This window comes from Enterobacter cloacae complex sp. HYC042_NIDB (genome assembly GCF_056673315.1).
In genome coordinates this window covers 4121350-4178053 of sequence record NZ_CP109650.1, presented here as the reverse complement: position 1 = coordinate 4178053, position 56704 = coordinate 4121350, and the positions used below count along the sequence as shown (strand labels likewise).

General features: G+C 56.8%; 54 protein-coding genes and 1 tRNA gene (1 of these 55 cut by a window edge). 26 read left to right on the top strand and 29 right to left on the bottom strand.

Annotation, left to right across the window (positions count from 1 at the left end; genetic code table 11):
• Positions 1–104: 104 nt before the first annotated feature.
• Positions 105–1292 (bottom strand): cystathionine beta-lyase, encoded by a 1188-nt coding sequence (gene metC / locus OKF39_RS19955; protein ID WP_479983294.1) that lies wholly within the window; start codon positions 1290–1292, stop codon positions 105–107.
• 251 nt (positions 1293–1543) lie between these two features.
• Between metC and exbB the strand changes: the two genes are divergently transcribed.
• Both exbB and exbD read left to right on the top strand, forming a co-directional pair.
• A complete protein-coding gene (exbB, locus tag OKF39_RS19950) occupies positions 1544–2275 on the top strand; it encodes a tol-pal system-associated acyl-CoA thioesterase (protein WP_028014417.1) in 732 nt (243 codons plus the stop codon).
• A 4-nt stretch (positions 2276–2279) separates the two neighbouring features.
• On the top strand, positions 2280–2705 hold the full coding sequence (gene exbD, locus OKF39_RS19945; protein ID WP_032643392.1) for a TonB system transport protein ExbD: 426 nt from the start codon (positions 2280–2282) through the stop codon (positions 2703–2705).
• Between the two features lie 42 nt (positions 2706–2747).
• On the opposite strand, the gene OKF39_RS19940 is transcribed toward exbD, so the two are convergent.
• Both OKF39_RS19940 and OKF39_RS19935 read right to left on the bottom strand, forming a co-directional pair.
• Positions 2748–3197, bottom strand: coding sequence for a cytoplasmic protein (locus OKF39_RS19940; RefSeq protein ID WP_479983293.1), 450 nt, complete (start codon positions 3195–3197; stop codon positions 2748–2750).
• Between the two features lies 1 nt (position 3198).
• The gene (locus OKF39_RS19935) at positions 3199–3603 is read right to left on the bottom strand and encodes a hypothetical protein (RefSeq protein WP_479983292.1); all 405 of its coding nucleotides are present in this window, start codon (positions 3601–3603) and stop codon (positions 3199–3201) included.
• A gap of 103 nt (positions 3604–3706) precedes the next feature.
• On the opposite strand from OKF39_RS19935, the gene OKF39_RS19930 reads away from it, so the two are divergent.
• Positions 3707–4210 carry an ESA_00282 family adhesion-associated protein gene (locus OKF39_RS19930; RefSeq protein WP_041908140.1) on the top strand — a complete coding sequence of 168 codons (504 nt, stop codon included), beginning with the start codon at positions 3707–3709 and terminating at the stop codon, positions 4208–4210.
• Between the two features lie 81 nt (positions 4211–4291).
• Complete coding sequence (locus OKF39_RS19925) at positions 4292–4780, top strand: TIGR00645 family protein (RefSeq protein WP_003862473.1); 489 nt, start codon at positions 4292–4294, stop codon at positions 4778–4780.
• A gap of 76 nt (positions 4781–4856) precedes the next feature.
• Here the strand turns inward: OKF39_RS19925 and OKF39_RS19920 are convergent, their stop codons facing one another.
• A complete protein-coding gene (locus OKF39_RS19920; RefSeq protein ID WP_479983291.1) occupies positions 4857–5897 on the bottom strand; it encodes an aldo/keto reductase in 1041 nt (346 codons plus the stop codon).
• Between the two features lie 219 nt (positions 5898–6116).
• Between OKF39_RS19920 and OKF39_RS19915 the strand changes: the two genes are divergently transcribed.
• Entirely contained in the window at positions 6117–7664 is a 1548-nt protein-coding gene (locus tag OKF39_RS19915; RefSeq protein ID WP_045260793.1) for a methyl-accepting chemotaxis protein, read from the top strand.
• 49 nt (positions 7665–7713) lie between these two features.
• Here OKF39_RS19915 and OKF39_RS19910 read toward each other — a convergent pair whose 3' ends face one another.
• Positions 7714–8046 (bottom strand): YMGG-like glycine zipper-containing protein, encoded by a 333-nt coding sequence (locus tag OKF39_RS19910; protein ID WP_028014408.1) that lies wholly within the window; start codon positions 8044–8046, stop codon positions 7714–7716.
• Between the two features lie 158 nt (positions 8047–8204).
• Entirely contained in the window at positions 8205–9071 is an 867-nt protein-coding gene (gene yghU / locus OKF39_RS19905; RefSeq protein WP_048959531.1) for a glutathione-dependent disulfide-bond oxidoreductase, read from the bottom strand.
• Positions 9072–9316: 245 nt separating this feature from the next.
• On the opposite strand from yghU, the gene OKF39_RS19900 reads away from it, so the two are divergent.
• The 6 genes from OKF39_RS19900 to gss all read left to right on the top strand — a co-directional run bounded on the left by OKF39_RS19900 (position 9317) and on the right by gss (position 16668).
• Entirely contained in the window at positions 9317–10906 is a 1590-nt protein-coding gene (locus OKF39_RS19900) for an ABC transporter substrate-binding protein (RefSeq protein WP_479983290.1), read from the top strand.
• A 44-nt stretch (positions 10907–10950) separates the two neighbouring features.
• On the top strand, positions 10951–11904 hold the full coding sequence (locus OKF39_RS19895) for an ABC transporter permease (RefSeq protein ID WP_088204266.1): 954 nt from the start codon (positions 10951–10953) through the stop codon (positions 11902–11904).
• A gap of 4 nt (positions 11905–11908) precedes the next feature.
• A complete protein-coding gene (locus tag OKF39_RS19890) occupies positions 11909–12754 on the top strand; it encodes an ABC transporter permease (protein WP_028014404.1) in 846 nt (281 codons plus the stop codon).
• Positions 12747–13721: an ABC transporter ATP-binding protein gene (locus tag OKF39_RS19885; RefSeq protein WP_479983289.1), complete on the top strand. Its 975-nt coding sequence runs from the start codon at positions 12747–12749 to the stop codon at positions 13719–13721. The genes OKF39_RS19890 and OKF39_RS19885 overlap by 8 nt, the downstream gene beginning before the upstream one ends.
• On the top strand, positions 13718–14689 hold the full coding sequence (locus OKF39_RS19880) for an ABC transporter ATP-binding protein (RefSeq protein ID WP_479983288.1): 972 nt from the start codon (positions 13718–13720) through the stop codon (positions 14687–14689). The genes OKF39_RS19885 and OKF39_RS19880 overlap by 4 nt, the downstream gene beginning before the upstream one ends.
• Before the next feature lie 116 nt (positions 14690–14805).
• On the top strand, positions 14806–16668 hold the full coding sequence (gene gss / locus OKF39_RS19875) for a bifunctional glutathionylspermidine amidase/synthase (protein ID WP_479983287.1): 1863 nt from the start codon (positions 14806–14808) through the stop codon (positions 16666–16668).
• 54 nt (positions 16669–16722) lie between these two features.
• Here gss and pgaD read toward each other — a convergent pair whose 3' ends face one another.
• The 5 genes from pgaD to OKF39_RS19850 all read right to left on the bottom strand — a co-directional run bounded on the left by pgaD (position 16723) and on the right by OKF39_RS19850 (position 23256).
• Complete coding sequence (gene pgaD / locus OKF39_RS19870; RefSeq protein WP_045260787.1) at positions 16723–17157, bottom strand: poly-beta-1,6-N-acetyl-D-glucosamine biosynthesis protein PgaD; 435 nt, start codon at positions 17155–17157, stop codon at positions 16723–16725.
• Positions 17154–18485 carry a poly-beta-1,6-N-acetyl-D-glucosamine synthase gene (pgaC, locus tag OKF39_RS19865; protein WP_479983286.1) on the bottom strand — a complete coding sequence of 444 codons (1332 nt, stop codon included), beginning with the start codon at positions 18483–18485 and terminating at the stop codon, positions 17154–17156. The genes pgaD and pgaC overlap by 4 nt, the downstream gene beginning before the upstream one ends.
• Entirely contained in the window at positions 18478–20415 is a 1938-nt protein-coding gene (gene pgaB / locus OKF39_RS19860) for a poly-beta-1,6-N-acetyl-D-glucosamine N-deacetylase PgaB (RefSeq protein WP_479983285.1), read from the bottom strand. The genes pgaC and pgaB overlap by 8 nt, the downstream gene beginning before the upstream one ends.
• An 8-nt stretch (positions 20416–20423) precedes the next feature.
• Entirely contained in the window at positions 20424–22862 is a 2439-nt protein-coding gene (gene pgaA / locus OKF39_RS19855) for a poly-beta-1,6 N-acetyl-D-glucosamine export porin PgaA (protein ID WP_479983284.1), read from the bottom strand.
• A gap of 130 nt (positions 22863–22992) precedes the next feature.
• On the bottom strand, positions 22993–23256 hold the full coding sequence (locus OKF39_RS19850) for a hypothetical protein (RefSeq protein WP_479983283.1): 264 nt from the start codon (positions 23254–23256) through the stop codon (positions 22993–22995).
• Between the two features lie 279 nt (positions 23257–23535).
• Here OKF39_RS19850 and OKF39_RS19845 point away from each other — a divergent pair, with 279 nt between their 5' ends.
• Positions 23536–24063 carry a helix-turn-helix domain-containing protein gene (locus OKF39_RS19845; RefSeq protein ID WP_045260784.1) on the top strand — a complete coding sequence of 176 codons (528 nt, stop codon included), beginning with the start codon at positions 23536–23538 and terminating at the stop codon, positions 24061–24063.
• A gap of 61 nt (positions 24064–24124) precedes the next feature.
• Here the strand turns inward: OKF39_RS19845 and OKF39_RS19840 are convergent, their stop codons facing one another.
• Positions 24125–27142, bottom strand: a complete 3018-nt coding sequence (locus OKF39_RS19840) for an autotransporter outer membrane beta-barrel domain-containing protein (protein WP_479983282.1) — start codon at positions 27140–27142, stop codon at positions 24125–24127.
• Between the two features lie 114 nt (positions 27143–27256).
• Positions 27257–27571: a lipoprotein gene (locus OKF39_RS19835; protein WP_028014394.1), complete on the bottom strand. Its 315-nt coding sequence runs from the start codon at positions 27569–27571 to the stop codon at positions 27257–27259.
• Positions 27572–27746: 175 nt separating this feature from the next.
• Between OKF39_RS19835 and OKF39_RS19830 the strand changes: the two genes are divergently transcribed.
• Both OKF39_RS19830 and OKF39_RS19825 read left to right on the top strand, forming a co-directional pair.
• Positions 27747–28379 carry a response regulator transcription factor gene (locus OKF39_RS19830; RefSeq protein ID WP_248203913.1) on the top strand — a complete coding sequence of 211 codons (633 nt, stop codon included), beginning with the start codon at positions 27747–27749 and terminating at the stop codon, positions 28377–28379.
• On the top strand, positions 28376–30163 hold the full coding sequence (locus OKF39_RS19825; RefSeq protein ID WP_479983281.1) for a hybrid sensor histidine kinase/response regulator: 1788 nt from the start codon (positions 28376–28378) through the stop codon (positions 30161–30163). Before OKF39_RS19830 ends, OKF39_RS19825 begins: the two co-directional genes overlap by 4 nt.
• 231 nt (positions 30164–30394) lie before the next feature.
• Here OKF39_RS19825 and OKF39_RS19820 read toward each other — a convergent pair whose 3' ends face one another.
• The 4 genes from OKF39_RS19820 to OKF39_RS19805 form a co-directional block, all read right to left on the bottom strand.
• Entirely contained in the window at positions 30395–30862 is a 468-nt protein-coding gene (locus tag OKF39_RS19820) for a DUF6392 family protein (protein ID WP_063943102.1), read from the bottom strand.
• Entirely contained in the window at positions 30862–32592 is a 1731-nt protein-coding gene (locus OKF39_RS19815; protein WP_479983280.1) for an S-type pyocin domain-containing protein, read from the bottom strand. Before OKF39_RS19815 ends, OKF39_RS19820 begins: the two co-directional genes overlap by 1 nt.
• Before the next feature lie 196 nt (positions 32593–32788).
• A tRNA-Phe gene (locus OKF39_RS19810) sits at positions 32789–32864 on the bottom strand.
• A 95-nt stretch (positions 32865–32959) separates the two neighbouring features.
• A complete protein-coding gene (locus OKF39_RS19805; protein ID WP_028014391.1) occupies positions 32960–33673 on the bottom strand; it encodes a DUF554 domain-containing protein in 714 nt (237 codons plus the stop codon).
• A 181-nt stretch (positions 33674–33854) separates the two neighbouring features.
• On the opposite strand from OKF39_RS19805, the gene OKF39_RS19800 reads away from it, so the two are divergent.
• Positions 33855–35993, top strand: a complete 2139-nt coding sequence (locus tag OKF39_RS19800; protein WP_193031868.1) for an ornithine decarboxylase — start codon at positions 33855–33857, stop codon at positions 35991–35993.
• Between the two features lie 44 nt (positions 35994–36037).
• Here the strand turns inward: OKF39_RS19800 and OKF39_RS19795 are convergent, their stop codons facing one another.
• Positions 36038–36730, bottom strand: a complete 693-nt coding sequence (locus OKF39_RS19795) for a response regulator (protein ID WP_047367414.1) — start codon at positions 36728–36730, stop codon at positions 36038–36040.
• Positions 36720–38345, bottom strand: a complete 1626-nt coding sequence (locus tag OKF39_RS19790; RefSeq protein WP_041908310.1) for an ATP-binding protein — start codon at positions 38343–38345, stop codon at positions 36720–36722. The genes OKF39_RS19795 and OKF39_RS19790 overlap by 11 nt, the downstream gene beginning before the upstream one ends.
• 345 nt (positions 38346–38690) lie before the next feature.
• Between OKF39_RS19790 and OKF39_RS19785 the strand changes: the two genes are divergently transcribed.
• The 8 genes from OKF39_RS19785 to citG are packed head-to-tail and all read left to right on the top strand — an operon-like array spanning position 38691 to position 45999.
• Positions 38691–40052: a 2-hydroxycarboxylate transporter family protein gene (locus OKF39_RS19785; protein ID WP_038416715.1), complete on the top strand. Its 1362-nt coding sequence runs from the start codon at positions 38691–38693 to the stop codon at positions 40050–40052.
• Positions 40053–40069: 17 nt separating this feature from the next.
• Positions 40070–40933 (top strand): fumarylacetoacetate hydrolase family protein, encoded by an 864-nt coding sequence (locus OKF39_RS19780; RefSeq protein ID WP_045630636.1) that lies wholly within the window; start codon positions 40070–40072, stop codon positions 40931–40933.
• A gap of 10 nt (positions 40934–40943) precedes the next feature.
• Complete coding sequence (citC, locus tag OKF39_RS19775) at positions 40944–41966, top strand: [citrate (pro-3S)-lyase] ligase (RefSeq protein ID WP_479983279.1); 1023 nt, start codon at positions 40944–40946, stop codon at positions 41964–41966.
• A 16-nt stretch (positions 41967–41982) separates the two neighbouring features.
• The gene (citD, locus tag OKF39_RS19770; protein ID WP_063155149.1) at positions 41983–42276 is read left to right on the top strand and encodes a citrate lyase acyl carrier protein; all 294 of its coding nucleotides are present in this window, start codon (positions 41983–41985) and stop codon (positions 42274–42276) included.
• Entirely contained in the window at positions 42273–43148 is an 876-nt protein-coding gene (gene citE, locus OKF39_RS19765; RefSeq protein ID WP_028014383.1) for a citrate (pro-3S)-lyase subunit beta, read from the top strand. Before citD ends, citE begins: the two co-directional genes overlap by 4 nt.
• 10 nt (positions 43149–43158) lie before the next feature.
• Positions 43159–44682 carry a citrate lyase subunit alpha gene (gene citF, locus OKF39_RS19760; protein ID WP_479983278.1) on the top strand — a complete coding sequence of 508 codons (1524 nt, stop codon included), beginning with the start codon at positions 43159–43161 and terminating at the stop codon, positions 44680–44682.
• Entirely contained in the window at positions 44679–45218 is a 540-nt protein-coding gene (gene citX, locus OKF39_RS19755; RefSeq protein WP_041908315.1) for a citrate lyase holo-[acyl-carrier protein] synthase, read from the top strand. Before citF ends, citX begins: the two co-directional genes overlap by 4 nt.
• Positions 45196–45999, top strand: a complete 804-nt coding sequence (gene citG, locus OKF39_RS19750; protein ID WP_047367418.1) for a triphosphoribosyl-dephospho-CoA synthase CitG — start codon at positions 45196–45198, stop codon at positions 45997–45999. Before citX ends, citG begins: the two co-directional genes overlap by 23 nt.
• 79 nt (positions 46000–46078) lie before the next feature.
• On the opposite strand, the gene OKF39_RS19745 is transcribed toward citG, so the two are convergent.
• The 5 genes from OKF39_RS19745 to mutY all read right to left on the bottom strand — a co-directional run bounded on the left by OKF39_RS19745 (position 46079) and on the right by mutY (position 51376).
• Positions 46079–47335 carry a nucleoside permease gene (locus tag OKF39_RS19745; protein ID WP_041908317.1) on the bottom strand — a complete coding sequence of 419 codons (1257 nt, stop codon included), beginning with the start codon at positions 47333–47335 and terminating at the stop codon, positions 46079–46081.
• A gap of 245 nt (positions 47336–47580) precedes the next feature.
• Positions 47581–48672, bottom strand: coding sequence for an IS4 family transposase (locus OKF39_RS19740; RefSeq protein WP_249426083.1), 1092 nt, complete (start codon positions 48670–48672; stop codon positions 47581–47583).
• Positions 48673–48891: 219 nt separating this feature from the next.
• The gene (gene mltC / locus OKF39_RS19735) at positions 48892–49968 is read right to left on the bottom strand and encodes a membrane-bound lytic murein transglycosylase MltC (protein WP_045260773.1); all 1077 of its coding nucleotides are present in this window, start codon (positions 49966–49968) and stop codon (positions 48892–48894) included.
• Positions 49969–50024: 56 nt separating this feature from the next.
• Positions 50025–50297, bottom strand: a complete 273-nt coding sequence (locus OKF39_RS19730) for an oxidative damage protection protein (RefSeq protein WP_003862425.1) — start codon at positions 50295–50297, stop codon at positions 50025–50027.
• Between the two features lie 26 nt (positions 50298–50323).
• A complete protein-coding gene (gene mutY / locus OKF39_RS19725; protein WP_169804859.1) occupies positions 50324–51376 on the bottom strand; it encodes an A/G-specific adenine glycosylase in 1053 nt (350 codons plus the stop codon).
• A gap of 144 nt (positions 51377–51520) precedes the next feature.
• Between mutY and trmB the strand changes: the two genes are divergently transcribed.
• The 3 genes from trmB to OKF39_RS19710 are packed head-to-tail and all read left to right on the top strand — an operon-like array spanning position 51521 to position 53340.
• Positions 51521–52240: a tRNA (guanosine(46)-N7)-methyltransferase TrmB gene (gene trmB / locus OKF39_RS19720; RefSeq protein ID WP_028014376.1), complete on the top strand. Its 720-nt coding sequence runs from the start codon at positions 51521–51523 to the stop codon at positions 52238–52240.
• Positions 52240–52566 (top strand): YggL family protein, encoded by a 327-nt coding sequence (locus OKF39_RS19715; RefSeq protein WP_028014375.1) that lies wholly within the window; start codon positions 52240–52242, stop codon positions 52564–52566. Before trmB ends, OKF39_RS19715 begins: the two co-directional genes overlap by 1 nt.
• A 57-nt stretch (positions 52567–52623) precedes the next feature.
• A complete protein-coding gene (locus OKF39_RS19710; RefSeq protein ID WP_041908321.1) occupies positions 52624–53340 on the top strand; it encodes a YggN family protein in 717 nt (238 codons plus the stop codon).
• Positions 53341–53544: 204 nt separating this feature from the next.
• Here OKF39_RS19710 and hemW read toward each other — a convergent pair whose 3' ends face one another.
• The 5 genes in view from hemW to OKF39_RS19685 are tightly spaced (at most 21 nt apart) and all read right to left on the bottom strand, a layout consistent with a single transcriptional unit that may run on beyond the window.
• Positions 53545–54687 (bottom strand): radical SAM family heme chaperone HemW, encoded by a 1143-nt coding sequence (gene hemW, locus OKF39_RS19705; RefSeq protein ID WP_479983277.1) that lies wholly within the window; start codon positions 54685–54687, stop codon positions 53545–53547.
• Positions 54680–55273, bottom strand: a complete 594-nt coding sequence (locus OKF39_RS19700) for an XTP/dITP diphosphatase (RefSeq protein WP_010435473.1) — start codon at positions 55271–55273, stop codon at positions 54680–54682. The genes hemW and OKF39_RS19700 overlap by 8 nt, the downstream gene beginning before the upstream one ends.
• A gap of 3 nt (positions 55274–55276) precedes the next feature.
• Positions 55277–55573, bottom strand: coding sequence for a DUF167 family protein YggU (yggU, locus tag OKF39_RS19695; protein WP_479983276.1), 297 nt, complete (start codon positions 55571–55573; stop codon positions 55277–55279).
• Positions 55570–56136: a YggT family protein gene (locus tag OKF39_RS19690; protein ID WP_045260768.1), complete on the bottom strand. Its 567-nt coding sequence runs from the start codon at positions 56134–56136 to the stop codon at positions 55570–55572. The genes yggU and OKF39_RS19690 overlap by 4 nt, the downstream gene beginning before the upstream one ends.
• 21 nt (positions 56137–56157) lie before the next feature.
• On the bottom strand, positions 56158–56704 hold the 3' portion of the coding sequence (locus OKF39_RS19685; protein WP_479983275.1) for a YggS family pyridoxal phosphate-dependent enzyme. 155 nt of this gene lie beyond the right edge of the window; 547 of the gene's 702 nt are visible here — the last part of the coding sequence; its start codon lies beyond the right edge, outside the window; the stop codon is at positions 56158–56160.

Genomic DNA, 56704 nt, shown 5'->3' with positions numbered 1-56704 from the left:
TCCCAATTTCACCTGTCGGGATTGATCGCAGGCGCAACTCATGCAGACTTTTCTGCATGCAGTGTTCACAAAAGCGTCCGGGGAGTACATTTTCAGCCCGCACTCTACACGATACGTTCAAAGCCTGCAGATAAATCCGCAATTAAATCGTCCACATTTTCTAAACCGATATGCAATCTAATGAGGGTGCCGCTGAAGTCCACTTCTCCGCCGGGGCGCAGGGCCCCGATCTGCTCCGGCTGATTCGGCAGGATCAGAGATTCAAAACCGCCCCAGGAGTAGGCCATGCTGAAGAGGGTAAAATTATCCAGATAGCTTGCCAGTTCGTCATTACTCAGCCGTTTTTTAAGCACAAACGAGAACAGCCCGCTGCTGCCCGTAAAGTCACGTTGCCAGAACTCATGGCCTTTACTACCCGGAAGCGCCGGATGGTTCACGCGCTCAACCTGCGGATGCTGCGCCAGCCATTCAGCGATTTTCAGGCTACTTTCATGATGCTGACGCAGACGCACGCCGAGCGTACGAATGCCCCGGCTGGTCATGTATGCCGTGTCTGCATCCACCATCTGGCCCATCAGGTAGGCATTTTCCCGCAGCTGGTCCCAGCAGCGCGCGTTGGAAACCGCGGTGCCAATCATCCCGTCAGAGTGTCCAATCAGGTATTTCGTTGCCGCCTGAATCGAGATATCAATATCGAATTCCAGCGCCTTAAACAGCACACCTGCCGCCCAGGTGTTGTCGATCATGATAATCGCCTCTGGCGCTTTGCAGCGCACGGCCTTCACGATAGCCGGAACGTCGTGCACTTCCATGGTGATGGAGCCGGGAGATTCCAGGAACACAATGCGCGTGTTTGGCTGGATAAGTTCAGCAATGCCTTCACCAATCAGCGGGTCAAACCAGCTGGTGGTCACGCCGAGCTTGCTGAGAATTTTGGTGCAGAAATCCTGGCTGGGTTCATAGGCGGTGTTGGTCATCAGGATATGGTCGCCCTGTTCCACAAACGCCAGAATGGTGTTGGCGACCGCCGCCGCACCGCACGGGAACAACGCGCAGCCTGCGCCCCCCTCCAGCTCGCACATCGCTTCCTGCAGCGAAAAATGGGTTAGCGTGCCGCGGCGACCGTAGAACAGCCCACCTTTTGCGCGGTTACGCGTGGCGATTTTTTTCTCCTCAACGGTATCAAACACCAGCGAGGAGGCGCGTTGAATCACGCTGTTGACCGATCCCTGAGTGTATTTCTTGCTGCGTCCCGCCTGCACCAGCGTGGTATCAAGATGCTTCTTGGTCATGTTCGCTAACCCTGTTTTTATACGTCTGGACGTCCAGACTACCACGATTGTAAAAAACTGCACCCGCATGCTTATCGAATAAGCAGAAAATATTAGCAAAAAAGCGCATAAGAAATTTTTACTGCGTAAGCGCAAGGAAACTGAGCGAAAATTACGGCACCATGTAAATACTAATGAGAACGACTATCAATTCGACGGCTTTTTGATATTATTACGTTCAGATTTTGTGATTTGCGTCCTGGAGATACAGAGTGGGTAATAATTTGATGCAGACGGATCTCTCCGTTTGGGGCATGTATCATCATGCTGACATCGTGGTTAAGATTGTGATGATCGGCCTGATTCTGGCGTCCGTTGTCACCTGGGCTATCTTCTTCAGCAAAAGCGCCGAGCTGCTTTCGCAGAAGCGTCGCCTCAAGCGGGAACAGCAGCAGCTGGCAGAAGCCCGCTCTCTGGATCAGGCTTCTGAGATGACCTCATCCTTCCACCCGAAAAGCCTGACCACCCTGTTAGTGAATGAAGCTCAGAACGAGCTGGAACTCTCCGCCGGCAGTGAAGATAACGAAGGCATTAAAGAGCGTACCGGTTTCCGTCTGGAGCGTCGCGTTGCGGCCGTTGGCCGACACATGGGACGCGGCAATGGGTATCTGGCGACCATCGGCGCGATTTCACCGTTCATCGGTCTTTTCGGTACGGTCTGGGGCATCATGAACAGCTTTATCGGCATTGCCCAGACCCAAACCACCAACCTGGCGGTAGTTGCCCCGGGTATCGCGGAAGCGCTGCTGGCGACGGCAATCGGTCTGGTCGCGGCAATTCCGGCGGTGGTTATCTACAACATTTTCGCGCGTATGATCGGCAACTACAAAGCCACGCTCGGTGACGTTGCCGCTCAGGTTCTGCTGCTGCAAAGCCGCGATCTCGACCTGAATGCCAGCGCCGTGAAGCCGGTGCATGCGGCGTCTAAACTGCGCGTAGGTTGATTGTATGGCAATGCGTCTAAACGAAAATCTGGACGATAACGGCGAAATGCACGAAATCAACGTGACGCCGTTTATCGACGTCATGCTGGTGCTGCTGATTATCTTCATGGTGGCAGCACCCCTGGCGACGGTCGACGTGAAGGTGAATCTGCCTGCCTCCTCCAGCCAGCCGCAGCCGCGTCCGGAAAAGCCAATTTATTTGTCGGTGAAAGCGGATAAATCCATGTTCCTGGGGAACGACCCTGTGACGGATGCCTCCGTTATTCCGGCGCTGGACCAGCTGACCGGCGGCAAGAAGGACACCACCGTCTTCTTCCGGGCGGACAAAACCGTCGACTACGAAACCATGATGAAGGTAATGGACACGCTGCATCAGGCGGGTTATCTGAAGATTGGGCTGGTCGGGGAAGAGAAAGCGGCCTCGAAGTGATAAAGAAGCTGGCGAAAGCCGGCTTTTTTTATGCCTGTTGGTTTATGCGTTTTTGTTGTCCGTCGGTGTGGTAGAGGGGGTAGTCAGCGCGTCCTCATCGAGCGCAACGCAGGTGACGTTTGACGTACGGTACTCACCGGCTGACAGTTTGCGCGTCAGGCGCAGGGTGGCGACTTCTCTGGCAAGCAGATACTGATAGTTGGCCTCAAGACGTCCCAGCAGTTTCTCTTTCAGTTCTGGAAGCTGTTCGATGATGGCGTTCATCACGGCGCCGTAAATTTCTTCTTTAACCTGTAACGGATAAATCTCGCGGCGATTCTGCCATTTCAGACGCACCAGCGTTGCCGGGATCGATACCAGGTCTTGTGTAATACGCGTCATCTCGGCATTTTTTGCATTTCTTAGCGCCTCGATATTTTGCTTTAAGATAAATTCATCACTTTTTTTATCATCTAAAGTCAAATAAACGTTATTGTCTTTAACTTCTTTCACGTTAATCTTCCCCCAGGGTATAAAAAACAGGGTTGTTTTTTTCTCGCGTAATTAGATTAAGCCAAATTTCATTGCCGGCCTCATTTATTTCTTTCGTTTTTTCAGCCATTATTTGACTTAGTTTCTGGGCATCTATTTCGCCTTCTGCCTGTAGGTCATTCAGCAGGTGGACGAAGGCTTCAATTTTTATAGCGCGAAATAAGCGGTCTTTTATATGGCGATCGTGCTCTTCCAGCAGCATATTACGGGATTTGCCAGTGTGAGAAACGCCAATTAATATATCAGGCTCGAAATCAGAGAGCTTTCTTTTCCCCTGAGTGAAACTGGCCTTTTTTTCTTCTTCCGTCGGTTGCTGTTCCACAGGCGTAATGTGGTACTTAGCCGGGACGAGATAGTCGGGCAGCATTTTTAATTTCCTTTAATTTCAACAGGGTGGGGTTGGTAAAGGCGTGAGATTCGTTGACAATATCATGAGGCAATTTTAAAATCAAAAAAAATGGAGCCAAGCCATGAACAGCATCTTTTTTACGGTCATCACATTACTATTACTGACCGCTGGTGTGCTTTTATTGATGCAGGAGTTCAATAAAACGAAAGTGTCGAAAGACACCAGTGAACCGCCACAACCTGAACTGATGACAAAAGAGGAAGGAGAAGATCATTTCTCTGTTTTGATGAACTCCGTTACGCCTGTCTGGTACTGGCGGGTGAATCATGAATATATCGACTTCTTACACGCGACAATTAAGCGCATGAAAATGTCGGAAATTAATGACACGCCCGGTCTGTTTGAGGCGCAGCGTCGCTGTAGCGATCTGAATTCAGCGGTTTATAAATATTACGACAACATCAAAAAGCGCTGTCTTAACGGTGAGAAGGTCTCGTATTCCGACCTGGACGTATTAAACCTTCGCCAGTGTTTTCGCGAGTTTAGCCTGGAAGCCTACCCGGAGCTGGTGGTGCTGGTCTGGCCGGAGTATGCGCGTCCTGAGGTTAACCCGGACGACGTCTGAGTGGCGTACTGGTTAGTTCTTGCAAACAGTCAGCGCCGTTGAGATATACTGAGCGCTGGTTTCGTTTGCAGACAGGATTTTATGGAACGCTTCTTTGAAAACGCAATGTATGCCTCTCGCTGGCTGCTCGCCCCCGTCTATTTCGGTCTTTCCCTGGCGCTGGTCGCCCTGACGATCAAGTTCTTCCAGGAGATTTTCCACGTATTGCCTAACATTTTCTCCGTGGCGGAAGCCGATTTAATTCTGGTTCTGCTGTCGCTGGTGGATATGACGCTGGTGGGCGGCTTACTGGTGATGGTGATGTTCTCCGGTTATGAGAACTTCGTCTCTCAGCTTGATATCGCCGAGCATAAAGAAAAGCTCAGCTGGCTGGGGAAAATGGACGCCTCGTCGCTGAAGAATAAAGTTGCGGCATCTATAGTGGCAATCTCCTCTATCCACCTGTTACGCGTGTTTATGGACGCGAAAAACGTCCCGGATAATAAGCTGATGTGGTATGTGATTATCCACCTGACGTTTGTGCTGTCGGCGTTTGTGATGGGGTATCTGGATAAGATCAGTAAGAAATAAGGTACACATTTCTCCCCTCACCCTAACCCTTCCCCCGGGAGAGGCTTAGGGTGAGGGGAGAAAGCAACGAACCACACTATTTATCCGACGACGCCTGCCACAAATTCAGTTCCCCGTCCGCCACGTGCTGGTCAATCCGCGTCAGTTCATCTTCCGTAAAGCGCAGATTACCCAGCGCCTGAACGTTCTCCTCCAGCTGTTCCGGGCGGCTCGCGCCAATCAGTACTGACGTCACGCGAGCATCTTTCAGCAGCCAGCTCAGCGCCATCTGCGCCATTGTCTGCCCGCGCGCCTGCGCCATCTCATTAAGCAGACGAAGACTGTTCAGGTTAGCTTCCGTCAGCATTTTCTGCGTCAGGCCGCGCACTTTGTTCCCCTCGCGCTGCATACGAGAACCTTCCGGAATACCGTTCAGGTATTTTCCGGTCAGCAGACCCTGCGCCAGCGGGGTAAAGGCAATACACCCCGTGCCGTTTGCTTCCAGCGTATCCAGCAAGCCGGTTTTATCGACCCAGCGGTTAAGCAGGTTATAGGGCGGCTGGTGGATCAGCAGCGGGATCTTCCACTCGTGCAGCAGCGCGGCCATTTTTTGTGTGCGCTCGGTAGAGTAGGAGGAAATCCCCACGTACAGCGCTTTCCCACTCTGAACAGCATGAGCCAGCGCGGAGGCCGTCTCTTCCATTGGCGTATTTTCATCCACGCGGTGGGAATAGAAAATATCCACGTATTCGACGCCCATACGTTTCAGGCTCTGGTCGAGACTGGCGAGCAGATACTTGCGTGAGCCGCCTGAACCGTACGGGCCTGGCCACATGTCGTAACCGGCTTTAGTGGAGATAATCAGCTCGTCGCGATACCGGGCAAAGTCCTCACGCAGCAGGCGGCCAAAGTTCTCTTCCGCGCTTCCCGCAGGCGGGCCGTAGTTGTTGGCAAGATCGAAATGGGTAATCCCGAGGTCGAAGGCTTTACGCAGCAGCGCGCGCTGGGAATCAAGGGGCTGAACGTGGCCGAAGCTATGCCACAGGCCCAGCGACAGCGCGGGCAGGCGCAGGCCGCTCTTGCCACAGTAGCGGTACTGCATATTCTCGTAGCGGGTAGCGTCAGGGTACCAGGACATGATGTCTCCTTTTCTTATAGATGATTTTTTGAAACGTCGTTTTCATTCTGAACTTATCACATCATGTCGTGCGAAGATAAGGGTTAACGGTGGCTGTGCGACCTGTGAAGCCACGCTAACTAAAAATAATCACAAAAGGTTATAATTTCCCTGCACCCTGCCGATAACGAGAGTAGCACTCGCCTCTGGGCGAATTCACCCTCACGGCAAGGAAGACTTATGAATATGCTCCGTAATTTCACGATCCGTTTCGTCATGCTGACGATCCTCGGGATTTTTTGTTTAATGTGGGCGGGCGTCGGGCTGTACAGCACCTGGTCCCTGTCACGGGTATCAGACGGCAATGAAGTCGATCGCCAGCTGGTCAAACAGATGATGGTGCTCAGCCAGGGCAACGATCAGTATTTCCGCTTTGTGACCCGTCTGAGCCGCGCCATGGAGGTCAAAGCCGCTGGCGGCACGCCGGATTTGTCCTCTGCCCAACAGGCGCTGGATAACATGGGTAAGAAACTGGCCGAAATGAAGGCGATCTCGCCTGGCCCAATGGATGAGCAGGTCTCTGCACAGGTGATCGGTGCCTGGCAGGCGCTGCTTGAACAGGGCGTGACGCCGCAAATGGAGCAGGCGAAGCAGGCGACCCTGGACGGCTACCGCCAGCAGGCCAACAACGTTACGCCGCCGCTGAGCCGTGCGTTCGGTGCCGCTGCCGAGAAGTTCAATAATGCCGCCGCGAAGACGCTCGACAGCACCCGCATGGTGGTCGACGGCCTGACCAGCATGACCCGCACGGTTATTATCGTCGCCACCATTATCGGCCTGCTGATCCTGCTCTTTACCGACCGCTACCTGGTGGCGATGCTGGTCAAACCGCTAGAGCGCATTCGCCAGCAGTTTCGCCAGATTGCCCAGGGCGATCTCAGCCAGCCCATTGCGCCTTTCGGCCGCAACTGCGTGGGACAGCTGGTGCCGCTGCTGAGCGCCATGCAGGACAGCCTGCGTGAAGCGGTCAGCACCATTCGCTCCGGCAGTGAGAATATCTGGCGCGGCGCGACGGAGATCTCCAGCGGCAACAACGATCTCTCTTCCCGTACCGAAGAGCAGGCTGCCGCGCTGGAAGAGACGGCGGCCAGCATGGAACAGCTGACCGCTACCGTGAAGCTGAACGCCGAAAGCGCGCGTCAGGCCAGCCAGCTTGCCGATGTGGCCTCAACCACCGCCAGCCGCGGCGGCTCGCTGGTGGAAGAGGTGGTCACCACCATGAGCGGTATTTCGGAAAGCTCGAAGAAAATTGCTGAAATCACCAACGTCATCAACAGCATTGCCTTCCAGACCAATATTCTGGCGCTCAATGCGGCCGTAGAAGCGGCGCGCGCGGGCGAGCAGGGGCGTGGATTCGCCGTAGTGGCGGGTGAAGTCCGCAACCTGGCAAGCCGAAGCGCCAATGCGGCAAAAGAAATTGAGGGTCTGATTACCGATTCCGTGACCCGCGTCGAGCAGGGTGCGCAGCTGGTGAGCGACACCGGCACCACCATGGATGCGATTTTGCGCGACGTGACGGAGGTGACGACCATTATGAAGCAAATCGCGTCGGCTTCTGAGGAGCAAAGTAAGGGCATTTCGCAGGTCGGGATTGCCATTACGCAGATGGACGGCGTCACCCAGCAGAACGCCTCGCTGGTCGAAGAGGTTTCCGCAGCAGCCGCGGCGCTGGAACGCCAGACCGAAGAGCTTCAACGCTCGGTGCAGAAGTTCCGCCTGACGGCATAACACAACAGGCCGCCTGATGCGGCCTTACTTCTTTCTTTTCCCGATGCTGTTAGTGCGTCGCTTCACCAATCAGCGCGCCCGTGCCGGCACCCACGGCCGCGCCTTTCAGCACGCTATTGCCCGTCACCGCAGCCGCGCCCGCGCCAACGACGGCACCCACGGCACCGCCCTTACGTGCGTCTTTGCCTTTTTCGCCGTTTTTGAACATTGCACCCGTGCCTGCGCCAACCACGGCACCGCCCACGGTTGATTTCAGATCTTTGCCCGTGGCTGCGCCAATAGCAGCACCTGCTACCGCGCCGGCGGCGGTTTTGTCGATGGCCATTCCAGAGGTGGAAAAAATGAGGGCGCTGATAACCAGCGTTGTTTTAATAAGTCTCATAACAGATCCTTTGTGACTGCTGTCAGTTGATACGGCGTTTCTCATTCTGAGGTGAGAAAAACGTCCAGATAGTGCCAGCAATAGCCACTCAACCTTTAGGCTAATCATGCCCTGGGCAAGGATCGCGGCTGCCGGGCGGGGAGCCGCCCGGCGAAACGTTACGCCTGACGCTTGTCTTCCGTATTGGTATCGAAGTCGCTCGCCGCGTGGCGTTCGTGGAGCTGCTCGTTCAGCTCGCCGCTGGTGCGGTTAACGATGCGACCGCGCTTAACCGCATGGCGGTTCGCCACGTCCTTCGCCCAGCGCTGGACGTTGGTATACTTCTCTGCATCCAGGAATTCGGCGGCGTTATAAACGCTACCCAGCGCCACGCAGCCGAACCATGGCCAGATGGCGATATCCGCGATGGTGTACTCCTCACCCGCCACGTAGCGACCGCGCGCCAGCTGTTTATCCAGCACGTCGAACAGGCGCTTGGCTTCCATGGTGAAGCGGTCAATCGCGTACTCAATCTTCACCGGTGCGTAGTTGTAGAAGTGACCAAAGCCGCCGCCGAGGAACGGCGCCGCGCCCTGGAGCCAGAACAGCCAGTTCAGCGTCTCGGTGCGTTCCGCCGGATCTTTCGGCAGGAAGTGACCGAATTTCTCTGCCAGGTAAAGCAGGATATTGCCGGATTCAAATACGCGCGTTGGCGGGTTCGTGGAGTGGTCACGCAGCGCCGGTATTTTCGAGTTCGGGTTCACGTCTACAAACCCGCTGGAGAACTGGTCGCCCTCGCCGATGCGGATCAACCACGCATCGTATTCCGCGCCCGTCACGCCCAGCGCCAGCAGCTCTTCGAGCATGATGGTCACCTTCTGGCCGTTTGGTGTCCCGAGAGAGTAAAGCTGCAGCGGGTGGGAGCCCACGGGCAGATCTTTCTCGTGCGTCGCGCCGGAGATCGGGCGGTTGATATTGGCGAACGCGCCGCCGCCGTTCTTTTTCCATTCCCATACTTTTGGTGGCTGATACGTGTTGTCTGACATGTTGGCCTGCCTTTTTAGTGATGTGTTGAGGCAGTGTAGCAGGAGATTTGTGAAGCGTTTAACGTTGTGAGCGCAAGCAATTAACCACTATTCCTTCTGCTGCTTATATATATCAAATCCGGCATAAGCTTAATCGAAAATCGCATTTTCATAATTAATGCGTAAAACGCTAAAGCTGAATATGATGCTTCAACATAAATAAAAGATGCAGTAATAAACACTTTATAAGGCAAGGAGTTAGTGAGATGCGCAAGCTTCTGTTATCGGCAGTGGTCGTTTCGCTCGCGTTAGGCCTAGCGGGCTGTGATGATGCGAAAAATAAAGAGACAAATTCGGCCGCGGCGGCAAAAAGCGACGCGCCAAAAGAGGGCGGTTCGCTCATTATCGGGATTACCTCCGGCGACCCGTTAGCTGTTAATCCGCTCTACGCCAGCGACCGCACAACATTAACCATCATGCAGGCGCTTTATGCCCCGCTGTACAGCTTTAATAACGGCAACATTGAGTGGGGCCTGGCGGAAAGCTTGACGCCTTCTGCCGACAACCTGAGCTATACCCTGACGCTAAAACCCAACCTAAAATGGCAAGACGGACAGCCGCTGACGGCGGACGACGTGGTCTTCACCTTCATTAAGCTGCTAGATGCCAAACAGCACAGCTTCTTCCGCAGCATGTTTACCTACGGCGGCAAGCCTGTTGAAGTGAGCAAGGTTGATGAGCGCACCGTTAAGTTCACCTTACCGCAGGTCAGCGCGGCCTTTACCGGCACCCTGGTGCAGATCTACCCGATCCCGCAGCATGTGTTCGCCGGTGAAGGCGACCTGGAAAAGAGCACCAAAAACGATGCGCCGGTCGGTTCCGGGCCGTTCAAATTTAAAGAGTATCGCGCCGGTCAGTATTACGCCCTTACGCGCTTCGACGATTACTGGAACGGCAAACCGAAGCTCGATTCCGTCACCTACCGTTTTGCCAAAGACAGCAACGCCGCCAACCTGGCGCTGCAAAACGGTGAAATCAACCTCAAGATGGTTGACCCGCAGGATGTGAACCGCCTGAAAAATACCGGGAAATTTGACTTCGTGGTCTATCCGGAAGGCCGTCTGGCCTATATGACGTTCAACCAGAACGTGGCGGTGATGAAGAGCAAAGCGCTACGTCAGGCCATCGCGTACGCCATCAACAAAGACGAGCTAACCCAGACCGCGTTTACCTCGCTGGACTACGCTAAACCGGCAACCTCGTTCCTGACGCCAGATACGCTTTACAAGACGGATGACGTTGAACAGTACAAATTCGATTTGCAAAAAGCCAAAGACCTGCTGAAGACGTCCGGCGCGCCGGATAATCTCAAGCTGCGCCTGGCGTATGTGAACACCAACAAAACCCAGGAGAGCATGGCGCTCTACATTCAGCAGGCGCTGAAGGGCATTGGGGTGAACGTGGAGCTGATGCCGCTGGACTCCAACGCCATGTCTCAGCGCAGTCTTGATATGAACAACACCGCGTGGGAACTGAACCTGGGCGGCTACATTATGGGAGCAGAGCCGGACGGTTACAAATCGCTGTTCATGAGCAACGAAGCCTATAACTACGCGCACTACAAAAATCCGCAGTTTGATGCCCTGTGGGATAAAGGTGCCGTGGAAACCGACGCCACGAAACGTGCCGATATCTACAAGCAAATTCAGCAGACCGTGGCGAACGAGATGACCTACTACCCGATCGCCTACACCAATGCGACCGTCGCCGTGGATAAACGCTTCGGCGGCACGAAGGAAGCGGAGCCGAAGCCGGTTTATCTGTTCCAGGATCTGTCAAAAATTTATCAAAAATAGGCTGTTGCCCCGGTCGTAAGATCGGGGCCTTTTAAGGGCACGTCGTGAACACACTCCTCACGCGTCGGCTGCTGCAGCTGCTGCCGATGCTTTTCTTTATTTCGCTGGTGGCGTTTTTGCTGGTCAAGCTCGCGCCCGGCGACCCCGTGGCCGCGTACATCACGCCGCGTATGGCGCCGGAAGATATTGAGCGCATTCGCCAGAGCCTGGGGCTGGATAAGCCGCTGGTCACGCAGTACGTCCTGTGGCTGAAAAGCGTCCTGCAGGGCGATCTCGGCTATTCGTTGATTTACCACCGTCCGGTGCTGGAGATGATCGGCGAACGCATTCCGGCCACGCTGGGGCTGATGGGGGCGTCGCTGCTGATGGCTATCGTGCTGGCGATCCCGCTGGGGCTGCTGGCGGGGGCATTTAAGCACCGCTGGCTGGATCACCTGCTGAACCTGTTTGCCTATATCGGCATCTCGGTACCGATTTTCTGGTTCGGCATTTTGCTCATCACCGTTTTTGCCGTGCAGCTTAACTGGTTCCCCAGCATGGGGATGCGCACCATCGGCATGGAGGATAACGGGCTGGATCTGCTGCGCCACGGCGTGCTGCCGTGTATTGCGCTCACGTTCTATAACCTCTCCAGCTACGTGCGCTACATCCGCTCTAACACCATCTCGCAGCTCTCCGCCGACTACGTACAGACCCAGCTTGCCTACGGCGCCACGCATTTCAGTATTCTGTTCCGCCACGTGCTGAAAAACGTCTTGCTGCCGGTGATTACCCTGTTCGGCCTGTCGTTCGGTGAGCTGATTGTAGGAGCTTATGTGACCGAGAGCGTCTTCTCCTGGCCGGGGATGGGGCTGCTCGGGATCCAGTCGATCGCCTCGCTGGACTACCCGCTGATTATGGCGATCATCATGCTCTCGTCGATAATGCTGATCGTCGGTAACCTGATCGCCGACGTGCTTTATCGCTTCGCCGATCCCCGCATTCGTACGCTGAGGTAACCGGATGAGCAGACGCTGGCAGCAGGTTCGTCACCAGCTGCGCCGCAACCGTCCGGCGCAGTTCTCCCTGTTTGTGCTTTTTATTTTCGTTGTCGCCGCGCTCTGTGCGGGGTTAAGTCCGTACGATCCAGATCGGATGGCGCTCGGCGCGCGCACGTTGCCGCCGGATGCCGCGCACTGGTTCGGCACCGACGAATACGGGCGCGACTACTTTACCCGCGCGCTGTACGGCGGCCAGATCTCCCTGATGGTCGGTTTTCTTGCCATGCTCTTTTCCACGCTTATCGGCACGGTGGTAGGAACGGTGAGCGGCTATTTTGGCGGCTGGCTGGATAACCTGATGATGCGCGCCGTGGATATCCTGATGGCCATTCCGGCCTTCTTCCTGCTGCTGGTGGTGAATGCTTACCTCAAGCCGGGCGTGGATAACATCATTCTGATTATCAGCCTGCTGACGTGGATGAACATGTCGCGTCTGGTGCGTGCTGAAACCCTATCGGTGAAAGAGCGCGAGTACGTGCTTTATGCCCGCGCGTCGGGAGCGCATCCGCTGCGTATTATCGTGCGCCACATCATTCCCGGCGTGCTGCCGACCATTATCGTGGCGGCCACGCTGAATATCGCCTCGGCCATTCTGATGGAGTCAACGCTCAGCTTCTTAGGGCTGGGCGTGCAGGCACCGGCGGCATCATGGGGAAGCATGCTTAACAACGCGCAGTCTTATATTGGCGAAGCGTCGTGGCTGGCGATGTTCCCCGGCATTTTGATCCTGCTGACGGTGTTCAGCTTTAACGTGCTGGGCGATGTGTTCCGTACCGCCTTTGAGCCGGGAGCAAATCGCGATGAGTAACTTATTAGCGCTTGAGAACCTGCAAACCACGTTCCGCACCCGCGAGGGCGAGGTTCAGGCGGTGCGCGGCGTGAGCTTTCAGGTTCAGCCGGGGGATCTCGTCGGTATCGTCGGCGAGTCGGGCTGCGGGAAAAGCGTCACCTGTAAGTCAATTATCCAGCTTCTGGGGAGCAACGGACGGATAACCGGCGGCAGCATTCGCTTCCAGAATGAGGACCTGGCGCAGAAAACGCCCGCGCAGATGCGTGCCATTCGCGGCAACGAGATCGCGATGATTTTTCAGGATCCGATGACCGCCCTGAACCCGGTGCTCACTATCGGCAAGCAGATGTCTGAGATCCTGGTGCGAAATAAAAAACTGTCGAAAAAAGCGGCCAAAGCGGCAGCAATAGCCATGCTGGATCAGGTGGGCATTGCTGAAGCGGAACGCCGATACGACCAGTATCCCCACGAGTTCAGCGGTGGAATGCGCCAGCGGGTGATGATCGCTATTGCGCTCTCCTGCAATCCGAAGCTTCTTATTGCCGATGAGCCGACCACCGCGCTGGACGTGACCATTCAGGCGCAGATCCTGCGCCTGCTGAAAAGTCTGCAACAGCAGACCCGGACCGCGATTCTGCTGATCACCCACGATCTCGGCGTGGTGGCGCAGGTCTGCAGCCGCGTGGTGGTGATGTACGGCGGGCTGGTGATGGAGGAGGGGAGCGTGGAGGACATTTTTTATCACCCTGCGCATCCTTACACCCAGGGTCTGCTGGCCTCGCTGCCGCGCCCGGATGAGGTGAATCAACGTTTATCGCCCATTGAAGGTTCGCCGCCTGGCCTGCTTAACCCGCCGCCGGGCTGTCCATTTGCGGAACGCTGCCCGAAGCGCATGCCCCAGTGTGAACGGCAACCCGCATTTTACACCGCCGGAGAGGGCCATCGCGCCGCCTGCTGGCTATGGGCCGAGGAGATTCAGGCATGAGTGAACAACAGGCGCCATTAGTGAGCGTGCGCGATCTGCGCAAGCACTATTCGCTCAACGGCGGTTTGCTGCGTAAAGGCGTGGCCGTGAAGGCGGTTGATGGCGTGAGCTTTGATATCCAGCCCGGCGAGACGTTTGGCCTGGTGGGGGAGTCCGGCTGCGGAAAATCCACCCTCGGGCGCGCCATACTGCGCCTTTTCGATATTACCGCGGGCGAGATCCACTTTGCCGGACAGGCAATCGCCCACGCCCGCGAAAGAGAGCTCAAGCCGCTGCGTAAGCGGATGCAGGCAATTTTTCAGGATCCTTACTCCTCGCTCAACCCCGGTATGACGGTGCGACAGCTGGTGGCCGAACCGATGCAGATCCACGGCTACAGCCGCGAAGAACAGCGAGAACGTACGGAAACGCTGCTCTACAAAGTGGGGCTGAAGCACGAACATCTTGAACGGTTCCCGCATGAGTTCAGCGGCGGGCAGCGTCAGCGCATCAGTATTGCCCGCGCGTTGTCCGTGCATCCTGAATTTGTGCTGTGCGATGAGCCGCTCTCGGCGCTGGACGTATCGGTGCAGGCGCAGGTGGTGAATATTTTGCAGGACCTGCAGCAGGAGTTGGGGCTAACCTATCTGTTTATCGCCCACGATCTCTCCATGGTGCGCCATATCTCCAGTCGCATTGGGGTGATGTATCTCGGCAAACTGGTAGAGGTGGCCCCGGCGAATGAACTGTATCAGCGCCCGGCACACCCTTACACCCGCGCGCTGCTGGCGGCGGTTCCCCAGCCCGATCCGCGCATCCGCAATCTCGAAGACGCCACCCTGCGCGGCGACATTCCAGGCCCCACGTCCGCGCTGCCGGGCTGTAAGTTCTGCAGCCGCTGCCCGCACGCCATGCCGGTTTGCCAGACGCAGGAGCCTGCGATGCAGGAGATTGCGCCAGGGCATTTCGCGGCATGCTGGCTGTTTTAAATGTTATTCACGCGTCGCGCAGGTGTATGATAAACGCTCCTCTGTCAGGTTAATTACAACGTGCAGACGACGACAACCCATAAAAAATTGCCGCCTGCCTGTTTTAGGTTGGATACATGCGTAAAGGAAAGTTAAGCAGTGATGCGCCATTCGGGACGTTGTTAGGCTATGCGCCCGGTGGCGTGGCGATTTACTCTTCAAATTACGGCAGTCTGGACCCGCGTAACTACCCGGAAGACGCGGACTTTCGCAGCTATATTGGCAACGAATACATGGGCCACAAGTGGCAGTGCGTTGAGTTTGCCCGCCGTTTCCTGTTCCTCAACTATGGCTTCGTGTTTACCGACGTCGGCATGGCGTGGGAAATCTTCTCCCTGCGCTTTTTACGCCAGGTGGTGAACGATAACATTCTGCCCCTTCAGGCTTTTGCCAACGGCTCGAAGCGCGCACCGCGCGCCGGGGCGCTGCTGATCTGGCAAAAAGGCGGCGAGTTTCACGAGACCGGCCACGTGGCGGTGATCACCCAGCTTCTCAACGATAAGGTGCGTATTGCGGAGCAGAACGTGATTCACTCCCCGCTGCCGCTTGGGCAGCAGTGGACGCGCGAGCTGCGCATGACCGTGGAGAATGGCTGCTATACCCTTCATGACACCTTCAGCGATACCGAAATTCTCGGCTGGATGATCCAGACGGACGACACGGAGCACAGCATTACCCAGCCTGAACCGGACGGTGAACTGCTGAAAATCCGCGGTGCGCGGCTGAAAAACAAACGTCAGTTCGACGGAAAATGGCTGAACGAAAATGACGCGCTGCAGCAGGCATATATCCGCGCCAACGGCCATGTGATCAACAAAGATCCCTGCCAGTACTTCACCATCACCGAAAGCGCCGAGCAGGAGCTGATCAAGGCCACCAACGAACTGCACCTGATGTACCTGCACGCGACGGACAAGGTGCTGAAAGACGACAATCTGCTGGCGCTGTTCGACATCCCGAAAATCCTCTGGCCGCGCCTGCGCCTCTCCTGGCAGTGGCGTCGCCACCATATGATCACCGGTCGTATGGATTTCTGCATGGATGAGCGCGGGATTAAGGTCTACGAGTACAATGCCGACTCCGCGTCTTGTCACACAGAAGGCGGGTTGATCCTCGAAGAGTGGGTCAAAAACGGCTATCGCGGCAACGGGCACAACCCGGCGGAAGGGCTGCTGGAAGAGCTGACCGGCGCATGGAAGCACAGCCACGCGCGGCCGTTCGTTCACATCATGCAGGACAACGATGTCGAAGAGGACTATCACGCGCTCTTTATCCAGCGCTCGCTGATGCAGGCCGGGTTTGAAACCAAAATTCTGCACGGGCTTGGCGCCCTGAGCTGGGATGCCGCCGGGCAGCTGATTGACGACGAAGGTCGCCACGTCAACTGCGTGTGGAAAACCTGGGCGTGGGAGACGGCGATAGAGCAGATCCGCGAGGTCAGCGAAACCGAATACGCCGCCGTGCCGATCCGCACCGGGCATCCTGAGGGCGAAGTGCGCCTGATTGATGTTCTGCTGCGCCCGGAAGTGCTGGTCTTTGAACCGCTGTGGACCGTTATTCCCGGCAACAAGGCGATTCTTCCGGTCCTGTGGCAGCTGTTCCCGAACCACCGTTACCTGCTCGACACTGATTTTGAGGTGAACGACCTGCTGAAGCAGACCGGCTATGCCGTCAAGCCGATTGCCGGACGCTGCGGCAGCAATATCGATCTCATCAGCGCCCAGGACGAACTGCTGGATAAATCCAGCGGCAAGTTTGTTGACCGCAAAAATATCTACCAGCAGCTGTGGTGCCTGCCGAACGTGGACGGCAAGTACATTCAGGTCTGTACCTTTACCGTGGGCGGAAATTACGGCGGGACCTGCCTGCGCGGTGATGACTCGCTGGTGGTGAAAAAAGAGAGCGATATCGAGCCGCTGATTGTACTGAAGGATAAGTAACGTGCATCTGCGCTAAAAAAGCCCCCGCAGGGTATTCTCTGTGGGGGCTTTTTGTTACTGCGCTTCCTCGTCCTGCTGCGCGCTGGTTTTCAATTCGATGATGCGTCCAATCTGGTCATGATAAACCGTCAGCAGGTTGTGCTGGCTCATCTCCGAGATGAGCTGCGGTGAGACGTTAAAGCTGCGGGCAAGTTCGTCATGATGCAACAAGCCCGGCTGACGTCGTCTTACGTTCGCGCGGCGGCGGTTGTACTGATACCACAAAATCAGCAGCCAGCCGTTGAGCGCGGCGAACAGCAAATAGATCAACACCGTATTAAAGGAGGCAATAATCACGCTCCACCGGTGGTCGCTCTCCTCGGTTAACTGCATCCACAGCCTGGCATACAGGAAGAACAGAAACCCGCCCCACGCCACCACGGTTAACGCGGCATCAAAAAGTCGTGGCAGCAACCGATGTTCAGTCAAAATTAAGGTATTTTCATTCATTGAAGGCTTCCTTTTCCCCTGTCCGGACTGATCCAGCGCGCGCGGGCGCGCTGACGTTTAAGCATGACTTTTGGAAATGCGACGAGGGTGGTGAACAGACCAATCATCCAGTAGACCATCGGGAACCAAATCACCCAGAAAAGCGAGCTGGCCACCTTGCGCTCATAGCGCCGCTCGATGTACAAGCTGACCAGAAACTGCAGCAGGCACATCACGCCCAGCAGCAGCCCGGTAAACGCCGGGGGAAACAGGGTTTCAACGGTCAGCCTGGCGGGAATGGGCGCGACGTGGCTGATGATGTACAGCAGCACCGTTATCGCATACGCGAAGGCCCACAGCGTTGACAGCGCGTACTCCAGAAACAGGGGCCACATGCGGTGATGCTCCCAGCGCGCCATCTTGCGCAGGTTGACCAGAAATACCTCCGCGCCGCCCTGTGCCCAGCGCAGACGCTGCTTCCACAGGCCCTTCAGCGTCTCCGGCATCAGGATCCAGCACAGCGCCCGCGGCTCGAAAAAGATATCCCAGTGGCGCAGCTGGAGCTTCCAGCTGATGTCGATGTCTTCGGTGATCATGTCCGGGCTCCAGTACCCCACGTCCGCCAGCGCCTGTCGGCGAAAGGCGGCGATGACGCCGGAGACGGTAAAGACCCGGCCATAGATCCGCTGCGTCCGCTTGATGAGCCCAATGATGGACGAAAACTCGCCAACCTGAATGCGGCCAATCAGCGTGGAGCGCGTGCGAATGCGCGGGTTCCCGGTAACCGCCCCGACGTGGGGATACTGAATCAGCGGCGCGACCAGATAGGCCGCGGTGTCGCGGTCGAGCAGGGCGTCGCCGTCAATGCAGACCAGCAGATCGCCCCGGGCCGCTGCCGCCCCGGCTTTGAGCGCCACCGCTTTTCCCTGGTTCTCCGCGAGGTTAATCACCCGCAGACGCGGCTGCTCCATTGCCAGCTGCTGCAGCACCTGCGCGGTGTTATCAGACGAGCCGTCGTTGATGGCGATCACTTCAATATTCTCGTACCGCTGAGCCAGCGCGGCGCTGATGGTCTCTCTGGCGTTTCTTTCCTCATTGAAGCAGGGGATCAGAATTGAGATGAGCGGCTCGCCGGCGAGCGTCGGGGCGGGCGTGTCTTTATCCCACGACCAGCGGCGTTCAAGCTGAAACCAGAAATAGAGGCCGCCGGTGACCCAGAGCACGGACATAAACAGCGGCCAGAAGAAGACAAAATCCAGAATCAACTCGCCGGTAAAGAGGGCGGCCACCCCTAACGGCAGCCCGAATACCAGACACAAAATTGAAAAGGCGATTATGCGATCAGTCATTGTCAGGGTACCAGTAGGAAGAAAAGACGGGCCTGATGCGCGAGATATCAGGCTGGTTATTGATGAAATCGTCAGGGTAGTAGCCGTAGTTTTTGATGCCGTTCAGCTGGAGGACGCGCATCCACGCCGCAAGCTGACTGTCGGAGACGGCGCGCTGCGGCTTCTGCTCCCAGTCTCTGGCCTGCAGCTCGAAAATGGTTTTATCCAGCGCGCCGGGCCGCGCGGCGACGGCCTTGATCAAACGCGTCAGCCAGGCATTGCTCTCGTTCGCCGGAACGGACTCCATCAGCGGCATTGCCATGGGCACCGTCCAGTCATAGGCCGCCAGAAAATCATCGAGATTCTGCGCAAACCACGCTTCGCTTTCGGGCTGCAGAATGGGAAGGACGAACATATTGCGCGCGGTTTTTATCTGCGGGCCGCGGATGTGCTTCACCGCCTGGCTCAGAGCGCGGGTAAAACCGATAAGCCTCCGGCTTTTCTGGCGCGTCGTGTCCTGCCCGGCAGCGTCAACGTCCGTCAGTACCGCATCGTCATGGAACAGGATCCCGTTGAAGCTGGCATAGCGGGCCAGATCTTCATAGATTTCCGTCACCTGCAGGCGAACCTGCGGGTCCCACGGTGAAAGCCTGATGTAGGGCTCATTGGCCTCGCGCAGCTGGCCGGTTCGATCGTCCCGGCGCTGCACGCGCGGCAGGGCAGGATCGAGATCGAACGAGAGCACCGGCATCCACGCGTAGACCTTCACCCCCGCGCGGGTTTGCAGCTGCCAGGATACGAAGTTAAAGAGATCGGCCCGGACCGGAAGCCGGCGGTTGGGGAAATAGAGCGCCCTGATCCTGCCATCGCCCTGCGGGTCGGCAAACGCCTGCAGGAAGACGTGGCTGATTTTCATGTCGTAGACCCGCTGGATCAGCCTGTTGATGTTTTGGGTCTGCTGAGCCGGATCGGGATCGTAAACGTAGTCGAGATCGACGTGCATCACGCGCACGGGATCGTGCTCCTGAACCCGGCTGACCGAACTGGCAAACGCTTTGAGCGAGGGGTTGCCGGCGATCAGCAAACGGGGAATGCTACCGAGATTGCGCACGTCACCCAGCCCGTCCTCCAGAGTAAAGGCGAGCCGATAGCCCTGCTGCCTGGCGATGGCGAGCGACGTACCGCTGGCGGCACCGTAAGGCCAGACCCAGGCGCGCGGCGCTTTGCCCGTCACCTGCGCGATTTTCTCCGTCACCTTGCGGACGTCATCGCCGATCCGCTGGCTGAACTGCTGGTCAGTTTCATAGCGCCCCGTCGCTTTATCATAAAAGCGGTTGGCGATGGCCGGTTCGCGGCTTCCCTGCGGGTTGGCGACGATGCCGTAATGCGAGGCCCAGGTATGCGATCCGATCTCAACCAGCGGAGACTGGCTGAGCTCGCGCACCATGTCCCAGGTCGCGAAGCGATCCCGGGGCGTCATCAGGCCGCCAAAGTTCACCTTCTGGTTTGATGGCGTATCCACCCAACTGCCCACCGGCGCCCAGAGCGCAGGCACGTTCCAGGCCTTAAGCAGCGGCCAGACGCGGGTGTAGAAGCTGCTGTAGCCGTCGTCAAAGCTGAGCAGAACGGCTTTCGGCGGCAGCGATTTTTTGCCGTCATGCGCGTCCAGAATGTCCTGCACGCTGATGGCGTGATAGCCGTTGTGCAGAAGCCAGCTAATCTGCTCGTTTAGCGCGCTGGTGCGCACGGAGAGGTAGCGCTGATCGGCGGCATCGTCTTCGACGTCGTGGTAGGCCAGCACCAGAAACTGGTTCTGCGGCCAGGGTTTGCTCGCCTCCGGCTGCGGCCGCTCGCTGGGCGCAACGAACGAGATCGCCTGCGCCCAGACGCTCGCGCTGAGGCAGAGCCAGCCGATGAGGATCAGGCTCACGGAAAAACGTGTGTTCAGCATATTCATCCTTAAAAGCGTAAAGTCGCGTCAAGCGTGACGGAGAGGTTGCTCTCGCGTTTGCCGTCGTAAGGGCGTTTATCCCAGTTCAGCATCACGCCGGTATCAATGACGTTATTCCACTGGACGCGTTGCCCGTAGCCCAGCAGGGCGATGGCGCCAACGGACTGGTTTTTCTGCCAGTAGCTGCCGCCTCCCGCCACCAACTGCTGGCTCCAGAGGGTGTCGTAATGGCGGTACATCTCATGGTCCACGGACAGGGCGGCCGTCACGGACAGATCCCGCGCCGGGTTGTAATAGAGCGTGTCCCGCAGGCTGTTTTTACTGGCGGCGATCCCCGGTTCAAGATCCAGCGTCAGGGTCGGGGTCTGCCAGAGACGCTCCTTACCCGTAAGGGTGTATTCCTGTCGGCGATTATGGTCTGAGAAGCGGCTGACGGCGGCGCTGAACTGGTAATCACGGCGCTCGTTTTGATACCAGCGGATCCCGCCTTCACCCCGGTTGGCGCTAATCCCGTTGCGTAATGCCCGTAGCGGCGCGCTGCGGGATAAGCGTTCAAGGCTGCCGCTGACCTGCCAGTTATCATTGAGAAAGTACGTGGTTGAGAGGCGAGCACCTGGCTTGTTTTCACCGTGATAGCGGTTGCTGGATACCTCGGCTTCGAGCTGAAGGTCGCGAGGACGCCACTCGACGCCGCCCAGGAGGTGACGGCTGGTGCCTTTGCCTTCATCGAAATTACCTTGCGCATAGCGGGTACCCGCAAACAGCCGCCAGCTATCCGCTACCGGTGGACCATAGAGCGTGGCATCCCCGTTCAGGTCGTGCGTCCCGCTGATGGGGTTATCGGAGTGCAAGCCCTTGCTCGCGTTAAGGCGCAGCTCGGACATGTGATGCACCGTTCTGAGCCTGTCCAGACGCCTGGCGCTGCGAGCAACGGGCGCGCGGGCAAGCACGTCGTCGGCCAGTAAATCCATCTGCCGCCACTCCTGCAGATCCATGGCGACGTAAGCCTGCTGCTGTTCCAGCTCCAGATTAGATGGCTCCAGCGCCTCCGCCCTTTTTAACGTTTGCTCGGCCGCGCGCGGCTGGCCCCGCGCCTGAAGCAGGGTGGCATAGTCAATCTGCAGCCCCTGATTGCCCGGCGCCGTTGTGGCCAGACGGTGCGCCAGCTTATCCGCATCCGGCAGGGCGTTGGTTGAGAGCAAATAGTTAAATTTGAGCGACTGCCCGGTAAGCCACCGATCGTTGGGCTGCGGAGTGGGCGAGCCGAAATCGTAGCGGATCCACGGAACGCTGCGGGTCTGGCGCTCTACGTACTGGCGAGCGGCCTGATACTGCCCCGTGTCCAGCCAGGCGTAGAAAAGCGCATGCTCCTCGTCCTGCGGATCGGCGGCGTATTGCGGATAGCGTTGCAGCAGCGAGAAGGCGGCAGTGGCGTTTTTCTCCTGCAGATACGCGGAGATAGCCCAGCCGATGGCCCAGCCCGGCACCGGATGCTGCGCCTCCGTCAGCGCCTGATATTCACGGATGACCTGCGGGTAATCGCCATGCGCGTACAGCGCACCCAGCCTGTCGATACGGGCGAGGATGATGTCTTCCGCTGCCTGCGGTTCGTGTTGCCAGCGTGAGAGCAGGGCGTCGTAACGATTCAGTGCCGTTTGCGCCAGCTGCAGGCGCTCCTTTTCCGTTCTGCCAGGCACGTCGGCAAGGCGAACCCATTCTGCGGCGGCATTAAGCTCCAGACGGCGGCGCTGCGCGGGGGTCAGCGTTACCCTTTGTGACAGCATCAGCGCGGGAGTACTCACCCGGTTATCCGTTAGCGCGTCAATCAACTCGCTAAGGAGCGCGTTATTCTCCGGCGCGAGGGTCAGCGCGCGCGTGTCCGCTAAAAGCCGATCCCAGCTTTTTCCCTGGCGTAACCAGACGTACGAGAGCGTCTGAAGATGCGCCGGAGAGGGATCCTCCGTCACCAGCTGGCGGGCTTCCTGCAGAGCGAGCGTATCCATGCGGGCATCGGCCAGGGTTTTGATATAGCCGATACGATAATCGTCATTATGTGGCGCAAGGCTAAGCGCCTCTTTCCACAGTGATAAGGCAGGCTGCCACGCTTTTTGATCTCTTCTGGCTTGCGCGACAGCCGCAACGCCGCGAGCGGGCAGCGGCATATAAATGCCATAGCGCTGCCAGAGCTGAATCACCTCGTCATGACGACCTGCCCATGCAGCCACCTGTAACCAGTCCGCCACTTGCTCGGGCGTCAGAGCATGCTGTTGCTGATACCGCTGAAGATAATTGAGAAACGGCGTGTAATTACCGTTACGTGCCTGTTGAATCTGTTGCTCATAAACGGATTCCGTTGCCTGAGCGAGAACAGGAAACAGAAATAGCAGAAACAATAATCCTGGGGCGCGATAAAAGAATAACGTATTGAAGCGAAGCGATCTTTCCATATCTATTTGCCATTTGTTTATCATGAATCCATTGCATAACACGGCCGCCTTTTAACGCTGCGTTAAAGGCCATTAATGAGAACATTAAATCTGAATGCAGTAACGTTATGGGGTACTTACTTTAAGGTAATTATGGAACCTCCTCTTTGGGGACTGGGTGGAAGGTAATGTACACCTGATATGTTGCCGGATAAATATGGTGAAAAGCAGAGGGGTAGTTTTGGGATAATTCTGGAATGAGATGTCTTTTGTGATTATTTTGAATTGAATCTGTATTTGTAACTATTTGATATTGATGTATTTTATTTATGTCTTTTTGAGTTTGTTTATATTCCTGGCGAGGTTTTATTGTAGCAATTAAAGTACTTTCTGGTGCATGTTTGGGAAGTTTCATGACAAAAAGTCTTAATGTTCAGCGAAGTGACTTTTCTGCGATTGTTTTTTATTTATAATTAACGCCAGCCATTGAATGAAAGTCTACAGGAAGTCTTACTCATCAATGTCTGTATTGAGGGATGTTCAACGCCAGAATACATATTGTCGTTAATATTACAGCGCTATAAAACGAAGGCGGCCTTCTTTCTGAAGGTGCGTTCTTGCTTTAATCTAAAAGGGATGGTTAGTGGCAACTTCAATAGTGTTAGTGACCCAGGATCGCTATCTTGTCAGGGGGATGAGGCTATTTTTCCCGGATATTATCCTGCTCGACTCGATTGACAGAAACATATTTGATAACGGTGCAGATGAATATTCTGTGTTGATTGATAGCCGTTCTCCGCTCCGTTTATATGATTACCTGATACGCCATCCGGCCAGAACAAAAAAAACGATCTGCTGCGTTATGCTGGATATGCGACATCGCGAGGAGAATCTACTCAGTATGAAGTTGTTTATGAACACGTCGCTTACGGCGCCGGATATGGCATCGTTATTTAACCTGGTGCTCAATATGAAGGGCAGGCGTCTGACCACCAAGTGGCTGCTTAACTTACGGCTTGGCACGCACGAAGCGATCATGCTGCGGTTGTTGAGGGCAGGGATGTCGATGGAAGCGATTGCCGATGAACTGAACACGTCGGTGAAGAGCCTCTATCGCAAACGGACAGCGCTGTCGGAACGCCTGGGGGCGGAGAACTTCAACGAGGCGTGTTTGTTTATCTTTAAAAACAAACTGCTGGATGCGGTTGGGAACGATCCCTGAATTCCTGAGAGCCTAAAAGCAAAAACCCGCCACAAGGGCGGGTTCTTTTACTGGAAGTAATTCAGAACGACCAGCGCAGATTAGCGTTAACCGAGTTGACGCGGGTATCCGCACCATATTGCCCCTGATAACCCACATCCAGCGTCGCAGCACGTGACAGCTGTACGCTCACGCCGATATCACCCACCATCACGTCCTCATCCACGGCCTGCCCCTGAGTAATGAACGCGTCGCTGCCCGCAAACGCCATACGCGAAGAGGTATTCTTATCGCCATAGGCGTGCTGCCAGCCCAACGAACCGTAGAGGTTCACGTTCTTTGGCAGCTCGGTCACACCGCGCACCCCGAGGGTGGAGTAGAAGGTGTTCATCGTTTCGTTACTTACGCTCAGCGCGGCGGCACCGCCGTCTTCCCTGAAGCTGTCGGTATGCAGTCGAATGTACGATAAATTGACGAACGGCTCGATATTCATATCAGGCTGGCCGAAGCGGTAACCCGCTTCGGTGAACGCCAGCAGCGAGTTGGCGTCGTAATCCGACTTCAGCCGATCTGAGAAGCCGCTGAAATCAACGCTGCGCTCGCCTTCGATCTTGTGCCAGGTGTAACCCAGCGCGCCGCGAAGGGAGAACGCATCCTGTTGACCCGCCGCATACAGGCCAAGGTGGTAGTTATCGGTATCCGTTGAGGAACGACGGCTGTCGACGTCGTAATCACCGCGGCTGTAGCCGAAGTAGCCACCGACACGCACGTTATGATCCGCCAGCTTGCGATCTGCCCCCAGCAGGAAGCCGGTGGTGTTGCCGTCCAGCTTGCCCACGTTACCGTCGCCGTCGTTTCGGCTCCAGGAGCTGAAGGTCTGGCCCCAGACGCCATTGTTTTGTGGCTCCGGCTGCTGGACCAGCGACATCGCTAACGGTGGTATCGGCAGGCTGTCGTTATCAAACGCGCGCTGCATACGCTGGTTTAAGACGTTAAACACCTGCGTGCTGCCGGCGATCAGGTTGGACTGCATTGACGGATAAACTTCACCGGACAGCTGGTTGAACGCCTCGCGCGCTTCCGGCGCGCTGAGTACCAGCAGCGAGTTATACAGCGCCAGCGACGGGCCGCTTTGCGTCAGGGTGGAGAGCGCGCCGGCAGTATTCCACTGGTTGCTGCTTTTGGCGACGGTCTGGAAAATCCCCGGCTTGCCGCTGCCCGGATTCTCACTGCCAGGGTTTTCTCCGCCCGGGTTCTCACCGCCCGGGTTCTCACCGCCTGGGTTTCCTCCTCCTGGATTTTCACCTCCCGGGTTTTCGCCTCCAGGATTCTCGCCGCCGGTCTCTTTCTGCGCGATGGTCAGATCGACGGCGTTGGTGCTCTGGTTGAGCGCCACGTCCAGGAAGGCGGATTTAGACACCGCCCCCGCGAACTGACCGTCAATTCCCCCGTCGGAGGTTAAAATGCGGTAGCTTTGGCCCGTTTTGTAGCTGGTTTGCGGATCCAGCGCGGTGACCTGTACCTGAGCCCGATCGCTGATGGTCGTTTTGCCTGCGACCAGCAGCTGGTCGCTGCGGCCATCACCGGCGATATCGACGTCATAGAAAGAGTCACCCACAAAATTCAGATAACGTTTCAGCGTCAGCGTGCCGATATCACCATCCCCTGGCGAGATATGCCCGCCGGAAAGGATCTCGGTCTGGCCCAGCGTGCCGTTCCCTCCCAGCGTTCCGCCGGCCTTGATTGAGGCGGCGCTGCTGTAGCCCAGCCCGTCGCTAACGTCGGATCCCGCCGTCGCGTTGAGGATCAGCGTCCCGCCGTTCTCGGCGCTAAGAGTCTGAATATCAAAAATATCGTCTTCTGGTTGGGTGTTGATGTTGCTGGCGATAATGACTTTGCCACCGCGCGCGGTCACGTTCGCCTGAAGGGATGAAAGATCGCCATTCAGCGTTGTCTGCCCGGAAGTATTGATCACCTCCCCTTCGCCGCTCATCTTGTTGCTGAAGACGTAATTTTCGTCGGTATGGTTGAAGTAGACATAGCTGCCGAACAGCCCGCCGCGCAGGCTGATTGCCGTATTCGCATCGAGAGTACCCGCGCCGCCCGCTGTGCCAAGCGTTGGCTCAGTTAAACCCGTTCCGGTGTCCATATTGCCGCGGCTGCCGATAATGAGCGCACCCCGGTTCGAGCCGGAACCCGAGGTCCCCACGATCAGCGTATTGCTGCCAGCGGAAAATGAACCGCCGTCAATCACCGACAGCACGCCATTGCCATAATCGCCCACGCTCACGCTGCTGCCGCTGGTAAAGCGCGAGTCTTTGCCCGCAATAACCAGCTCGGCGGTTTTACCTGCCCCGGAGACGCCCGCCACCTGCACGCCGCCAACGTTAACCGCACCGCCGTTCAGCACGTCCAGGTCGCCATAAAGCGTCAATGTACGGCCAACGTTCCACTGTGAGCCGCTCCCCGTGACGGTGGCTTTCGGGCTTAGCGTGTCGATTTCACCCGGCCCGGTACCATTGCCGATGCGCGCATCGTAGGCGGTGCTGAGCGTCGCGCCGTCTTCAATCGCCAGCGTGGAGCGTGCCCCCAGATCGGTACCTACGCTGAGAAAATTACTGGTCACGCGAGAGCCGGCGCCAGTGGCGATAAGGTGACTGTCGTAGCCGCGGGTGGTGCCGACAACGATTTCTTTTGCGCTGGCCAGCGCGCCTTCTTCGACTCGCAGGGTGCCGAGGCCAAGATTGAGGTCGCCGCGCAGGACGTACTGATCGTTCACTGCGTTAAGCTCAGCGTTTGGCCCACGGACCGTGACCACGCTTTCATAAATTTGGCCGTCGAACAGCCGACCGATGTTGATGTTATAGGCGGTGATTTTGCCATTATCGATCAGCAGGTTTCCGGGTTGATTACGTCCAACGTAAACATCTCCGGTGTAACCCAGCGTTTCGGTTATACGCGCCTCGCCATCAAAAATGGCATCGGCTGCGCGCGCGAAATCGGCAGGTGAAAGCAGTAACAGTGGCGCGGAAAATAGAGCGAGGTAAAGTCTGGAAAGCGGCGTCTTAACCGCTAAAGCATGCGATGTAGAGTTATTCACGGGCTATCTCCGTACTCATTAGCGTGATGTCTGGAAAATCGTTTTTATGAAAACTCAGATACGTCAGAAAATATAAAAGGCGTTATTTATGTACGCCTTTTCATTTGCCATTAATTATTTATGCGTGACAACAGGGGTACAGGTTGGTGCGCTGAGCGTCGGGGCGGATCCTAAAATCCCCGGCATCATCATTGATGAGCAATCGAAAATACGCCCTTTTTCCGTCGTAGCGCGATAAGACAGTTTTTGCCCTCCCAGTGCGTCCGGCTGGGCGCCATTAACATTGGTCACGGTTATTTCATCCGATGAGCCCAACCCCAGCATTTTCGCGGTCTCCGCCTGCAGGAGTGGAATAGCCTGATCGGTTTTTAGCGTGGAACAACCGGCGAGCATCAACGTAACGCTTAAAAAGATGAGTGGTTTTTTCATAAATTATCCTTGATATCCAATCAGTTAATTTCACTGATTGTATTTATGTTTTCAATTACCCAAATCAGCGAATAATATATTTCCCTTTCCTAATCGAAAAAACCCTCCTAAAGTAGGGTGGGTAGATAATAATTCATCTGTACACTCAGATATGCGAAGGTAAAAGGAGGATCCTTTGGGGCAGAATTATGCGTTGGTCGTTGATGACCATCCATTGGTAGCAAGCGGCATCGCTAATTTTCTGATTTCACATTGCCAGTTTAAACAGGCGAGCGTGGTGACGAATGAGGAAGATTGCTACCGTCAAATTAGGGATAATGGCCCGCCGCGTTTGCTGGTAATCGATTTTTGGCTTTCGTCCGGCACGGCACTGAAATTACTCAAAGAAGTAAAACAACATTACCCACAGGTACGGTTCCTGGTGGTCAGCGGGGACGACAATAATGACATCTGGCAGAAAATTCACGCCGCCGGGGGACACGGATTTGTATTGAAAAGCGAACCACCTGAAATGTTCTCACGGGCCGTTTGTGCACTCCTTGATAATCTGACCTGGTTTCCTGAGAGAAACGATTTTCCCGTTGAATCGAATAATGAGAAGTTAAGTAAATTTAACTTAACGCCGCGACAAATAGACGTTTTAAATATGATTATGCGCGGCCTGCCAAATAAACGAATCGCCGCGCAGCTTTCAATTTCTGAGCCCACGGTCAAAGAACACATCAGCAATATATTGAAAAAGATAGGCGTTAACAGCCGGGTCGAAGCCATCACGCTTCTGCATGGCAAGCGGGAATCATCAGAATGAGGTTTTTCCAGAGTTTACAGAAAGATGGTATCTCATCTCCCGCGCAGATCCGTTTGCTAAACAACACTTTTTTGCGGCTGGTGTTCAGCTTTAGCGCGGTGCCATTTGTCGGTATTCCTTTTGCCATCTGGATCTATTTGCTGGGCGATGAACTTGGCCCAACTATTATCTGGATAATTATTTACCTGCTATTTGCCGTGGCAATCCGCATATTGCACCGACGCTACCAGCGCGAAGTGAAAGAGCATGATGAAGAGGACGTCCTGCGCCGCTGGCTTCCGCGCATAAATAAGATCGCTTTTATTCACGGGCTGGGGATTTCATCTCTCTATTTAATTACTCCGCAGACGCAGAACTTTGACTTTTTCCTGCTCCTTAATATCAGTATTGCCGCCATCGTCGCCGCCAATGCAACGCATCTGACGCCGGTCATCAGCACTTTTACGTGCTTTTTCTTCGCCTCCTGGGGAGTATTGAATATCGGCATCATCTGGCGGCTGGACGAGCTGATATTCATTGTGCTGATGCTGAACCTGCTGTACGGCTTCGCCATTTACCGCCATGCGTTAACGTCGCACGCGTACTTTATTCAGCAAGCGCTGCTTGAGGAAAAAAGCTCACGCCTGGCAGAACAGTTTCGCCAGGCCAAAGAGGAAGCGGAGCAGGCGCTGCTGGATAAAAATCAGTTCCTGACGACAGCCAGCCACGACCTGCGTCAGCCGGTACACGCCATGGGCTTTCTGATCGAAGCGATTATCCACCGAAACCGGGACGACAGCCTGACGCCCCAGCTGCTTGACCTGCAGCAGAGCGTTCGCTCGGTGCATTTGATGTTCAATTCTCTGCTCGACCTCAGCAAGATTGAATCCGGGAAAGTGCTCACTGCCCCTACCAAAGTGGACATCGGCGCTCTGCTCGACTCGGTGATCACGCTGTTTCGCGAAGAGGCCAACAGCCGTGCACTTAGGCTGTCCACCCGTCGACCCAAACGCCGCATCCACGTGATGGGCGACCCGCTGCTGGTGCGACAATCGCTGATTAACCTGATTCAAAACGCCCTTCGCTACACGCAGCAGGGCGGCGTGCTGGTTGCCATCCGACCGCGCGGTGACGAGTGCCTGGTGGAGGTGTGGGACACGGGTGTCGGTATCGCTGATGACGAGAAAGGTAAAATCTTCTCCCCTTACTACCGCCCCGAACTGGCCTGGAAGATCGACAGCGCCGGACACGGGCTGGGCCTCGCCGTGGTTGCCCGCTGTGCCAGGCTGATGAAGGTGAAGTACGGGATGCAATCCATAGAAGGTAAAGGCTCACGCTTCTGGATGCGCTTCACTCAATATGCTGGCGAAGAGAACGCGACGGACATCCCGCCCGCCGATAACAACGCCTCTGCGCCGGTACGCTATGCGCCGCTGCGCGGTTCTTGCCTGGTCGTCGATGACGACCCGCTGGTGACGTCAGCCTGGGAGAGCCTGATGAGCGTTTGGGGAATCAAGGTGCGTTGCGCGGCTTCCGCTGAAGAAGCGTTCGCCATCATCGACGACGGCTTCACCCCGTTCGCCGTGCTGTGCGACCAGCGCCTGCGATCCGGCGAAAGCGGCTTCGACATCCTGAAAGCGCTTTTTGAACGTCTGCCGGACATGAGCGGCGCGATGGTCAGCGGCGAGTTTAATTCGCCTGTTCTGCTGGAGGCGGAGCAGGAAGGGTATCTGGTGCTGCGCAAGCCTCTGGAGCCGGCTAAACTGCATGCGCTGCTGACGCAGTGGTCAGGATGTCGTGGATAGGGGAATAGATAACAGCAGCAGCGTTGCGCTTCACTGTTGGGCCAGATAGTACGCGGTGTCCTGCTGTGATGCCAATGTGTCGGTATGGTTGAGCTGCTGAGGCAGGATTTCGCGGGCCTGATTAATGATTTCATCGTGCATGATTCAGCCTCCTGTGGTGATCTGCATGTTGCTTCTACCGGGCAGGGCGGGAGATGTTGGAAACGGCCCCGAAAGGAGCCGGTGTGGTTGTTACCAGCGGAGTTCTGATGTTAGCAAGAATGCCACCTCTTTGGCTCGCTCCTGTAAGTCGTAATCGACTTGCATACTGATAGGAATATGAAAATCCGTTACGGTGAACAAATCTGTGTAGCCAATCTCCTGGCGTAACCGCTTCCGGGGAGGCAAGAATCTGTCAGGAGGCCCGAATTGTGAATGCACCCAAGACCGCACCATTTCAGGTTGTAGTGGTGATGGCAGCTCATTAGGGAATTTATAGTTCGTTTTCTTCTCATTCTGTAAAAAAAGCTCGATAGAATAAAGCGTTGTACCGTCTCGCTTAAAAGCTAAGTAAATACCTTCATTCATCATGCTTAACGTTAGATCAGGATCTCCCGGATAGCCTGTCGGCTTGGTCTTGTAGGGAATCAATCCGGCATCAAAAATTTCCTGATACGGCTTACCTAAGCAGCGAATCAATGCTTCGACATTAACGGTCATTAGTATAATCCCTGTTCCTGATTTAATTGATGCATCTTAGCTTTGGCTTCATCGATTTGACTATCTGTTACGCCACGCTCTTTAAGCTCGGGGCGTATGGTCTCAATGTCTCGTTCGACAGCTGCTCGCAAATCTCTGGAGTCTTGCTGTATTTGCGTAGGGCTATTTCTGCCGCCATAAGTGGCGCTGAGTTTTTGGTGAATATCAGCAGGAATTATGATGGACGCAACGTCTTTCGCCATACGGTCAATTTCGGCCGGTTTTGCGTCTGGGAATTCGCGTCGTAAGTAGGCCCGTACTGCTGCGGCTGAGGGCATGTGATCAGCATGAGTACCGTTTCGTGCTCGACCTATGAAGTTACTATATAAGTCTACTTCAAGCAGTTCCACAGGAGGCTTGCTGAGATAGATGTAGATTGGCGGGTGGACGTTGCCCGGAAACACCAGAATGTAGTCCCGGAAGTCCTTTTCCTCTGGCGGTGGCGTGGTGGTGATAGTCACGCCCTGAATGTCAGGATGCTCAAGTCCCGGTATCGCTAACGTTCCGATCTGCGGGCTATGGTTCCCAGTGTTCCACCCGCTGGCATCTCTACTGCCCGGTGCATCAGCTGGTGTCCAGGTTATCTGTACCTTTCCGCCCGGCCCGTTGCCCCAGAAGCGGTATTTTCCGTCAAACCGCTTATCCATCAGCCTGACTCTCACCTGATCGCGTCCGCTCTCCGGGCTGGTGTGATACCCCACGGCCTTCAGCCGTCCGGTTTCCGCGTCTTCCACCCAGTTATAGCGTACCCGCGTTGGCACCGTACCGCCGCTCCGGGCTACTGCCAGCAGTTGTTCAGCTGTTAACAGGTCAGATTTTTCACCTTTCAGCATTGAGTGCAGCACCGCACCCATGACCACGAACGGTAAATTCAGCTCAAACCTGCTTTCCCAGACCGCTGGCCCGGACAGGTGTTTCATCTGGTACGTCAACGCCTTTGCTGCGTCCTGATTCAGTCTTGCTGTAGCTCCGCCAGCAGATGCAGCCATACCCGCCTCCGCACCACCGGCTACTACCACCGGAGATGGGGGAAGTGGCATAGCTTCCGCTTCACCGAAGAAGAAGCCGCTTACCCTGTCGAAGAGGGATTTTTTCCTCTCAGGAGCTGCATCTGCCTCCCCGGAGGAGGTCTTAGCCTTTTTCGCCGCCTGTGCGTGCTGTTCCGGTTCGCTGCCGTAAGACCTTGGGGAGGGTTCCGGGGAGGCTGGCAATGATTGGTAAAAACTCATCGCTGCAAAGTTTGCCTGGGGTTCGTTCCCAATTCCTGCGTCGGTACACCCAGCTCCACGCAGGCAGGATTTCGCAAAAACGGGGACCGGATTGATTAGCACTTCATCGGGCTTCGTTCGTTTTTCAATCTGCTCCCGTTCTGCCACGCGCCCGGCATTACAGTCACTTTCATAAGTGTGTGAAAATACAGTCGGAACGAACCGGGCCCGGCAGGGGCAGGAGCTGAAGCTATCCAGTGAACCCGCCCACTCTTTCGGGGCACCGTTCACCGAATAGGTGTCTCCCATACCGCCACAGACGCGGAATCGCCCCTCATGCTTCCCGCAAGTCACCGGGTCGCCGACCCGGACCTGCTGACGTATCACGCCGCCAGTCTCATAGGTATCATCGGATGCACCCGAGAGAATGCGCCCCCCGCAGGTGGTTTTATCCAGGTGATACAGGAAAAAACCTGTTGCCATAATCCCTCATAAATAATATGGGTTTGGTGCACATAATATCCAAAAGTTGACTAAAGCTAAATTTGGCAGGTTAAAAAATATCGGTTTGAAGTGGGGTCAGGACAAAGACCTAAGGACATCAGCAGACAAAGCAACCCGCTATATAACGGAATGCCCAAAAGCAAAAACCCGCCTCAAGGGCGGGTTTTCTGAATAGTGGTGCCCGGACTCGGAATCGAACCAAGGACACGGGGATTTTCAATCCCCTGCTCTACCGACTGAGCTATCCGGGCAACGGGGCGCATTAAACCCGATCTGCCCGTTGCCGTCAACGAAAAATGTTGTTTTCGTTACAGACTGCGCAATCTCTCGCCATTTCGCCGCAATCTTAAGCGAAAAAGTGCGTCCAGAGCGCAGAGAGCGGCATGGCGAGCAGTAATGCGGGCAGCATATTCACCACGGCAAACATTTTGATCCCGCAAATACGTAGGCCCGTCGCCAGCAGCAGCAGGCCGCCGACGGCGGTGAAGTCCGCCATCATCGCTGGCGTGGTCAGCGGGAGAATCAAGGTGGCGCAGGTGGCAAGCGCGAGTTGAATCAGCAGCATCGGCACGCAAATCGCCGCAACGGCAACGCCGAGCGTGGTGGCGAAAATGGTGGCGGTGAAGAAATCGAGAAACGCTTTTGCAATCAATATGCTTGGGTCGCCCGTCATTCCTTCCTGCATCGAGCCGAAAATCCCGGTGCCGCTTGCGCAAAACAGAATAATGATGGCGACGTAGTTCTGAATAAACGACTCGTGCGTGCCGTGTTTCGCCTTGCCCGGTCGGGCAATCAGGTTTTTGGCTTTGCCCACCGCGCTATTGATGCCTTTTTCCAGATAGCAAAATTCGCCAATCAGTGCGCCGAGCAGTGTAGCCAGCACCATGACGGGCAGGTTGGCGCATTTGATCACTAAAAGGATGCCGATGCCTAAGGATGCCAGGCCGAATATAGAGGGCATGGATGAACGGATACGCTCCGGCAGCCGCTGACTCAACACTGCGCCCAGTACGCCGCCCAGCAATACGGCTCCGGCGTTAATAAATGGCCCGATAACCACGGTTAACTCCTGTTATTTACTCATTGATATTGCATTATTATGGCACGTCAGGGCTGCGCGAGCCTTAGCTTTGGGTGGTTTCGTGCATACTGATTCCTTCTTGCGCGTGAAAATAAAAGGTGACATGATTGCGCGAATTTTCTCCTCCCTGTCTCACCGCTCGGTGAGGGTATTTGCGCTTATGAAAACCATGAAAATTGCCGTCAGCCATGAGCTGGTATCCAAAGTTTCTACGCACCGTGAAAAGGTGACGCTGGATAACACCGATTTCACCGATGTGGCGGCAGTCGTCATTACCGTTGTTGAAAGCTACAGCGGCATTCTCGCGTTGCTGAAGCGTACGGGCTTTCAGCTACCGGTGTTTATGTTCTCGCAAGAGCCTGGAGAGGTGCCTGATGGCGTCACGGCGATTATCTCGGGTAAAGCTCAGGAGTTTCTGGAACTGGAGAGCGCCGCCTGCCGTTACGAAGAGGAATTGCTGCCGCCTTTTTTCGATACCCTGAGCCAGTATGTAGAGATGGGCAACAGCACCTTCGCCTGTCCGGGCCACCAGCACGGGGCTTTTTTCAAAAAACACCCGGCAGGGCGACAGTTCTATGATTTCTTCGGTGAGAACGTGTTTCGCGCCGACATGTGCAACGCCGACGTTAAGCTGGGCGATCTGCTGATCCACGAAGGCTCCGCCAAGCACGCGCAAAAGTTCGCGGCGAAAGTATTCAACGCGGACAAAACCTACTTTGTGCTGAACGGCACGTCGGCGGCCAACAAGGTGGTGACCAACGCGCTGCTGACCCGCGGCGACCTGGTGCTGTTCGACCGCAACAACCATAAATCTAATCACCACGGCGCACTGATCCAGGCGGGCGCCACGCCGGTGTATCTTGAGGCGGCGCGCAATCCGTTTGGCTTTATCGGCGGGATCGACGAGCACTGCTTTGATGACGCGTATCTGCGGGATCTGATCCGCGAAGCGGCGCCGGAAAAGGCCGACGAGGCTCGCCCGTTCCGCCTGGCGATCATTCAGCTTGGCACCTACGACGGGACGATCTACAACGCCCGCCAGGTGATCGACAAGATCGGCCATCTGTGTGACTACATCCTTTTTGACTCCGCGTGGGTGGGCTACGAGCAGTTTATCCCGATGATGGCGGAAACGTCTCCGCTCTTGCTGGAGCTTAACGAGAACGATCCGGGTATTTTCGTGACCCAGTCGGTGCACAAGCAGCAGGCCGGGTTCTCGCAAACGTCGCAGATCCATAAAAAGGATAACCACATCCGCGGTCAGGCGCGCTTCTGTCCGCACAAGCGGCTGAACAACGCGTTTATGCTGCACGCCTCCACCAGCCCGTTTTATCCGCTGTTTGCGGCGCTGGACGTGAACGCCAAAATTCACGAGGGCGAGAGCGGGCGCAGGCTGTGGGCGGAGTGCGTTGAGCTGGGTATTGAGGCGCGCAAGGCCATCATCGCCAACTGCCATATGATTAAACCGTTTATCCCGCCGGTGGTGGCCGGGCGGCCATGGCAGGATCACCCCACTCAGGTCATTGCGAGCGAGCGTCGCTTCTTCAGCTTCGAGCCGGGGGCCAAATGGCACGGGTTTGAGGGTTATGCGAGCGAGCAGTATTTCGTCGACCCGTGCAAGCTGCTGCTGACCACGCCGGGCATTGATGCAGAAACAGGTCACTATACCGATTTCGGCATTCCGGCGACCATTCTCGCCCACTACCTGCGCGAAAACGGCATCGTGCCGGAGAAGTGCGACCTCAACTCGATCCTGTTCCTGCTGACGCCTGCCGAAAGCAGCGAGAAGCTGGCGCAGCTGGTGGCGATGCTGGGGCAGTTTGAGCAGCATATTGAAGACGACACGCCGCTCGCCGACGTGCTGCCGACCATCTACCAAAAATACCCGGTGCGTTACCGCGACTACACGATCCGTCAACTGTGCCAGGAGATGCACGATCTCTACGTCAGCTTTAACGTGAAGGATCTACAGAAGGCGATGTTCCGCCGGGAGAGCCTGCCCGCCGTAGTGATGAACCCGCAGGATGCCAACCAGGAGTACATTCGCGGGAACGTGGAGCTGGTGCGTATTCGTGACGCTGAAGGGCGCATTGCCGCCGAAGGTGCGCTGCCGTACCCACCAGGCGTGCTGTGTGTGGTGCCGGGAGAAGTCTGGGGCGGGGCGGTACAGCGTTATTTCCTGGCGCTGGAAGAGGGCATTAATATGCTGCCGGGCTTCTCGCCGGAGTTGCAGGGTGTTTACAGCGAGAAGGATGCGGACGGGATTAAGCGGCTGTATGGGTACGTATTGAATGTCTGAACGTAGGCCCGGTGGCGCAAGCTTACCGGGCCTATAATACTTCCTCAGGCTTCTGCGCGGCGGTACATCCTTCTCGGATGCCCAATCTTCCCGTACAGCATCTCCACCGTCAGAAAACCCACCTCCACGCAGTGTTCCAGATAGCGTCGGGTGGTGGTTTTACTCAGTCCCGTCTCGCTCACCACCTCATCCACCGTAAAGCAGTGCGCCGCCTTGCTGTTAAACAGCGTTTGCACCCGCGCCAGCGTGTTCTCCTCTATTCCCTTACTGCCGTTGTCCAGACGATAGTTTTTCGCCTGTAACTGATAGAGTGAATCCACGTTCTGCTGGTCGACAATCTTCCAGACCCGCTGCTGCTCGGCAAACTGCACAAAACGCTCCAGCGACTGGCTGAGCCGCTTCCAGGAGACCGGCTTAAGGATATAGTCAAACGCGCCGTTTCGAATGGCCTGGCTACAGGTGTCCATATCGCTGGCGGCGGTGATGAAAATCACCGAGCAGTTGGCGCGGGCCAGCATCGGGTTGCTGATAAGGGTGATGCCTTTGCCGTCCGGCAGGTAGTTATCCAGCAGCATCAGCTTCGGCTGTTTACTCTCCAGCTGTCGCTGCGCGTCGGCCAACGACGCGGCAATCCCCACCAGCCTCAGGCGCGGATGTTTACCGATAAGCTCCGCGTGCAGCTGTGCCAGTTCGTTCTCGTCTTCAACAATCAGTACGTCGATAAGTTCATGTTGCATAGTCGGTATCTTCCAGTTGCCGGACGGTTCCCGAGGCCGGGATAAACAGTGAGAAAATGGTCCCGTGCGGCATGTTATCGGCAACTTCTATTGTGCCGCCAGCCTGCGTGACGTAGCTTTCAATCAGATACAGGCCAATCCCGTGATCGCCCCGCGTTTTGGTGGTGATGCCGCGTTCAAATATCCGGTCACGGATCGCGGGGGTAATGCCAACGCCCTGGTCGGCCACTTCAATAATCAGCTCCTGCTCGCTGAGTTTTATCAGCACTTCCACCGGCGCATGCGGGAGCGGCGATCGCTGCGTCGCTTCGATGGCGTTATCCAGCAGGTTGCCAATAATCGAAATCAGCTCTTGCTCTCCCAGCGGCAGGAACGGTTTGTCCAGCCGACAGGCCGGGTCGAAACTCAGCTCGACGCCTTTCTCACGCGCGCGGGCGGCTTTTCCCAGCAGCAGCCCGCAAAGTGTCGGGGAACTAAAGCGGGAGGAGATAAAGTCCAGCAGCTCCTGAGCATGCTCCGACTGCGCCTGAATGTAGCGAATGGCCTCTTCATAGCGGCCCATATGCAGCAGGCCGGAGAGGGTGGTCATCCGGTTCAGCTGCTCATGACGCATAATGCGCAGGTTATCGACGTAGCGTTTTACCTGGCTGAGCTGGCTGCTGAGAGAGTCGATCTCGTTGCGATCGCGGAAGGTGATCACCCAGCCCTGCAGCGACCCCTCAAGCATGATGTGCACCCGGCTGGCAATCACCGTGAGATCGTTAAAGCGGCAAATCTCGTCATGGGTATCTTTCGCCAGCATCGTCTGCGTGTCGAAGAACGGGACCGGATCGATCACCTGGCTTATCAGTTGCCCGCGCAGTTCCCGGGCCGGCTGGCTCAGGCCCAGCAGCTTGCGCGCCGCCTGGTTGATCACCTCTATGCGCCGTTCGTTATCAATGGCGATCACGCCTTCGTAGATGGACTCCATCATAGCCTTTTGCTGGCGCACCAGCAGGCCGATCTCTCGTGGCTCCAGGGAGAAGATCTGCTTCTTAATACTACGGGTAAAGAACCAGGAGAAGACAAAGAGGGCGATCAGCAGCAGCACGGCGGCAATCAGGATATTGACCACTTTACTGACGGTAATGGTGTCCAGGTAGCTGGTGAGATAGCCAACTGAAACAATGCCGACCACCTGCCCGGCGTCGTTGAAAATGGGCGCTTTACTGCGCAGTGAAATGCCCAACCCGCCTTTACGTATGGTTGTCGTGCTTTTCCCCTGCAATACGGCTTCATTGTCGCCGCCGACCAACGTCGTGCCCACCCTGTCGGCAAAGACGGAGTGAAAAAGATGCCGTCCCGTATTATCGCCAATGACAATAAAGCTGGCGTCGCTGTGCGCGGCCATTTTCTGCATGAAATCATGAATGGCGTTGATATCTTTTTGTTCAACTTCAGTACGCAATGACGGAATAAGCGCAATCTCTTCCGCCTGTATTTTAGCGCGCGCACTCATTTCCTGATAAAGCTGTTTTCCGACATCGGCATAATAATATCCGCCCAGCAGCACAAAAAGCACTGAGAAAAAGGCAACGAGCGAAATAAACAGCTTAATCTGGAAAGACACTTTCATAACTATCACGCAAAGTAGCGGCAAAGATCGTCAATATATCATCTTTTTTCATGCGGATGTCCGCTTTGCGGGAAACTTGTGATCCCTTGCACAGCAAGGGCTGTAAATGATTTATCCAGAAGGCTTAAGATCTTCATGCTGCTAAGTTAAATGTTATTTGGTCGTTCAATTCAGAAAAGAAACCATAAAAACCACGATAATAAATAAGGCATAAATCACATTAAATAAAAGAAACCATAAAAACCATAGCTGCCATTAAAACTTCGCTTTTAATATGCCATTCCTCACATAAAGTAGGCCTTTGTGACTCTAAGCTGAACGCACAAAATAACTAAGGGGCTTATTATGAGCACAACTGACGATTCTTTCTCTGTTACCCACGACCCGATTGAAATTCAGCGGCCATCCCTCAAGGAGCGGTGGTGGCATATTATGGATACCTGGAAAATCGGGATTATTCCTCTGCCGCTGTTCGTTCTGGCGGGTGCGCTGATCGCGATTGATTGCCTGGGCGGAAAACTGCCGAGCGATATCGTGGTGATGGTGGCGACGCTGGCCTTCTTCGGCTTTGCCTGCGGTGAGTTCGGCAAACGCCTGCCGATTGTCGGCAAGCTTGGCGCGGCGGCGATTTGCGCCACCTTTATCCCTTCCGCGCTGGTCTACTACGGTTTGCTGCCGGACGTGGTGGTGGAATCCACGACCAAATTCTACAAATCCACCAACATTCTCTACCTCTATATCTGCTGCATTATCGTCGGCAGCATCATGAGCATGAACCGCACGGTGCTGATTCAGGGCTTCCTGCGCATCTTCTTCCCGATGCTGTGCGGTGAAATCGTCGGCATGATTGTTGGCATGGGCGTGGGGCTGGCGCTGGGCCTGGAGCCGTTCCAGATCTTCTTCTTTATCATTCTGCCGATCATGGCGGGCGGCGTCGGGGAAGGGGCGATTCCGCTTTCCATCGGCTATGCCACCCTGCTGCATATGGACCAGGGCGTAGCGCTCGGCCGCGTGCTGCCGATGGTTATGCTCGGCGGCCTGACGGCAATCATCATCTCCGGCTGCCTGAACCAGCTCGGTAAACGCTACCCGCACCTGACCGGTGAAGGCCAGCTGATGCCTAACCGCGCGAATGCCGATGCCACCGTCTCTCAGCCTGCGTTCTCCGGCAAGGCGGACGTGACGACTATCGCCTCCGGCGCGCTGCTGGCGGTGCTGCTGTACATGCTGGGCATGCTCGGCCACAAGCTGATTGGCCTGCCTGCGCCCGTTGGCATGCTGTTTATGGCGGTGCTGGTGAAGCTCTGCAACGGCGCTTCTCCGCGCCTGCTGGAGGGCTCGCAGGTGGTGTACAAATTCTTCCAGACCTCCGTGACCTACCCAATCCTGTTCGCCGTTGGCGTGGCCATTACCCCGTGGCACGAGCTGGTCGCGGCGTTCACCGTCAGCAACCTGCTGGTGATTATCAGCACCGTCTCCGCGCTGGTGGCGACCGGGTTCTTCGTCGGTAAAAAGATCGGTATGCACCCGATTGATGTCGCCATCGTCTCCTGCTGTCAGAGCGGACAGGGCGGTACCGGCGACGTGGCGATACTGACCGCAGGCAACCGCATGAGCCTGATGCCGTTCGCCCAGATTGCTACCCGTATCGGCGGGGCGATTAACGTCTCTGTCTCACTGCTGATTCTGGGCAACTTCCTCGTCTAAGTATTCAGGAAAAAACAATGAAACTCGCAAGCTTTTTATACCAGGGAAAACGCAGCTACGGCATCGTTCAGGCCGAGGGCGTGATTGATTTAGGCCGCCGTCTCGGCGACCGCTACGGCGACCTTAAAGCGCTGCTGCAGGGCAACGGGCTGGCGTTGGCCACCCGTTACCTGAACGACGCGGTGGATGTACCGCTGAGCGCCATCACCTTCTTACCTGTGATCGTGCAGCCGGAAAAAATCCTCTGCGTGGGCATGAACTACGCCGACAAGCGCAAGGAGTTTGACCAGCACAACCCGGCCCCGACGCTGTTTGTTCGCTTCCCGGACTCACAGACCGGCCACAACGAGCCGGTACTGAAGCCGCGCCACTCCAGCGAATTCGACTACGAAGGCGAGCTGGCGGTGATCATCGGTAAGGGTGGGGAGAACATCAGCCGCGATGACGCCCTGCGCCACGTGGCCGGCTACAGCTGCTACATGGACGGCTCCGCCCGCGACTGGCAGCACACCTGGTTCACCGCCGGTAAAAACTGGCGTCAGACCGGGGCGTTTGGCCCCTGGATGGCGACGGCGGATGAGATCCCGGACCCGCACAGCCTGGCGATCCGCACCTGGCTTAACGGCCGCATGGTGCAGGAGGACAACACCAGCAGCATGATCCACAAGGTCGCGGAGCTCATCGAGTACATCAGCACCTTTACCCGCTTAAGCCCGGGCGACGTGATCATCACCGGCTCCCCGGGCGGCGTGGGTAAAAAGCGTAACCCGCCGCTGTTTATGAAAGAGGGGGATCGCATTGAAGTGGAGATCGAGCATATCGGTCATCTGAGCAACGTGATTGTTGAAGCGCCAGCCGTCGGGCTTGCGGCGGCACACTGAGAAAGGCGGCATGAACAGTCAACCCATCGATTTTCGCCAGACGCTGGTGGCGAAACACCCGGAACGCTTAAGCCAGATCCGCTACCTGCTGGCAGACAGCGGCCTTGGCCTGGACAACGACATCACGCTGTTTGTCGAAGCCTGGTCCGGCGCGCAGCTGGTGGGTTGCGCAGGACTTGCAGGCAACGTCATCAAATGCGTGGCGGTCAACGAGCAGCTTCGTGGGGAAAACCTCAGCGCGCGGCTGCTGGCAGAGGTGGAAAATGCGGCGCTGGAGCGCGGCCATTTTCACCTCTTCCTCTGCACCCGTCCGTGCAACCGGGAGCGCTTTGCCCGCAGCGGCTTCTGGCCAATTGCCCAGAGCGGGAACAACGCGGTGCTGATGGAGAACACCCCGCAGGGGATCGCGCGCTACTGCCGTACCTTAAGCCGGATGCGAAAGGGCGGGGAGAAAACTGGCGCGATAGTGATGAACGCCAATCCGTTCACCCTCGGCCACCGCCATCTGGTGGAGCAGGCGGCAGGGCAGTGTGACGCCCTGCATCTGTTCGTGGTGCGTGAAGACGCGTCGTTCTTCCCGTTCAGCGCGCGTCTCGAGATGGTGCGCGCGGGCGTAGCCCATCTGCCAAACGTGGTGGTGCATGAAGGCTCGCAGTACATCATCTCCCGCGCCACCTTCCCGGCCTACTTCCTGAAGGAGACCGGCAAAGTGCAGCAGGCGTGGAGCGAGATCGACGTGCTGATCTTCCGGGACTTCATCGCCCCGGCGCTCGGCATCACGCACCGCTTCATCGGCTCGGAGCCGTTTTGCGACATCACCCGCCAGTACAACCAGACGCTGCATGGCCTGCTGGCCTCGCATATCGAGGTGGTGGAAATGCCGCGCATCAAGGCCACCGGCAACGCTATTTCGGCGTCCGAAGTGCGCCGTTTACTCAAGACACAGCAGTTTTCCCGGATCCGGGAGATCGTCCCGGACTCCACCTTCGCGCATCTCGAAACACACTATCGTGCGAGTGCGGAAGTCGCATAACTATCAGGAATTTATCATGAATATTGTAAGGGAGGCGCTGGCCGGAACGCAGGAGTCCAGCGACCTGATGGTGAAAATCGCCCCCGCTCACGGCGAGCTGGAGATTGTCATCCACAGTGAAGTGATTAAGCAGTTTGGCGAGCAAATTCGCCAGGTGGTCAACGACACGCTGCGCGCCATGAACGTGCGCCAGGGGCTCATCATTATTGAAGACAAAGGGGCGCTGGACTGTGTTATTCGCGCCCGCCTGCAAAGCGCGCTGATGCGTGCCGCCGATGAACGGGCCATCAACTGGGAGGCGCTGAAATGAGCAAACTCCGCCGCAGTATGCTGTTCCTGCCGGGCGCCAACGCCGCCATGCTTTCCACCGCGTTTATCTACCGCCCCGACTCCATCATGTTTGACCTTGAGGACGCCGTCGCCCTGCGTGAGAAGGACACCGCGCGCATGCTGGTTTTCCACGCGCTACAGCACCCTATGTATCAGGATATCGAAACCGTGGTGCGCATTAACCCGCTCAGCACGCCGTTTGGCCTGCTGGATCTGGAAGCCGCCGTGCGCGCGGGTGTGGACGTGATCCGCCTGCCAAAAACCGACACCCCGGACGACGTCTACGAGCTGGAGGGCCACCTTGAGCGCATTGAACGCGAGTGCGGCCGCGAGGTCGGCTCCACCCGCGTGATGGCGGCGATTGAGTCGGCCATTGGCGTCATCAATGCCGTGGCGATTGCCCGCAGCTCCCCGCGCCTCATCGGCATCGCGCTGGCCGCCTTTGACTACGTGATGGACATGCAGACCGAGCGCGGCGACGGCACCGAGCTGTTCTACGCCCGCTGCGCCGTGCTGCACGCCGCCCGCGCGGCGGGTATCGACGCCTTCGACGTGGTGTGGTCAGACGTTAACGACGAGGCCGGGTTCCTCCGCGAGGTCGATCTGATCCGCAAGATGGGCTTTAACGGCAAATCGCTGATTAACCCGCGCCAGATTGACCTGCTGCACAACGCTTATGCACCGACGCAGGAAGAGGTGGATCACGCCAAAAGGGTGATTGAAGCGGCAGAAGAGGGCGAGCGTAACGGCCTGGGCGTGGTGTCGCTCAACGGCAAAATGGTGGATGCACCAATTATTAACCACGCGCAGGTGGTGCTGGAGCGCGCGGCGGCTTCCGGCGTGCGTCGGTAAGGATAAGACAATGAATCAGACTGAACTTCTCCACGTAAACTTCCCCCATCTGCGGGACCTGAAACCCTTTGATACCGCCCACAGCGCCACGCCGTGGCTGGCGGACAGTGACGCGAAGCACAACCGCAAGCTCTGTGCCTCCCTTGAAGAAGCCGTAGCGCGCAGCGGCCTGCAGGACGGGATGACCATCTCCTTCCACCATGCCTTTCGCGAAGGCGACCGGGTGATCAACACCGTTGTGGCGCTGCTGGCGCAGATGGGATTTAAAAATTTGACTCTGGCCTCAAGCTCGCTGATGACCTGCAACGACGCTCTGATCGAGCATATTGAAAGCGGCGTCATCACCCGGATTTACACCTCGGGCATGCGCGGCAGGCTGGCGGACGCCATCTCCCACGGGCTGATGGACGAGCCGGTACAGATTCACTCTCACGGCGGGCGCGTGAAGCTGCTCCAGGACGGCGAGCTGAATATCGACGTGGCGTTTCTCGGCGTGCCGTGCAGCGATGCGTTTGGCAACGCTAACGGCACGCACGGTAAATCGTGCTGCGGCTCGCTCGGCTACGCGATGGTGGACGCGCATTTTGCTCGCAAGGTGGTGCTGCTGACCGAAGAGCTGGTGCCGTTCCCGAATATGCCCGCCAGCCTGGTACAGGACCAGGTGGACTACATCGTACAGGTCGAGAGCGTGGGCGACCCGGCGAAAATCAGCGTCGGCGCGGCGCGAGTCACCAGCAACCCGCGCGAGCTGATGATCGCCCGCTATGCGGCGGACGTGATCGAGCATTCCGGCTATTTCAAACCGGGCTTCTCGATGCAGACCGGCTCCGGCGCGGCGGCCACCGCCTGCACCCGCTTTATGGAAGAGAAGATGGAGCGCAGCGGCGTGAAGGCGCGCTTTGCGCTCGGCGGCATCACCGGCAGCCTGGTGGATCTGCACGAGAAGGGGCTTATCGAAAAGCTGCTCGACACCCAGTGCTTTGACGGCCAGGCGGCGGCTTCGCTGGCGCGCAACCCGAACCACGTAGAGATCTCCACCAACGTCTACGCCAACCCCGGCAGCAAGGCGGCAAGCTGCGATCAGCTCGACGTGGTGATCCTCAGCGCCCTGGAAATTGACGTTGATTTCAACGTCAACGTCATCACCGGCTCCGACGGCGTGATGCGCGGCGCGTCCGGCGGGCACTGCGACGTGGCGGCGGCAGCCAACCTGACCATCGTCGTCGCGCCGCTGCTGCGCAGCCGCATTCCGACGGTGGTCAAGCGCGTCACCACGCGCCTCACGCCGGGGGAGAGCATCGACGTGCTGGTCACCGACCACGGCATCGCAGTCAACCCGGCGCGCCCGGAGATCCGCGAGCGGCTGCTGGAGGCCGGGCTGAAGGTAGTGGACATTAGCGCGCTCTATGAGCGGGCGATTTCCCTGACCGGCGTACCGAAACCGATTGAATTTACAGACAAAATCGTCGGTGTGATCCGCTACCGCGACGGCAGCGTGATCGACACCGTACGACAGGTGAAGGAGTCAGTATGATTTTAGCGACACCCGTGCGGGCGGGTGTCAGCCTGGAGGAACTGCTGGCGGCGAAAGAGCGTCGCGCAGCCCGTCAGGCTGACATGCTTGAGCACTATAAACAGCCGGTGATCTCCCTCACGCTGGTCACGCCAGGGGAAATCAAGGACAGCCTGCGCTATCGCAACACCATGGGCGTGGCGCTCCAGATGTGCGACCAGCTGCTGTGGGAGAACCGCTGGCAGGTGCTGGACCGCCAGGTGCTGTGGCTGCCCACCGGACCGGAAGCCTTGTGGTGCGTCGCCCATGCGGCGGCTGAAATCAAAGCGCACTGCGCGGAACTGGAGCAGACGCACCCGCTCGGCAGGCTGTGGGATCTGGACGTGATCTGCCCTCAGCACGGCCACGTCGGGCGCCAGTCGCTGGGGGCAAACCTCAGGCGCTGCCTGATCTGCGACGAGCCCGCGCATGCCTGCTCCCGTTCGCGGCGCCATCCCGTTGAGCAGGTAGTTTCCCGCGTGGAGAAGACGATCGATGACTGGTTTGCTCGCGACTAAACCGCGCTCGGTTGACGTGCCCGCGCTTGCCGAAGCGGCGCTGTGGCAGGAGCTGGAGCTGACGCCCAAGCCGGGGCTGGTGGACAAGCTCAACAACGGTTCCCATCGCGATATGGACCACGCGCTGTTTGTCCGTAGCATCGCGGCAATTACGCCGTGGTTTTCGCGCTTTGCCGAGCTGGGCAGCGCGCATGCGGATAAACCCGCTGACGCACAGCTGCGGATTATCCGCCCGATGGGGATGGCCTGCGAGCAGGCGATGTATGCCGCGACGAACGGCGTGAACACGCATAAGGGCGGGATTTTTGCTCTCGGCCTGCTGTGCTTCGCTGCCGGGCGTGTGAAAAATATCTCTGCGGACAGCCTCTGTTGTGAGGTGAGTAACATCTGCAGCGGGCTGGTGTCGCGGGAGCTGGCAGCGCGCAGCGGGCAGGCGACGGCGGGCGAGCGGCAGTTTCAGCAGTACGGCTTAACCGGGGCGCGAGGCGAGGCGGAGAGCGGCTTTGCGACGGTGCGTAAGGCGCTGGGGCAGTGGAACGGACAGTCGCTTCACGGCCTGCTGTTGCGCCTGATGGCGGTCAATCAGGACAGTAATCTCGTGTCGCGCGGCGGCATTCAGGGGCTGCGCTACGTTCAGGGCTATGCGCGGAAACTGCTGGCTAACGGCTGGGATCGCGAGGCGTTGCTTAAGATGGATAAGGCACTGATTGAACGAAACCTGAGTCCGGGCGGCAGCGCGGATTTGCTGTCGGTGGGGTGGGTGCTCTCTGCAATAAAATAGCCGGGTGGCGGCTACGCCTTACCCGGCCTACGGTCTGGTTTTGTAGGCCCGGTAAGCGAAGCGCCACCGGGCACAACAATTAATGCGCAATCGGCTGTGTACCGTGCGCTGTGCGAACGTGCTTGTACTTGAACAGCGCGAGGAACGCGAAGAACAGCACCAGCGAATACGCCGCGAAGATCAGCCACACGGGCTGCCAGTCGGTGATACCGTTGGTGGTGTACATCTCAACCACTTTACCGCTCACCACGCCGCCCAGAATACAGCCGAAGCCGTTAGTCATCATCAGGAACATGCCCTGCGCGCTGGCGCGGATTTCAGGCTTCACCTCTTTTTCCACAAACACCGAACCGGAAATGTTGAAGAAGTCGAAGGCGCAGCCGTAAACAATCATCGACAGCACCAGCAGCACGGTGCCGAACGCGCTCGGGTCGCCGTAGGCGAACAGGCCGAAGCGCAGCATCCACGCGGCGATACTGATCAGCATGACGTTTTTGATGCCGTAGCGGCTCAGGAAGAACGGGATGGTCAGGATGAACAGCGTCTCGGAGATCTGCGAGATGGACATCATCACCGACGCGTGCTCAACGATAAAGCTCCCGGCAAACAGCGGATCGTTATCGAAGCTGTGCAGGAAGGTGTTGCCGAACATGTTGGTGATTTGCAGCTCCGCGCCCAGCAGCATGGAGAAGATAAAGAAGATCGCCATGCGCTTGTTTTTGAACAGCGCGAAGGCATCCAGGCCAAGCATGGTGCTCCAGCTCTGGTTTTTCTGCTGGTTAGATACCGGAATGGTTGGCAGCGTCAGGGTGAACAGCGCCAGCAGTACGGAGAGCGCAGCGCCAATATACAGCTGCATGTGGCTCAGCTCGAAGCCCGCGAAGCTCACGCCCCACATCGCCATGATAAAGCCGATGGTGCCCCAGATACGGATTGGCGGGAAGTCAGTGACGATATCCAGGCCGGCAGATTTCAGGCGGTAGTAGGAGATGGAGTTGATCAGCCCAAGCGTTGGCATATACGCCAGCGAGTTAAGCAGGATCACCATAAACATCGCCCCCGGCGTGGTCACTTCGGCCGCCATAAACAGCGTCCCCGCACCCACCAGATGGCAAAGCATATACAGCCATTTCGCACTTAACCATTTATCCGCCACGATACCGAGCAGCGTTGGCATGAAAACAGCCGCAATACCCAGCGAGCTGTAGACGGCACCGATTGACGCACCATCAAACTTGAGCGTCACAAACATATAGGAGCCGAGTGTAGTCAGCCAGCTACCCCACAGGCAGAACTGCAGAAACGACAAGATTTTAAGCTGCAGCTTAAGGTTCATGTTACTTTCCTCACAAGTGAGCGGGAGATATGTTGTTATAGGAACATTCAGGGTTGTTATTTGATGCAATTCTATCAGTTGGCAACGATATGTTTTGTTACCTCCCGCAAAAAAATGCAATCCACATTAATTTGCAGTTTGGATTGTGATGCAAATAACATTTTCGTATGGGTGGAGGATAGGTGCGGCCTGATGCCCTCACCCTGACCCTCTCCCACAGGGCTGAGGGATCCCCAGTAATATGGTCATGCCTCCATGACCATATTACTGTACTCTTTTCCCAGCTTTTTCATCTCGTTACCTATATTCAGCCGCCTCACTTTTCCAGGTTCATGCCGGAGCACTTCTTCTGCCAGACTCAGGTAAGACAGCACCCGCCTGTGCCTGATACTGCTTGCCTGATAATGCCAGTGTAAACACTGCCTTTCTGCCCTGTAACCTGCCAGCCACATCACCAGACTTGCCATCGCCGCGACCATATTCAGCACTTCCAGTCGCCCTTTTCCCTGGCTCCGGCTCAGCCTCAGACCGAACCCGAAGCGTGGGCTTTTGTCGTCCCGGAAGTTTTGTTCTATCTGCATTCGTCGGCTGTACAGGGCCATTATCTGGTGCGGTTCCAGCCCTTCTGCATTACTGAACAGCAGCCAGGGCTCCCGCGCACTGCTGCGGTGTTCCCGCTGTGTTTTTGGCATGCCTCCCTTTCCGCGACGCCCTGCCTCCGGGCGTTTGTGCAGATAAAACCGGCCGTAACAGGGGATACGGTGTTTACGGGACAGGACACCGTAACCCACGCAGACCGGTTGCCCGGTAGCCTCAAGCTCGCTGATTTTCATCCACTTTTTATCTCCGTCCAGCCGGAAGCTGATACAGCCCCTGACTCTGCCAGTGAAGCTCCAGCCCAGCTGACTTACATGCCGGAACCAGTCTGTCCGAAAGCCGGCATCCGTAAGGATGGTAATGGCTTTATCTTTCGGGATGGCAGCATGCAGGCGGTCAAGGAAGCGGCACTGGACATCACTGTTCTGCGCCAGCTCTGCGGGGACAACCTCACTCATAAGCGGAAGTGAACGACCATTACAGACCAGGCTTGCCCGCAGAAGATGCCAGTTCCTGTCATGCCAGCCGGTCCAGTCGACAGCGATAACGCAGAAGGGCATCAGGGAGGTGATGGTATGTGTGAGCAGGTGCTGAATGCGGGGAATATCACGGTGAAGGGCGGCATTACCCAGGGCACGGTCAACACGTTTAATTTTATTTTTGACGTGCGCCCTGCCGGGAAGGGTTCGCCCCAGGCTGGTCAGGGTCAGGGATGCGCCGTGGGTGAGCGCGACGGCCATGGAAACAAGGACATTAACCCGGAAGCTGTGAATGTCAGATAAAGACGCGGAGAAAAATTTCTGGCAGACTGTCTGTAAAGGCACGATGAGGTCTCTTCTGATTTGTTAGCGCAACCAGTAGATCACACTTCATCGTGCTTTTCATTTTTCTGGGGAACCCTCAGCCCACAGGGAGAGGGGAAGCAGAACACCTTCTCCTTGCTGGAGAAGGTGTGTTGATTATCGACGACGATAATTTTTCTGCGCCGTATTCACCTTATACAGGTACCGGCGGGATTCCGCAGACGGGTGGCGGGTGGTGAGGGTGGAGTAAACATCCCCCGGCGCCATGCTGTTGATGATGTTCGCAGCCTGCACTTTGTCATTCGAGAAGACGCGCAGCACGCTGCCCGCACCGCCGTTATAGGCGGTGATCACCGCATAGCGACGCGACGTCGGGTTATCAATTCCGCCGAGATAGACATTGTTCAGCATTGCCAGATAGGCCGTGCCGGTATCAATGTTGCTTTGCGGATCGAACAGGTAGCTGCGGCTCGGCGTGCCGGATTTCCCCTGCGAGCGGAAGACGTCTTTACCGGCGCTGTGCTGGACAACCTGCATCAGCCCCAGCGCGTCGGAACGGCTGACCGCGTACGGGTTGAACGAGGATTCGGTCTGCATAATCGCCAGGATCAGCGACTCGTCCACGCCATACTTACGCGACGCCTGACGCACCATGCCCAGATACTTATGCGCACGCTTGTCGAGGTGGTTCGGGACAAGGTTAATGGTAACGCTGTAGATAATCTTCAGGCCGTTAGAGCGGCTCTTCAGGCGCGTCTGCAGCAGGTAGTCGGCAAATTTCGTGGCGCGACCTTCCCAGCGGATCGGCTGTCCGGTCTGGTCGACAACCTGACCGTACAGGAACGGCTCTTTCGAAATGGTGATGTCGTCCGCATCGGAGTAAAGATCGATAGATCCCGGATCGTCACCCATCAGCAGGGTTTTGACGATCGCCTGACGCAGCCGTGCCGCAGGGTCGGTGCCTGCGATGGTCTCAATGGTGATCGTACCCTCATCAAAGTTGATGTGGCTACGGGTCAGATAGGCGTCGGTGTACTTAACGTAGTCCTTCGGTCCGGCAATAAGAACTTCGTTAAATCCCCATATGTTCTCGATGTTATGGGCAAACTGCCCCATCAAAATGTCAAAACCGTTGGTGTCCTTGACCCAGGCTTCATTGTAATCATCGCCTTTTTTGGACGAGCACGAGACCAGCAACGGCGCAACAAGGGCTAGCGCTAAAAGTTTTTTCATCATTCCGGGAGTGCGTGTTGTGTTTGCTTTAACGGCGGGGTTTCACCCGCACGCTGTTATTTTTCCGGCGGCGTATAGCCTTCGATGTGGACGTCTTTGCCCTCGAACAGGAAGTTCACCATCTCCTGCTCCAGCAGCTTGCGGTGCTCCGGGTTCATCATGCTGAGCTTTTTCTCGTTGATCAGCATGGTCTGTTTTTTCTGCCACTGTCCCCAGGCTTCTTTGGAGATCTCGTTATAGATGCGCTTGCCCAGGTCGCCCGGGTAGAGCTGGAAATCCTGGCCTTCAGCGTCGCGCTGCAGGAAAGTACAAAAAATGGTTCTGGCCATACGTATTCCTCTTTGTGTTGCCGATGCTAAACCATTGCACCGGCACGTAATTGCTGTAACAGGCGCTCCACGGGAGCCGCCAGCCCGACTGATGGCGGTTGCGCTAAGTTATACCAGAGAGCGGTGCCTTCATCCATGCAGGAGGTGAATGAGGACACGGGAAGCCACATCGGTACTATATCCAGATGGAAATGGCTGAAGGTGTGGCGAAACGCGGTCAGCTGCGTCAGGGTATCTGCCGCAATGCCGCGCTGTTTAAGCCATTCACGCAGCAAGTCTTCATCTTCAAACTGTGGGAAGCAGTATAGACCACCCCACAGACCGCTCGGCGGACGCTGGGCGAGGAAGACCTCGTCACCGTGCTGCATCAGCAGCATATAGCCGGTGCGCTCCGGCAGCGTCTGTTTAGGTTTCTTACCCGGATACTGCGCCCATGACTGGTTGGCATACGCCACGCAGAGGTTGTTCACCGGGCAGAGTTCGCACTTTGGTTTTGAGCGCGTGCAGACCATCGCGCCAAGATCCATCATCGCCTGGTTAAAACGCTCTACGCCCTTCGCCGGGGTGACCGCTTCAGCGATCTCCCACAGGCGTTTTTCAACGTCTTTCTTACCCGGCCAGCCGTCAACGGCGTAGCAGCGTGCGAGCACGCGCTTCACGTTGCCGTCGAGGATCGGGAAATGCTTGCCTAATGAAAGGGAGAGGATCGCGCCTGCGGTTGAACGTCCGACGCCGGGTAAATCGGCCACCTCGTCGAAGGTTTCCGGGAATTTACCGTTATGGCGGGTGGCGACCTGCTGCGCGGCCTTGTGCAGGTTGCGCGCGCGGGCGTAATAGCCCAGCCCGGTCCACAGGTGCAGCACTTCGTCCAACGGCGCGTTTGCCAGGTCGGTGACCGTCGGGAAGCGTGCCATAAAACGCTCGAAGTAAGGGATCACGGTGGCGACCTGCGTTTGTTGCAACATCACCTCGGAGAGCCATACTTTGTAGGGCGTTTTTTCAATTTGCCAGGGCAGGGTTTTACGCCCGTATTTGTCGTACCAGTCCAGCACCTGGGCTGAAAATTGAGAGGCTTGCATGGTCATCGATTCGCATAATCAGGGACGCAGATTGCAGCACAGCGTCCATCTGCTGTAAACCGGATCTTTCCCATGCTTGCATAGAAGCCTTAACTTTGGATAATGCCCGTTTCCCGAACATTCTCACAAGCAGACAACTCTTTTATGAAAAACGACGTCATTTCACCGGAATTTGATGAAAACGGTCGCCCGCTGCGCCGTATTCGCAGCTTTGTCCGCCGTCAGGGCCGCCTGACAAAAGGGCAGCAACACGCGCTGGACAACTACTGGCCGGTGATGGGCGTTGAGTTCAGCGAGCAGCCGCTCGACTTTACCGAGCTGTTTGGCCGCGACGCGCCCGTCACGCTGGAGATCGGGTTTGGTATGGGCACCTCGCTGGTCACTATGGCGAAAGCGCGCCCGGAGCAGAACTTCCTCGGCATTGAAGTACACTCGCCGGGCGTCGGCGCGTGCCTGGCAACGGCCCACGAAGAGGGCGTTGAGAACCTGCGCGTGATGTGTCACGACGCGGTGGAAGTGCTGCACAAAATGATTCCTGACAATTCTTTGAACATGGTTCAGCTCTTTTTCCCTGACCCATGGCACAAAGCGCGTCATAATAAACGCCGTATCGTTCAGGCACCGTTTGCCGAGCTGGTGAAAAGCAAGCTCAAGCTGGGCGGCGTTTTCCACATGGCGACCGACTGGGAACCTTATGCGGAACACATGCTGGAAGTGATGTCGTCGCTGGACGGGTACAAAAATCAGTCCGAGAGCAACGACTACGTACCGCGTCCGGAATCGCGTCCGGTGACAAAATTTGAACAGCGTGGCCATCGTCTTGGTCACGGCGTATGGGACTTAATGTTCGAGAGGGTGAAATAATGGCAAAGAATCGTAGCCGTCGTCTGCGTAAAAAGATGCACATCGAAGAATTCCAGGAAGTGGGCTTCTCCGTTGCCTGGCGTTTCCCGGAAGGCACCAGCGTTGAGCAGATCGACCAGGACGTTGATGCGTTCATCAACGAGGTAATCGAGCCAAACAAGCTGGCCTTCGACGGTAGCGGCTACCTGGCATGGGAAGGTCTGATCTGCACCCAGGAAGTTGGCAAATGCACCGAAGAACATCAGGCCCTGGTTCGCAAATGGCTTGAAGAGCACAAGCTGGAAGATGTCCGCGTGAGCGAACTTTTCGACGTTTGGTGGGACTAATAAAGCAGTAAGCGGGCCAGCATTAGCTGGCCCATTTTGTCTGAGGGAGTGTTTAAGATGCGCAAAACGTTGCTGGCTGTTGCTTTGATGGCAACCGGATTCACCGCCCATGCGGATTATCAATGTAGCGTCACCCCGCGTGATGACGTGGTGTTAAGCCCGCAAACCGTGCAGGTCAAAGGCGAGAACGGCAATCTGGTGATTACGCCGGAAGGAAACGTCACCTTTAACGGCAAACAGTACAACCTGACTGCCGCACAGCGTGAGCAGGCGAAAGATTATCAGGCCGATTTGCGTACCGCGCTGCCATGGATTAATGAAGGCGCCCTGACGCGCGTCGAAAAGAGCCGCGTCGCGCTGGACAAAATCATCACTAAAGAGGTGGGGGAGAGCAGTAATATGCGCTCCCGCCTTACGAAGCTCGACAAGCAGCTCAAAGAGCAGATGAACCGCATTATCGAGACGCGCTCTGATGGCCTGACGTTCCACTATAAGGCGATCGATCAGGTCCGTGCTGACGGCCAGCAGCTGGTGAACCAGGCGATGGGCGGCATCCTGCAGGACAGCATCAACGAGATGGGCGCCAAAGCCGTGCTGAAAGGCGGCGGTAACCCGCTGCAGGGTGTGCTGGGCAGCCTTGGCGGCTTGCAGACTTCCATTCAGAACGAGTGGAAGAACCAGGAAGATGATTTCCAGCAGTTCGGCAAAGACGTGTGTAAACGCGTGGTGTCGCTGGAAGATAGCCGGAAGGCGCTGGTGGGGACGCTGAAGTAAGTTCCCCTCACCCTAGCCCTCTCCCTTTCAGGGAGAGGGCAGGAGTGAGAGTTGCAGCATTTGCAGCGTCTCAAAGATCCTCTCTTACACCACCTCTTCGTATCCCAGAGTTCGTTGTTCCAGAAAACGAATAATTTCCATCCCCATACTCTGCCAGCCTTTCCCTTAGCCGGCAGAACGGGATGCGAAATCCTGAATCAGCCTTCAGGAATCTTCAGCGAGGAACAGCTCAAGAAGGGAGTTTAAGAACAGCTTGCCGTGCTCGGTGATCTGCCAGCATTCCTCACTCTCGGTGAGATACCCCTTTGCCAGCGCTTCGTCAATCTGCGGACGAATCACCGATTCCGCCAGGCCAGTGTACAGCGAAAACTCCGCGCGCGGCGCGGCTTCCAGCAGGCGGAAACGGTTCATAAAGAACTCAAACGGCTTATCCGCCGCCTCAACGTCGTGCTGACGCTCCAGGTAGCGGCCTTCCATATACCCGCGCGGGTGGCGGGTTTTGGCGGTACGCAGAATGCGACCATCCGGGAAGGTCACCTTGCCGTGGGCGCCGCAGCCAATCCCCAGATAATCACCAAAACGCCAGTAGTTCAGGTTGTGCTGACACTGGAAGCCCGGCTTCGCGTAGGCGGACGTTTCATACTGCTGATACCCGGCAGCGGTCAAAAGCTTGTGGCCCTGCTCGAAGATATCCCACAGCGCGTCGTCATCCGGCAGCACCGGCGGGCGGGAGCCGAACAGCGTGTTTGGCTCGATGGTGAGCTGATACCACGACAAATGCGGCGGGTTCAGTTCAATTGCCTGGCGCAGATCGTCCAGCGCCTCCTCCAGCGACTGATCCGGCAGGCCATGCATCAAATCGAGGTTAAAGCTGCGCAGCCCAAGCCCCGTTGCCAGGTTCGCCGCGCGCTTCGCCTCTTCCGGGCCGTGAATGCGCCCCAGACGCTTCAGCTTCGGCTCGCTAAAGCTCTGCACGCCGATGGAGATGCGGTTCACGCCCGCGCGCTGATACTCGACAAAACGGTCGGCCTCAACGGTGCCGGGGTTGGCTTCCATCGTAATTTCCGCATCCGCCGCCAGGCTCAGGCGCGTACGCACGCCGTCCAGCAGCGTCTGCATGGCCGGGCCTGACAGCAGGCTCGGCGTACCGCCACCAATGAAAATGGTCTTAACTTCACGTCCCTGTGCGTACGGCACATCGGCGTCCAGGTCGGACAGCAGATGCGCGACGTAGTCATCGTGCGGCACTTCGCCCTTCAGCGCGTGCGAATTGAAATCGCAGTACGGGCATTTCTGCACGCACCACGGGATATGAATATAAAGACTCAGAGGCGGCAAATTAGCCATTACGCAGTGCTTCCAGTAACAGTTTCAGCGCGCGTCCACGGTGGGAAATCGCACTTTTCTCTTCCCGGGTCAGTTCCGCAGCGGTTTTGCCCTCGGTCGGGACAAAGAAAATCGGGTCGTAGCCAAAGCCGCCGTTGCCCGCCGCTTCACGGGTAATCACGCCCGGCCAGCTGCCGTGACAGACAATCGGCGTCGGGTCTTCCGCATGACGCATGTAGACCAGCACGCAGTGGAACTGCGCGGTACGCTGTTCGTCGGGAACGTCCTTCAGGGCCACGAGCAGCTTTTCCAGATTCTGCTGGTCGGTGGCGTCCACCCCGGAATAGCGCGCGGAGTAAATTCCCGGCGCGCCGCCGAGAAAATCCACGGCCAGACCGGAGTCGTCGGCAATCGCGGGCAGGCCGGTTACCTGCGCCGCATGGCGTGCTTTCAGAATGGCGTTTTCGATAAACGTCAGGCCCGTCTCTTCGGCGGACTCCACGCCCAGCTCGGTCTGAGCCACCACGTCCAACCCAAAATCATTTAATAGCGAGGCCAGCTCGCGCACTTTACCGGCGTTACCGGTCGCGAGAACAACTTTCTGCATGGTTTAGTCCTGTTCTGTCAGAGCCGCGACTTCCTTCGGGATAGATTGCGGATTAAGGATTTTTACCTGTTTATGCCGCCCAAGTTCACCTTTTTCAATGATGACCTGGCTTTTGGCGACGCGAAACTGTTTTGCCAGATATTTGGTCAGATGCGCGTTCGCCTGGCCATCAACCGGTGGGGCGGTGATGGCGACCTTTAGCTCGTCGCCATGCAGCCCAACAATACTGTCACGGCTGGCTTTCGGCTGAATATACAGCCGTAAAACCAGCCCGTCGGTGCAGGTGCTTACTGCACTCATAGCGCCATCCACAGCCCCGGCAGCAGCATATCGCCCGTAGACTGGAGCAGTTCGGCGATCCCCATGTTGATCACATAGAGCAGCAGCACCAGGATCATCGGGGAGAAGTCGATGCCGCCCATGGAAGGAAGCAGGTTACGGATCGGACGCAGCAGCGGCTCGGCCAGCTGAATCAAGGCATACTCTACCGGGCTACGCCCCTGGCTTACCCAGCTCATGATCGCCATCACCAGCAGTACCCAGAAGATCAGCAAACCGACGGTTTTGATCAGAATCAGGACGGCGGCAATCCAGATAATCGGCTGGAAGGTGATGACCATAAACAGCACGATGGCTTTGAGCACGCTCAGAATAAACGCCACCAGCAGCGAAGCGCTGTCGATGGGGCCCATGGCCGGGATAATACGGCGCAGCGGTCCGACAACAGGTTGCGTGATTTTCACGACAAACTGGGAGAACGGATTGTAAAAGTCACAGCGGGCCCACTGCATCCAGACGCGCAGCAAAAGCGCCATCGTGTACAGCTCAATGACCGTTGAGAGCAGGAAAGTCAACGTCTTCATGGCGTTCCTCAGGTTTCCTTATTATTTGGTGTAGTCGCGCGCACCGAAAATGGCTGTGCCGATGCGCACCATAGTGCTGCCTGCCGCGATGGCGGCTTCCATATCATCCGACATGCCCAGTGAAAGCGTGTCTACCGTTTCATAGCGCGCTTTAAGCGCCTCAAATGCTACAGCCATTTGCTGTGCCACGGCAAACTGCCTTTCATAACTTGACTCAGGTGCCGGAATGGCCATCAGCCCGCGCAGGGTTAAGCGCGGCAGGGCGGCCACCTCTGCGGCCAGCGCATCCAGCTCGCTCAGCGCAATGCCGGACTTGCTGTTTTCATCACTGATGTTGATTTGAATCAGCACGTTAAGCGCAGTCATCTCCGCCGGGCGCTGGTCGTTCAGACGGGAAGCAATACGCAGACGGTCGATGGTATGGCACCAGTCAAAGTGCTCTGCCACCAGACGGCTTTTGTTCGACTGCAGGGGACCAATAAAGTGCCATTGCAGATCGGACGTCTCCTGCTCCTGGAAGTAGCGAATTTTATCCACACCTTCCTGCACGTAGTTTTCGCCAAACGCC

Bases quoted from the DNA above. Each gene is read 5' to 3' on its own strand.
- pgaB (WP_479983285.1), bottom strand. From the start codon at position 20,415: ATGCTGAACACACGTTTTTCCGTGAGCCTGATCCTCATCGGCTGGCTC.
- OKF39_RS19710 (WP_041908321.1), top strand. From the start codon at position 52,624: ATGCGCAAAACGTTGCTGGCTGTTGCTTTGATGGCAACCGGATTCACC.
- pgaA (WP_479983284.1), bottom strand. From the start codon at position 22,862: ATGGAAAGATCGCTTCGCTTCAATACGTTATTCTTTTATCGCGCCCCA.
- OKF39_RS19780 (WP_045630636.1), top strand. From the start codon at position 40,070: ATGAAACTCGCAAGCTTTTTATACCAGGGAAAACGCAGCTACGGCATC.
- citD (WP_063155149.1), top strand. From the start codon at position 41,983: ATGAATATTGTAAGGGAGGCGCTGGCCGGAACGCAGGAGTCCAGCGAC.
- citF (WP_479983278.1), top strand. From the start codon at position 43,159: ATGAATCAGACTGAACTTCTCCACGTAAACTTCCCCCATCTGCGGGAC.
- citX (WP_041908315.1), top strand. From the start codon at position 44,679: ATGATTTTAGCGACACCCGTGCGGGCGGGTGTCAGCCTGGAGGAACTG.
- OKF39_RS19910 (WP_028014408.1), bottom strand. From the start codon at position 8,046: ATGAGACTTATTAAAACAACGCTGGTTATCAGCGCCCTCATTTTTTCC.
- mutY (WP_169804859.1), bottom strand. From the start codon at position 51,376: ATGCAAGCCTCTCAATTTTCAGCCCAGGTGCTGGACTGGTACGACAAA.
- metC (WP_479983294.1), bottom strand. From the start codon at position 1,292: ATGACCAAGAAGCATCTTGATACCACGCTGGTGCAGGCGGGACGCAGC.
- OKF39_RS19825 (WP_479983281.1), top strand. From the start codon at position 28,376: ATGAGGTTTTTCCAGAGTTTACAGAAAGATGGTATCTCATCTCCCGCG.
- OKF39_RS19890 (WP_028014404.1), top strand. From the start codon at position 11,909: ATGAGCAGACGCTGGCAGCAGGTTCGTCACCAGCTGCGCCGCAACCGT.
- hemW (WP_479983277.1), bottom strand. From the start codon at position 54,687: ATGGCTAATTTGCCGCCTCTGAGTCTTTATATTCATATCCCGTGGTGC.
- yghU (WP_048959531.1), bottom strand. From the start codon at position 9,071: ATGTCAGACAACACGTATCAGCCACCAAAAGTATGGGAATGGAAAAAG.
- OKF39_RS19900 (WP_479983290.1), top strand. From the start codon at position 9,317: ATGCGCAAGCTTCTGTTATCGGCAGTGGTCGTTTCGCTCGCGTTAGGC.
- OKF39_RS19845 (WP_045260784.1), top strand. From the start codon at position 23,536: ATGAGGCTATTTTTCCCGGATATTATCCTGCTCGACTCGATTGACAGA.
- citE (WP_028014383.1), top strand. From the start codon at position 42,273: ATGAGCAAACTCCGCCGCAGTATGCTGTTCCTGCCGGGCGCCAACGCC.
- OKF39_RS19925 (WP_003862473.1), top strand. From the start codon at position 4,292: ATGGAACGCTTCTTTGAAAACGCAATGTATGCCTCTCGCTGGCTGCTC.
- citC (WP_479983279.1), top strand. From the start codon at position 40,944: ATGAACAGTCAACCCATCGATTTTCGCCAGACGCTGGTGGCGAAACAC.
- OKF39_RS19935 (WP_479983292.1), bottom strand. From the start codon at position 3,603: ATGCTGCCCGACTATCTCGTCCCGGCTAAGTACCACATTACGCCTGTG.
- OKF39_RS19740 (WP_249426083.1), bottom strand. From the start codon at position 48,672: ATGGCCGTCGCGCTCACCCACGGCGCATCCCTGACCCTGACCAGCCTG.
- OKF39_RS19835 (WP_028014394.1), bottom strand. From the start codon at position 27,571: ATGAAAAAACCACTCATCTTTTTAAGCGTTACGTTGATGCTCGCCGGT.
- OKF39_RS19715 (WP_028014375.1), top strand. From the start codon at position 52,240: ATGGCAAAGAATCGTAGCCGTCGTCTGCGTAAAAAGATGCACATCGAA.
- gss (WP_479983287.1), top strand. From the start codon at position 14,806: ATGCGTAAAGGAAAGTTAAGCAGTGATGCGCCATTCGGGACGTTGTTA.
- trmB (WP_028014376.1), top strand. From the start codon at position 51,521: ATGAAAAACGACGTCATTTCACCGGAATTTGATGAAAACGGTCGCCCG.
- OKF39_RS19920 (WP_479983291.1), bottom strand. From the start codon at position 5,897: ATGTCCTGGTACCCTGACGCTACCCGCTACGAGAATATGCAGTACCGC.
- OKF39_RS19815 (WP_479983280.1), bottom strand. From the start codon at position 32,592: ATGGCAACAGGTTTTTTCCTGTATCACCTGGATAAAACCACCTGCGGG.
- OKF39_RS19800 (WP_193031868.1), top strand. From the start codon at position 33,855: ATGAAAACCATGAAAATTGCCGTCAGCCATGAGCTGGTATCCAAAGTT.
- pgaC (WP_479983286.1), bottom strand. From the start codon at position 18,485: ATGACTGATCGCATAATCGCCTTTTCAATTTTGTGTCTGGTATTCGGG.
- OKF39_RS19790 (WP_041908310.1), bottom strand. From the start codon at position 38,345: ATGAAAGTGTCTTTCCAGATTAAGCTGTTTATTTCGCTCGTTGCCTTT.
- OKF39_RS19700 (WP_010435473.1), bottom strand. From the start codon at position 55,273: ATGCAGAAAGTTGTTCTCGCGACCGGTAACGCCGGTAAAGTGCGCGAG.
- OKF39_RS19930 (WP_041908140.1), top strand. From the start codon at position 3,707: ATGAACAGCATCTTTTTTACGGTCATCACATTACTATTACTGACCGCT.
- OKF39_RS19690 (WP_045260768.1), bottom strand. From the start codon at position 56,136: ATGAAGACGTTGACTTTCCTGCTCTCAACGGTCATTGAGCTGTACACG.
- citG (WP_047367418.1), top strand. From the start codon at position 45,196: ATGACTGGTTTGCTCGCGACTAAACCGCGCTCGGTTGACGTGCCCGCG.
- OKF39_RS19795 (WP_047367414.1), bottom strand. From the start codon at position 36,730: ATGCAACATGAACTTATCGACGTACTGATTGTTGAAGACGAGAACGAA.
- OKF39_RS19820 (WP_063943102.1), bottom strand. From the start codon at position 30,862: ATGACCGTTAATGTCGAAGCATTGATTCGCTGCTTAGGTAAGCCGTAT.
- pgaD (WP_045260787.1), bottom strand. From the start codon at position 17,157: ATGAATGAAAATACCTTAATTTTGACTGAACATCGGTTGCTGCCACGA.
- OKF39_RS19885 (WP_479983289.1), top strand. From the start codon at position 12,747: ATGAGTAACTTATTAGCGCTTGAGAACCTGCAAACCACGTTCCGCACC.
- yggU (WP_479983276.1), bottom strand. From the start codon at position 55,573: ATGAGTGCAGTAAGCACCTGCACCGACGGGCTGGTTTTACGGCTGTAT.
- mltC (WP_045260773.1), bottom strand. From the start codon at position 49,968: ATGAAAAAACTTTTAGCGCTAGCCCTTGTTGCGCCGTTGCTGGTCTCG.
- OKF39_RS19745 (WP_041908317.1), bottom strand. From the start codon at position 47,335: ATGAACCTTAAGCTGCAGCTTAAAATCTTGTCGTTTCTGCAGTTCTGC.
- OKF39_RS19880 (WP_479983288.1), top strand. From the start codon at position 13,718: ATGAGTGAACAACAGGCGCCATTAGTGAGCGTGCGCGATCTGCGCAAG.
- OKF39_RS19850 (WP_479983283.1), bottom strand. From the start codon at position 23,256: ATGAAACTTCCCAAACATGCACCAGAAAGTACTTTAATTGCTACAATA.
- OKF39_RS19915 (WP_045260793.1), top strand. From the start codon at position 6,117: ATGAATATGCTCCGTAATTTCACGATCCGTTTCGTCATGCTGACGATC.
- exbD (WP_032643392.1), top strand. From the start codon at position 2,280: ATGGCAATGCGTCTAAACGAAAATCTGGACGATAACGGCGAAATGCAC.
- OKF39_RS19730 (WP_003862425.1), bottom strand. From the start codon at position 50,297: ATGGCCAGAACCATTTTTTGTACTTTCCTGCAGCGCGACGCTGAAGGC.
- OKF39_RS19785 (WP_038416715.1), top strand. From the start codon at position 38,691: ATGAGCACAACTGACGATTCTTTCTCTGTTACCCACGACCCGATTGAA.